The 57,671-nt window shown below is 39.2% G+C and carries 54 protein-coding genes, 2 tRNA genes and 1 rRNA gene (1 of these 57 running past the window's edge); 13 read left to right on the top strand and 44 right to left on the bottom strand.

Annotation, left to right across the window (positions count from 1 at the left end; genetic code table 11):
* The 3 genes from A8M50_RS02300 to A8M50_RS02310 form a co-directional block, all read right to left on the bottom strand.
* A 16S ribosomal RNA gene (locus A8M50_RS02300) occupies positions 1-489 on the bottom strand; the annotation flags it as partial.
* 365 nt (positions 490-854) lie between these two features.
* Complete coding sequence (locus A8M50_RS02305) at positions 855-2,318, bottom strand: TrkH family potassium uptake protein (RefSeq protein ID WP_005643930.1); 1,464 nt, start codon at positions 2,316-2,318, stop codon at positions 855-857.
* 2 nt (positions 2,319-2,320) lie between these two features.
* Positions 2,321-2,941, bottom strand: coding sequence for a YigZ family protein (locus A8M50_RS02310; RefSeq protein WP_005643953.1), 621 nt, complete (start codon positions 2,939-2,941; stop codon positions 2,321-2,323).
* A 115-nt stretch (positions 2,942-3,056) separates the two neighbouring features.
* Here A8M50_RS02310 and tusA point away from each other — a divergent pair, with 115 nt between their 5' ends.
* A complete protein-coding gene (tusA, locus tag A8M50_RS02315; protein WP_005643933.1) occupies positions 3,057-3,296 on the top strand; it encodes a sulfurtransferase TusA in 240 nt (79 codons plus the stop codon).
* 44 nt (positions 3,297-3,340) lie between these two features.
* Here tusA and htpX read toward each other — a convergent pair whose 3' ends face one another.
* The 9 genes from htpX to A8M50_RS02360 all read right to left on the bottom strand — a co-directional run bounded on the left by htpX (position 3,341) and on the right by A8M50_RS02360 (position 10,819).
* On the bottom strand, positions 3,341-4,195 hold the full coding sequence (htpX, locus tag A8M50_RS02320; protein ID WP_166666974.1) for a protease HtpX: 855 nt from the start codon (positions 4,193-4,195) through the stop codon (positions 3,341-3,343).
* Between the two features lie 164 nt (positions 4,196-4,359).
* Positions 4,360-4,749: a RidA family protein gene (locus tag A8M50_RS02325; protein ID WP_005644002.1), complete on the bottom strand. Its 390-nt coding sequence runs from the start codon at positions 4,747-4,749 to the stop codon at positions 4,360-4,362.
* A gap of 57 nt (positions 4,750-4,806) precedes the next feature.
* Positions 4,807-5,559 (bottom strand): MlaA family lipoprotein, encoded by a 753-nt coding sequence (locus tag A8M50_RS02330; protein ID WP_005643994.1) that lies wholly within the window; start codon positions 5,557-5,559, stop codon positions 4,807-4,809.
* A gap of 127 nt (positions 5,560-5,686) precedes the next feature.
* A complete protein-coding gene (locus A8M50_RS02335) occupies positions 5,687-6,439 on the bottom strand; it encodes a DeoR/GlpR family transcriptional regulator (protein WP_005643940.1) in 753 nt (250 codons plus the stop codon).
* 29 nt (positions 6,440-6,468) lie between these two features.
* A complete protein-coding gene (locus tag A8M50_RS02340) occupies positions 6,469-7,047 on the bottom strand; it encodes a rhomboid family intramembrane serine protease (RefSeq protein WP_005644012.1) in 579 nt (192 codons plus the stop codon).
* 26 nt (positions 7,048-7,073) lie between these two features.
* A complete protein-coding gene (rluA, locus tag A8M50_RS02345; RefSeq protein ID WP_005643973.1) occupies positions 7,074-7,733 on the bottom strand; it encodes a bifunctional tRNA pseudouridine(32) synthase/23S rRNA pseudouridine(746) synthase RluA in 660 nt (219 codons plus the stop codon).
* Positions 7,734-7,735: 2 nt separating this feature from the next.
* Positions 7,736-10,507, bottom strand: a complete 2,772-nt coding sequence (gene rapA, locus A8M50_RS02350; protein ID WP_005643937.1) for an RNA polymerase-associated protein RapA — start codon at positions 10,505-10,507, stop codon at positions 7,736-7,738.
* Between the two features lie 110 nt (positions 10,508-10,617).
* Positions 10,618-10,694, bottom strand: a tRNA-Arg gene (locus A8M50_RS02355).
* Positions 10,695-10,742: 48 nt separating this feature from the next.
* Positions 10,743-10,819: transfer RNA gene (locus A8M50_RS02360), tRNA-Pro, on the bottom strand.
* A gap of 178 nt (positions 10,820-10,997) precedes the next feature.
* On the opposite strand from A8M50_RS02360, the gene folD reads away from it, so the two are divergent.
* Positions 10,998-11,846, top strand: coding sequence for a bifunctional methylenetetrahydrofolate dehydrogenase/methenyltetrahydrofolate cyclohydrolase FolD (gene folD / locus A8M50_RS02365; protein WP_005643942.1), 849 nt, complete (start codon positions 10,998-11,000; stop codon positions 11,844-11,846).
* 105 nt (positions 11,847-11,951) lie between these two features.
* Here folD and A8M50_RS02370 read toward each other — a convergent pair whose 3' ends face one another.
* The 3 genes from A8M50_RS02370 to menA form a co-directional block, all read right to left on the bottom strand.
* Positions 11,952-13,337, bottom strand: a complete 1,386-nt coding sequence (locus A8M50_RS02370) for a DASS family sodium-coupled anion symporter (RefSeq protein ID WP_005643970.1) — start codon at positions 13,335-13,337, stop codon at positions 11,952-11,954.
* Positions 13,338-13,491: 154 nt separating this feature from the next.
* Positions 13,492-13,989 carry a ribonuclease E activity regulator RraA gene (gene rraA, locus A8M50_RS02375; protein ID WP_005643947.1) on the bottom strand — a complete coding sequence of 166 codons (498 nt, stop codon included), beginning with the start codon at positions 13,987-13,989 and terminating at the stop codon, positions 13,492-13,494.
* A gap of 51 nt (positions 13,990-14,040) precedes the next feature.
* A complete protein-coding gene (gene menA, locus A8M50_RS02380) occupies positions 14,041-14,952 on the bottom strand; it encodes a 1,4-dihydroxy-2-naphthoate octaprenyltransferase (protein WP_005643968.1) in 912 nt (303 codons plus the stop codon).
* A gap of 61 nt (positions 14,953-15,013) precedes the next feature.
* On the opposite strand from menA, the gene tsaA reads away from it, so the two are divergent.
* Complete coding sequence (tsaA, locus tag A8M50_RS02385; RefSeq protein WP_005643958.1) at positions 15,014-15,733, top strand: tRNA (N6-threonylcarbamoyladenosine(37)-N6)-methyltransferase TrmO; 720 nt, start codon at positions 15,014-15,016, stop codon at positions 15,731-15,733.
* 52 nt (positions 15,734-15,785) lie between these two features.
* On the opposite strand, the gene tehA is transcribed toward tsaA, so the two are convergent.
* From tehA to A8M50_RS02455, 13 genes are all read right to left on the bottom strand, one after another.
* Entirely contained in the window at positions 15,786-16,730 is a 945-nt protein-coding gene (tehA, locus tag A8M50_RS02390) for a dicarboxylate transporter/tellurite-resistance protein TehA (RefSeq protein ID WP_005643983.1), read from the bottom strand.
* Between the two features lie 194 nt (positions 16,731-16,924).
* The gene (gene rpoC, locus A8M50_RS02395; RefSeq protein WP_005643972.1) at positions 16,925-21,175 is read right to left on the bottom strand and encodes a DNA-directed RNA polymerase subunit beta'; all 4,251 of its coding nucleotides are present in this window, start codon (positions 21,173-21,175) and stop codon (positions 16,925-16,927) included.
* 125 nt (positions 21,176-21,300) lie between these two features.
* Positions 21,301-25,329: a DNA-directed RNA polymerase subunit beta gene (gene rpoB, locus A8M50_RS02400; RefSeq protein WP_005643951.1), complete on the bottom strand. Its 4,029-nt coding sequence runs from the start codon at positions 25,327-25,329 to the stop codon at positions 21,301-21,303.
* Between the two features lie 382 nt (positions 25,330-25,711).
* The gene (rplA, locus tag A8M50_RS02410) at positions 25,712-26,401 is read right to left on the bottom strand and encodes a 50S ribosomal protein L1 (RefSeq protein ID WP_005643964.1); all 690 of its coding nucleotides are present in this window, start codon (positions 26,399-26,401) and stop codon (positions 25,712-25,714) included.
* Positions 26,402-26,405: 4 nt separating this feature from the next.
* Positions 26,406-26,834, bottom strand: a complete 429-nt coding sequence (gene rplK, locus A8M50_RS02415) for a 50S ribosomal protein L11 (protein WP_005633053.1) — start codon at positions 26,832-26,834, stop codon at positions 26,406-26,408.
* A gap of 172 nt (positions 26,835-27,006) precedes the next feature.
* Positions 27,007-27,723, bottom strand: a complete 717-nt coding sequence (gene deoD / locus A8M50_RS02420; protein WP_005643966.1) for a purine-nucleoside phosphorylase — start codon at positions 27,721-27,723, stop codon at positions 27,007-27,009.
* A 69-nt stretch (positions 27,724-27,792) separates the two neighbouring features.
* Complete coding sequence (locus A8M50_RS02425; protein ID WP_005633049.1) at positions 27,793-29,046, bottom strand: NupC/NupG family nucleoside CNT transporter; 1,254 nt, start codon at positions 29,044-29,046, stop codon at positions 27,793-27,795.
* 101 nt (positions 29,047-29,147) lie between these two features.
* A complete protein-coding gene (locus tag A8M50_RS02430; protein ID WP_005644004.1) occupies positions 29,148-29,936 on the bottom strand; it encodes a 4Fe-4S cluster-binding domain-containing protein in 789 nt (262 codons plus the stop codon).
* Positions 29,937-29,944: 8 nt separating this feature from the next.
* Entirely contained in the window at positions 29,945-31,489 is a 1,545-nt protein-coding gene (locus A8M50_RS02435; protein ID WP_005643931.1) for a YjjI family glycine radical enzyme, read from the bottom strand.
* A 211-nt stretch (positions 31,490-31,700) separates the two neighbouring features.
* Entirely contained in the window at positions 31,701-32,741 is a 1,041-nt protein-coding gene (locus tag A8M50_RS02440; protein WP_005643949.1) for a glycosyltransferase family 9 protein, read from the bottom strand.
* A gap of 67 nt (positions 32,742-32,808) precedes the next feature.
* Positions 32,809-33,888, bottom strand: a complete 1,080-nt coding sequence (gene fbaA, locus A8M50_RS02445) for a class II fructose-bisphosphate aldolase (RefSeq protein ID WP_005639380.1) — start codon at positions 33,886-33,888, stop codon at positions 32,809-32,811.
* Positions 33,889-34,008: 120 nt separating this feature from the next.
* On the bottom strand, positions 34,009-35,169 hold the full coding sequence (pgk, locus tag A8M50_RS02450) for a phosphoglycerate kinase (protein WP_005636648.1): 1,161 nt from the start codon (positions 35,167-35,169) through the stop codon (positions 34,009-34,011).
* A 95-nt stretch (positions 35,170-35,264) separates the two neighbouring features.
* On the bottom strand, positions 35,265-36,035 hold the full coding sequence (locus A8M50_RS02455) for a ribonuclease T2 family protein (RefSeq protein WP_005636652.1): 771 nt from the start codon (positions 36,033-36,035) through the stop codon (positions 35,265-35,267).
* A gap of 77 nt (positions 36,036-36,112) precedes the next feature.
* Here A8M50_RS02455 and A8M50_RS02460 point away from each other — a divergent pair, with 77 nt between their 5' ends.
* Entirely contained in the window at positions 36,113-36,373 is a 261-nt protein-coding gene (locus A8M50_RS02460; protein WP_005627640.1) for a YfhL family 4Fe-4S dicluster ferredoxin, read from the top strand.
* Between the two features lie 142 nt (positions 36,374-36,515).
* Here A8M50_RS02460 and A8M50_RS02465 read toward each other — a convergent pair whose 3' ends face one another.
* The 3 genes from A8M50_RS02465 to tsaD are packed head-to-tail and all read right to left on the bottom strand — an operon-like array spanning position 36,516 to position 39,391.
* Positions 36,516-37,736, bottom strand: coding sequence for an aromatic amino acid transport family protein (locus A8M50_RS02465; RefSeq protein WP_005643979.1), 1,221 nt, complete (start codon positions 37,734-37,736; stop codon positions 36,516-36,518).
* Between the two features lie 36 nt (positions 37,737-37,772).
* Positions 37,773-38,354, bottom strand: a complete 582-nt coding sequence (locus A8M50_RS02470) for a thymidine kinase (protein WP_005643955.1) — start codon at positions 38,352-38,354, stop codon at positions 37,773-37,775.
* Positions 38,355-38,362: 8 nt separating this feature from the next.
* Entirely contained in the window at positions 38,363-39,391 is a 1,029-nt protein-coding gene (tsaD, locus tag A8M50_RS02475; protein ID WP_005643998.1) for a tRNA (adenosine(37)-N6)-threonylcarbamoyltransferase complex transferase subunit TsaD, read from the bottom strand.
* Positions 39,392-39,622: 231 nt separating this feature from the next.
* On the opposite strand from tsaD, the gene rpsU reads away from it, so the two are divergent.
* From rpsU to rpoD, 3 genes are all read left to right on the top strand, one after another.
* Positions 39,623-39,838, top strand: a complete 216-nt coding sequence (gene rpsU, locus A8M50_RS02480) for a 30S ribosomal protein S21 (RefSeq protein ID WP_005627632.1) — start codon at positions 39,623-39,625, stop codon at positions 39,836-39,838.
* Between the two features lie 133 nt (positions 39,839-39,971).
* Positions 39,972-41,753: a DNA primase gene (gene dnaG / locus A8M50_RS02485; protein ID WP_005643943.1), complete on the top strand. Its 1,782-nt coding sequence runs from the start codon at positions 39,972-39,974 to the stop codon at positions 41,751-41,753.
* Positions 41,754-41,824: 71 nt separating this feature from the next.
* Entirely contained in the window at positions 41,825-43,708 is a 1,884-nt protein-coding gene (gene rpoD, locus A8M50_RS02490) for an RNA polymerase sigma factor RpoD (protein WP_005643928.1), read from the top strand.
* A 101-nt stretch (positions 43,709-43,809) separates the two neighbouring features.
* Here the strand turns inward: rpoD and rplI are convergent, their stop codons facing one another.
* The 5 genes from rplI to infA form a co-directional block, all read right to left on the bottom strand.
* Positions 43,810-44,259, bottom strand: coding sequence for a 50S ribosomal protein L9 (gene rplI / locus A8M50_RS02495; protein ID WP_005627626.1), 450 nt, complete (start codon positions 44,257-44,259; stop codon positions 43,810-43,812).
* Between the two features lie 16 nt (positions 44,260-44,275).
* The gene (gene rpsR / locus A8M50_RS02500; protein ID WP_005598105.1) at positions 44,276-44,503 is read right to left on the bottom strand and encodes a 30S ribosomal protein S18; all 228 of its coding nucleotides are present in this window, start codon (positions 44,501-44,503) and stop codon (positions 44,276-44,278) included.
* Between the two features lie 12 nt (positions 44,504-44,515).
* Positions 44,516-44,842 carry a primosomal replication protein N gene (priB, locus tag A8M50_RS02505; RefSeq protein ID WP_005639404.1) on the bottom strand — a complete coding sequence of 109 codons (327 nt, stop codon included), beginning with the start codon at positions 44,840-44,842 and terminating at the stop codon, positions 44,516-44,518.
* Positions 44,829-45,206, bottom strand: a complete 378-nt coding sequence (gene rpsF, locus A8M50_RS02510) for a 30S ribosomal protein S6 (RefSeq protein WP_005627620.1) — start codon at positions 45,204-45,206, stop codon at positions 44,829-44,831. The genes priB and rpsF overlap by 14 nt, the downstream gene beginning before the upstream one ends.
* 199 nt (positions 45,207-45,405) lie before the next feature.
* Positions 45,406-45,624: a translation initiation factor IF-1 gene (gene infA / locus A8M50_RS02515; protein ID WP_005627617.1), complete on the bottom strand. Its 219-nt coding sequence runs from the start codon at positions 45,622-45,624 to the stop codon at positions 45,406-45,408.
* Between the two features lie 135 nt (positions 45,625-45,759).
* On the opposite strand from infA, the gene A8M50_RS02520 reads away from it, so the two are divergent.
* From A8M50_RS02520 to A8M50_RS02545, 6 genes are all read left to right on the top strand, one after another.
* Positions 45,760-46,596 (top strand): glycosyltransferase family 25 protein, encoded by an 837-nt coding sequence (locus A8M50_RS02520; protein WP_032826452.1) that lies wholly within the window; start codon positions 45,760-45,762, stop codon positions 46,594-46,596.
* A 30-nt stretch (positions 46,597-46,626) separates the two neighbouring features.
* Positions 46,627-47,679 (top strand): glycosyltransferase family 4 protein, encoded by a 1,053-nt coding sequence (locus A8M50_RS02525; protein ID WP_005643939.1) that lies wholly within the window; start codon positions 46,627-46,629, stop codon positions 47,677-47,679.
* Positions 47,680-47,762: 83 nt separating this feature from the next.
* Positions 47,763-48,626, top strand: coding sequence for a 16S rRNA (adenine(1518)-N(6)/adenine(1519)-N(6))-dimethyltransferase RsmA (rsmA, locus tag A8M50_RS02530; protein WP_005644006.1), 864 nt, complete (start codon positions 47,763-47,765; stop codon positions 48,624-48,626).
* A 14-nt stretch (positions 48,627-48,640) separates the two neighbouring features.
* On the top strand, positions 48,641-49,468 hold the full coding sequence (gene apaH / locus A8M50_RS02535) for a bis(5'-nucleosyl)-tetraphosphatase (symmetrical) ApaH (protein ID WP_005643989.1): 828 nt from the start codon (positions 48,641-48,643) through the stop codon (positions 49,466-49,468).
* A gap of 9 nt (positions 49,469-49,477) precedes the next feature.
* Positions 49,478-50,101: a glucose-6-phosphate 1-dehydrogenase family protein gene (locus A8M50_RS02540; RefSeq protein ID WP_005643987.1), complete on the top strand. Its 624-nt coding sequence runs from the start codon at positions 49,478-49,480 to the stop codon at positions 50,099-50,101.
* 102 nt (positions 50,102-50,203) lie between these two features.
* Positions 50,204-51,538: an NAD(P)/FAD-dependent oxidoreductase gene (locus tag A8M50_RS02545; RefSeq protein ID WP_005644010.1), complete on the top strand. Its 1,335-nt coding sequence runs from the start codon at positions 50,204-50,206 to the stop codon at positions 51,536-51,538.
* A gap of 40 nt (positions 51,539-51,578) precedes the next feature.
* Here A8M50_RS02545 and rseB read toward each other — a convergent pair whose 3' ends face one another.
* From rseB to rsmB, 8 genes are all read right to left on the bottom strand, one after another.
* The gene (rseB, locus tag A8M50_RS02550; RefSeq protein WP_005643975.1) at positions 51,579-52,526 is read right to left on the bottom strand and encodes a sigma-E factor regulatory protein RseB; all 948 of its coding nucleotides are present in this window, start codon (positions 52,524-52,526) and stop codon (positions 51,579-51,581) included.
* 85 nt (positions 52,527-52,611) lie between these two features.
* Positions 52,612-53,199, bottom strand: coding sequence for a sigma-E factor negative regulatory protein (locus tag A8M50_RS02555; RefSeq protein WP_005643960.1), 588 nt, complete (start codon positions 53,197-53,199; stop codon positions 52,612-52,614).
* Positions 53,200-53,216: 17 nt separating this feature from the next.
* On the bottom strand, positions 53,217-53,795 hold the full coding sequence (gene rpoE, locus A8M50_RS02560; protein WP_005627595.1) for an RNA polymerase sigma factor RpoE: 579 nt from the start codon (positions 53,793-53,795) through the stop codon (positions 53,217-53,219).
* A gap of 108 nt (positions 53,796-53,903) precedes the next feature.
* Positions 53,904-54,161, bottom strand: coding sequence for an FAD assembly factor SdhE (locus A8M50_RS02565; RefSeq protein ID WP_005643996.1), 258 nt, complete (start codon positions 54,159-54,161; stop codon positions 53,904-53,906).
* 94 nt (positions 54,162-54,255) lie between these two features.
* Positions 54,256-54,642, bottom strand: coding sequence for a large-conductance mechanosensitive channel protein MscL (mscL, locus tag A8M50_RS02570; protein ID WP_005627591.1), 387 nt, complete (start codon positions 54,640-54,642; stop codon positions 54,256-54,258).
* Positions 54,643-54,715: 73 nt separating this feature from the next.
* Positions 54,716-56,092 (bottom strand): Trk system potassium transporter TrkA, encoded by a 1,377-nt coding sequence (trkA, locus tag A8M50_RS02575; protein ID WP_005643981.1) that lies wholly within the window; start codon positions 56,090-56,092, stop codon positions 54,716-54,718.
* Between the two features lie 3 nt (positions 56,093-56,095).
* Complete coding sequence (locus tag A8M50_RS02580) at positions 56,096-56,899, bottom strand: glycosyltransferase family 2 protein (protein ID WP_005643962.1); 804 nt, start codon at positions 56,897-56,899, stop codon at positions 56,096-56,098.
* A gap of 8 nt (positions 56,900-56,907) precedes the next feature.
* Positions 56,908-57,671, bottom strand: the 3' portion of a protein-coding gene (gene rsmB, locus A8M50_RS02585) for a 16S rRNA (cytosine(967)-C(5))-methyltransferase RsmB (RefSeq protein ID WP_005643945.1). The gene runs 589 nt beyond the window's last position; the window shows 764 of its 1,353 coding nt (coding positions 590-1,353); its start codon lies off the right edge, out of view — the gene reads right to left on this strand; it ends in the stop codon at positions 56,908-56,910.

The raw sequence follows: 57,671 nt of genomic DNA on the forward strand, positions 1-57,671 counted from the left end.
TTTAACGTCAATAATGTATGTTATTAACACACATCCCTTCCTCAATACCGAAAGAACTTTACAACCCGAAGGCCTTCTTCATTCACGCGGCATGGCTGCGTCAGGGTTCCCCCCATTGCGCAATATTCCCCACTGCTGCCTCCCGTAGGAGTCTGGACCGTGTCTCAGTTCCAGTGTGGCTGGCCATCCTCTCAGACCAGCTAGAGATCGCAGGCTTGGTAGGCCTTTACCCCACCAACTACCTAATCCCACTTGGGCTCATCTCATGGCATGCGGCCTTGCGGTCCCGCACTTTCATCTTCCGATTCTACGCGGTATTAGCTACAGTTTCCCGTAGTTATCCCCCTCCATAAGCCAGATTCCCAAGCATTACTCACCCGTCCGCCACTCGTCAGCAAGAAAGCAAGCTTTCTCCTGCTACCGTTCGACTTGCATGTGTTAAGCCTGCCGCCAGCGTTCAATCTGAGCCATGATCAAACTCTTCAATTCAAGTTCAATCGCTCAATATACTGCTTAGCTATAAATAAAACACTACTTAAAAAGTAATTATGAATTTTCAGTTAAGCACCTATTAAGACTTCAAAATTAAAAATATTTTTAAAACAAGTCAATCAACAAGTGCCCACACAGATTGTCTGATACATTGTTAAAGAGCAAAAAACAACGACGCACGTGGAAACTTAAATACTTCACAACAGTGCGTCGTTGTGTGCGGTGCATTATAGGGATTTTCAAAACCCTTGCAAGTACTTTTTGTAAAAATATTTAAAAAAATGATCTTTTGATGGAAATATAAACGGATCCATCAAAAGTGCGGCCAAAATTCGAAATATTTATTAAAAATTAACCCTCAGTTAAGATCTCCAGAATGCAGGCGTAAATAATGCTAAAAGCGTGAAAATTTCTAAGCGACCGCATACCATTGCGATAGTTAAAATCCATTTGGCACTATCTGGAATGGCGATCATATTACTACTAACAGCACCTAATCCTGGCCCTAAATTATTTATGCTCGCTAACACTGCATTAAAGGCATTGAAAGGTTCAACGCCACAAGCAATGACGCCAAGTAAACAAATTAAAAATACTAAAATATAAGCCGAAAAGAATGCCCAAATACTACCAATCACTCTTTCATCTAATACATTTTTTCCCCATTTAATGGGATAAACCAAATTAGGATGAACCACACGTTTGAGTTCTCGTTTTCCTTGTAAGTAAAGCACTAATACACGCGCAACTCTTAAACCACCACCAACAGATCCAGCACAACCGCCCATAAAAGATGCAGAGATTAACAATACGGGCACAAATGATGGCCAAGCAGCAAAATCAGACGTAGTGTAACCAGTTGTGGTAGAAATAGAGACTGCCTGAAACAATACCTGCTCAAAATCTTGCCATGAAGTCTTAAAGTAACTGTGTCCCCACATTACTGAAGTACAAACCACAACTAAAATAACTTGAATACTGATAAAAAAACGAAATTCAGGATCACGTAAATAAATTTTGAAGAAATTTTCACGTCCAATCGTTGAAAAAGCACGGAAATGTAAACCAAAGTTACAAGCAGAAACTAACAAAAATAAAACCGTAATTCCGTTAATTAATGGACTATTGAAATAACCGATACTTGCATCATGCGTTGAAAAACCGCCAATGGAAACAGTAGAGAAACTGTGGGTAATCGCATCAAAAACACTCATTCCCGCTAACCAATAAGCTAAAGCGCATGATAAGGTTAAAGAAAGGTAAATCATCCACAAAACTTTTGCGGTTTCTGTAATCCGTGGGCGAATTTTTTGCTCCTTCATTGGACCAGACATTTCTGCACGGTAAAGTTGCATTCCGCCAATGCCTAAAAGGGGAATGATCGCAATCGCTAACACAATGATCCCCATTCCACCAAGCCATTGCAAAAACTGTCGGTAGAACAAAATTGCTTTTGGTAAATTATCCAATCCAGTCATCACGGTGGCACCTGTCGTTGTTAGGCCCGAAAAGGCCTCAAATACAGCAGATGCCACCGTTAAGTGTGGCGCATCAAACAACAGAAGCGGCAAAGTAGCCAAACCTCCAAGTACAAACCAAAAAGCTACAACGATCAAAAAACCATCACGGGATCGTAATTCTTGTTTATGGTGATGGCATGGCCACCAAAGCAATGTGCCCGCTGTCAAGCTCAACATAAAAGCCTGCATAAATGCCTTGCCGCCACCATCGCCATAAATTAGAGCGACAAATGCTGGAATCAGCATTGTGCCCGAAAAACACATCACAAGAATACCAATAATTCGGATAATGGATAAAATATGCACTATTATTCGCCTGTCTCTAAAAGTTGGATGACTAATCTGCCCGCAGACTTTTCCGTTAATTCTGAAGAAAAAACATCGACTGTTTTTTCACTAATACCTAAAATCAAATGAATATTTACCTGAAAATCTTGAGATAAAATCTCAACCTGATATTTTTCACAAAGTTGTAGCACCAAACTTAGCTGACCATAGTCACAATCTAATTTGAAAGGGATTCGTTCAACTTTAACTTCGCTTTCAATCAGCTTTAACGCTTGTTGAACGCCATTACCGTAAGCACGAACTAATCCACCCGTTCCAAGCAAAATACCACCATAATAGCGAACTACCACCGCACTGATTTCACCTAATTGGCTACCTTGCAATGCACTCAACATTGGCTTTCCTGCCGTTCCAGCAGGTTCGCCATCATCAGAAAAACCAAGTTGTAGAGAATCTGTTGGCTTGCCTGCTACAGCAGCCCAACAATGATGCCGAGCATTTGGATGTTCTTGTTTAATCTTTGCCCAAAAAGCTCTTGCGTCTTCTAAACCTTCGGTGTGCTGTAAATAAGTAATAAAACGGCTTTTCTTAATTTCTTCTTCAAAAATAACCGCACTTTTAGGAACGAGGTATTCCGCCATTTATTTTTTCAAGGTAATTTCAGTAGCACTAGTCTATCACTGATAACTGGGATTTGTCGAAATTTTGCCGTAAGTGCGGTATGATAGGGCTCTATTTTTCAAAAGAAAAAAGAATATGTCTGAAATTTCCATCACACAAACCTTAGATACTTTAGGATTACGTTGCCCAGAACCGGTGATGCTTGTTCGTAAAAATATTCGTCATCTTAACGATGGAGAAATACTTTTGATTATTGCTGACGATCCTGCAACAACAAGAGATATTCCAAGTTTCTGTCAATTTATGGATCACACTTTACTGCAAAGTGAAGTGGAAAAACCACCATTCAAATATTGGGTGAAAAAAGGAAGATAAAAAAATCGGCCGTGATTAAAGTGCGGCCGATTTTTTTGTAATTATTAAAGATTGCGTAAGGCTTCAATACGCTTTTCGAGTGGTGGATGACTCATAAATAGTTCACTGCGTTTACCATTAATCATAAAGGCATTTAAAGAACCTTCGAGATTTTGGGGTTCGTGAAGTTGTTGCAAACGTTGCAATGCCATGATCATTTTTTCTTTGCCTACTAAACTTGCGGAACCAGCATCTGCACGGAATTCGCGGTAACGTGAGAACCACATTGCGATAATACTCGCAAGCACACCAAAGAGCATTTCCAATACCATCGAAACCAAGAAATAAATACCTGAACTGCGCGTTTCTTCCCCATTATTGTTACGAGAACTTGCCACCGCTGTTGCAATAACGCGCGATAAGAAAATCACGAAAGTATTCAATACGCCTTGCAATAACGCCATCGTTACCATATCGCCATTGGAAATATGCGAAATTTCGTGCGCTAAAACAGCTTCAGCTTCAGCCTCCGTCATGTTGTTTAATAATCCAGTGCTCACTGCCACCAAAGAATTGCTTTTCGTCGCGCCTGTAGCAAAAGCATTCACATCGGGCGAATGATAAATCGCCACGTCTGGCATGGGAATACCTGCTTTCTGTGCTTGGCGACTAACGGTATCAATTAACCAACGTTCAGTTTGATTACGAGGTTGAGTAATGACCTCTCCATCTACAGAACGTAATGCCATCGTTTTAGACAGGAATAATGAAATTAATGAGCCAGCAAAACCAAATAACAACGCCATAATTAAAATGCCGCTGGTGCTATTTCCTGCAATACCAGTCACACTTAAAATAATACCTAATACCAGCATTACAGCCATATTGGTTGCCAAGAAAAGAAGAATACGCATCATAATGTGTTCTCTCAAAGTTAGGGTTAAGTATTTCCTTAGTGGGGAAAATTCACAAAAAATTCAAGGTGTAATGTAAAATTTTTGTTATCAGCATACAAACAAAAAGCGCGGTCAAAAACATGCGAGTTTATGACCGCACTTTTAAGCAGAAATTACCAAACAGAAAATTATTTTCTTACAGCAATCGCTTCAATTTCTAATCCCACATCTTTTGGTAAACGCGCTACTTCTACGCAAGAACGAGCAGGGAAATTAGGATGATTATTTTCTTTAAAGAAACGTTCATATTCTGCATTTACTGCTGCAAAATCATTAAGATCTTTCACAAAAACCGTCGTTTTTACAATATCTGCGGCAGTTAAACCCGCTTTCTCGATAATCGCTTTCACGTTTTCTAAAGATTGGCGCGCTTGCGCAACGATGTCAGCTGGCACGTCGCCTGTTGCAGGATTCACGGGAATTTGCCCTGAGGTTAAAACTAAATTGCCAAGATCAACCGCTTGAACATAAGGGCCAATAGCTGCCGGTGCTTTTTCAGTATGAATAATTTGAGTCATCATTTTCTCCTTGGTTGATAAAAAGTGCGGTTATTTTTCACCGCACTTTTTTGTTTATTAATCAATTTCTTTTAGCACGTCATCAGAAAGCGATTCTTTATTTTCTGTTGATTTGCCATCACTCACTTTAAATTGTAAATTTTGGTAATACGCTTCTCTAAAAGTTACATATGGATCTTGAGCTTGGCGTAACAACTCCGCGTTATCGATATTTTTCGCACGAGTATCCACCGCTTGCACACCATATTTCACTAACGACCACGGACCGCCCACCCATTCCCAGAATGGATACATATAAGCCGCATCAACCACCGCACCGGTTAATTGACGTGGCGTTGTTGCATTATAAATCGGTAGCACAATATAAGTGCCAGCATCTACGCCGTAGCGACCTAAAGTTTCCCCAAATCCACGCTGATTATCTACGCGTAACTCTTTGCTTGCGCTCGCAAAATCAATGAAGCCACCTAGACCAAATACAGTGTTAATCCAAAAGCGATTAAAGTGAACAAATGCTTTTTTCGGTTCACCTTCAATTAAGCGGTTTACAAAACTTACTGGCTCATCAAGATTATTGGCTATGCCAGCAAGACCAGAGGAAATCGGCTTAGGCACATAGTTATTCCAACCTTTTGCCGCGGGTTCTAACACATAGCGATCCATAACGTTATAGTTAAATTTCCACATGGTTCGATTGAACCCTTCAAGGGTATCATTACGCTCACTCGCTTGTTTTGTGTCGTTCTTATTTGCACAACCTGTCAGCACAATTACGCCGAAAAGTGCGGTCAAAATCGTCTTTATTTTCATTTTGAATCCTTATATAAATGTGGACTTATTCTACCTAATTTGCCAAGTAACAACAAAATAAATCTTGCCCATAAAACATATAAAAAGTGCGGTAAAAACACATTATTTTTACCGCACTTTATCATTCCTAACATAAAACTAGTTTCGTTTTCTGACCTTTAAGATAATTGACAATTCCTTCGGGAACATCATCCGTAAACAAATATTCCACATCACTTAATTCGCCCAATCGAACAATCGCTTGGCGCGTAAATTTAGAGTGATCGGTCACTAATAACGTCTGACGTGAACTTTCAATAATCGCTCGTTTTACTTGTACTTCGTGGTAATCATAATCCAATAATGAACCATCAGCATCGATCGCGCTAATCCCTAAAATCCCGAAATCTAGGCGAAATTGAGAAATAAAATTCACCGTAGCTTCACCAATAATTCCACCATCCATTCGCAATGATCCGCCCGCCATGACAATATCAAAACTTTCATTTTGGCGTAAAAGATGAGCAGCATTCAGATTGTTCGTCACAATTCGAAGTTTTTCGTGGCCAAGCAATGCATTGGCGACAGCCTCAGGCGTCGTACCAATATCAATAAACAACGATGCACCGTTAGGAATCAACTTCGCAACTTCCTGTGCAATATTATTTTTTTGTAATGAAAAGAATTGTTTACGATCCACGTAATCAGAATTTTCTGCAGAAGATGGCGATGCCGCACCACCGTGATGGCGACGAATTAAATCTAATTCCGCCAAAATATTCAAATCACGGCGAATCGTTTGAGGGCTAACATCTAAGGCAGCAACCAATTCTTCCGTGCTTAAATAGCCGGATTGTTCCACCAATTTAATAATTTGTTGATGCCGTAACGACTGCTTCATAGAGAATCCTTTATCCAAATTGAACACACCTACTGTAGCGAATTTTTACGTAATTGGCTATCAATAAATCCCCAAATCAAGCCGACAATCAAGCCTGAAATATGCGCTGCATTTCCCATTTCAACACCAAATAAGGGGCTAATAAAACCTAATGCGATCCCCACCAATAACATGGTGAAAAAACCTTCTGGCAGATCAAATAAATGATGATTAAATTTATCGCATATAAATACATACCCCAACACAGCATATACAACACCAGAAAGCCCAAAGAAAGCAGGGCCAGATACATAATTTTGCACATAGCCTGTTATGGCCGAAGCTACAACGTACAACATCAATAATTTGACCGAACCAAAAGTGCGCTCAATCATTCCGCCAAAAATAAAAAACCAAGACAGATTAAACAAAATATGCAAATTAGATAAATGTACCAATGTATGTGAGATATAGCGCCACGCTTCGCTATCTTGCTCTTCGTAAGCGGGGTAATGCATCAAATACATAATATCGTCTTCAAAACCTAGCTGTTGAGCAATATAAATAAGCGCGCAAAGTGCGGTGAGAATTAGCGTGATTTTTCCCTGTTGAGCTAAAAAGTTTTTCATTCGTGATCTCATACTTCTGCGCAAATTTAAAAATCGGACTTCGCATTAAAGGTCATTGTTTCCCCTGTAATGGGGTGTGTAATCGTCAATCCTTCTGCGTGCAAGCATAATCTTGGCGACATAGCTTTAGCCTGAGGATGAGAGTAAAATTTATCGCCTAAAATTGGATGCCCCAATGCTAACATGTGCAAGCGTAATTGATGAGATCTGCCTGTCACGGGTGTCAGTTTCACGCGAGTACTGTTATTGGGCAAACGTGCTAAAACTTCGAATTTTGTGACCGCTCTTTTTCCTAAAACGAAATCCAAACGTTGGCGCGGTCGATTTTCCCAATCACAAATCATCGGCAAATTTACCTCGCCATAATTTTTCTCTAGATGCCCCCAAACGATCGCTTGATAATGTTTTTTCGGTTCACGTTCGCGAAATTGACGTTTTAATTCACGATCCGCCGCCTTACTTAAAGCAAACACAATAATTCCGCTGGTGGCCATATCCAAACGATGGGCAGGCTCACAAAAGCCGAATTTTTCTTTTACTCGACTCATTGCGCTATCGTAATATTGTGGTTGATTGCCTGGTACAGAAAGCAAACCGCTAGGTTTGTTCACCACGCACAAATGATTATCTTGATAAATAATATCTAAATAAGGTTCAAGAGGCGGATTGTATTCAATCAATGCCATTTTTATTCCTTGTTCGTCACAATGACACGCAAGCAATCCAAACGCCAATTTGCTTTAGAAAGCTCGTCAAGTGATTGTATTCGTTGTTGTTCCAAAATATCAATTTCGCTCTGGCGAATATTTTTATTCACTGCTTGCAAAGCCTGTAAACGGTTAATTTCTGCGCTTAATTGTTGATCTGCTTGATTTTTAGCTTCGGCAATAATCGGTTCAGCTAAAGATTTTACGAGCTGATCGCCTAGCATGATCAAGGATTCAATATTGCTCCGTGCCATTTTCACCATTTGATTAGCAATATTTTTACCAAGTGGTTTCAATTTGCTATGCAATGTTTCAAAGGCAACCTGCTCACCAATGTTATTTCCTTTGTTATCAAGCAGCAGACGAATAGGCGTTGGTGGCAAGAAACGATTGAGCTGTAATCCTTTTGGCGATTGGCTTTCTACCACGTAAATCAATTCAATTAGTAAGGTTCCAGCTGGGAGTTGTTTATTCACAAGCAATGCCATTGCGGCTTTGCCAATATCACCAGAAGCAACAAGATCAATACCCTGGCGAATCATAGGATGATCCCAAGTCAGAAACTCCATTTCTTCGCGAGCAAGGGCAAGTTCACGATCAAAGGTAACCGTCACACCTTCTTCTTTTAAACCTGGAAAATCGGGCACAAGCATTGTCCCAGTTGGGCTAATCACAATACTATTTGCGCCAAGATCTTCTTGCTCTACGCCAATAATATCAAATAATTTTAAAGCAAAATTCACAAGCTCAGGCGAATTATCTTCATCAGCAATTTGGTCCGCTAACGCTTGTGCTTGCTCACCGCCATGAGAATTTAGCTCTAATAAACGATCGCGACCTTTTTCTAACTCAATCTTGAGTTTTTCCCGAGCGGTTTTAGTTTGTTTTAATAATTCAGAAAATTCATTCTCTGAAAGTGCGGTAGAATTTGACCGCACTTTTTCAAACTCATCGGAAAACTGCGAAAATAATGCCATTCCCATTGGACAGGTTTGTTCAAAAGCATTGAGTCCCTCATTGTACCAACGCGCTAAACGGCTTTGAGGCGAATCTTTCGCACAAGGCACATAAATTTGCACATCACGTTTTTGTCCAATACGATCTAATCGGCCAATACATTGTTCCAATAAATCAGGATTTGTCGGTAAATCAAGTAACACTAAATTTGCCGCAAATTGGAAATTACGCCCTTCCGAGCCAATACTCGAACTCAGTAAAACCTGCGCGCCGTTTTCTAAATCAGCAAAATAAGCCGCGGATCTATCCCGTTCAATAATCGACATTTTTTCGTGGAATACTGCGGCGCGAATCGCCTCACGTTCACGTAAAATTTGTTCTAACTGAATCGTCGTGGCCGCTGTCTGACAAATCACAAAAATTTTTTCATCGCGATGTAGTTTGAGGAAATCAATCAGCCAATCAATTTTATTATTCTCTTCCGAGAGTGTAATTTGATGGTAAACACGGTGCGGAAAACCTTTCACGCCTTGGTGTGTATTGCGGAATAACATTCGCCCCGTGCCATGACGATCAATTAAGGCTTGAATTAGTTCCTGACGGGCACGATGCTGTTCCTCATCATTATTTGATGCAATCGCTTTAAAAAGTGGCTCGACATCTTGTTCAAGCAACAAATCAGAAATATGATTTTTTTCTACCGCACTTAATGCCTTATTTGCCACCAAAGATTCAACAGCATTAACCACAGGTTGGTAGCGTTCCTGTTCTTTCACAAAGGTTTGATAATCAAAGAAACGTTCTGGATCCAGTAAGCGCAAACGAGCAAAATGACTTTCTTGCCCAAGTTGTTCTGGGGTTGCCGTGAGTAACAAGACGGATGGAATGATGCAAGCAAGCTGTTCAACTAATAAATAAGCCGCACTTGGTGAAGATTCAGACCACACGAGGTGATGTGCCTCATCCACAATTAAACAGTCAAATTGAGCATCAAGCGCCTGCTCTACTCGATTAGGATGCGTTTCTAACCAATTCAGCGAACAAATAATTAAGCTTTCCGTTGTAAATGGATTAACGGCATCAAGATCAAAATCGTTGCAACGTTCTTCATCAAAAAGTGAAAAATGCAAATTAAAACGACGAAGCATTTCCACCATCCATTGATGTTGCAACGTTTCTGGCACGATAATAAGAACACGTTGCACTTTCTCAGCAAAAAGTTGATTCTGCAAAATCATTCCTGCTTCAATGGTTTTCCCTAAACCAACCTCATCCGCCAATAACACTCGAGGATTAACTCGATTACCGACTTCAGATGCAATATGAATCTGATGAGGAATTAAACCCGCACGCGTTCCGCGTAAACCACGCAATGGCGATTTAAATTGTGCTTGCTGATGACAAAGCGTGCGATAACGCAATGCAAAATGACTGCTGCGATCAATTTGCGCTGAAAAGAGGCGATCTTTTGCTTGGCTAAAAGAAATAATCGGTGAAATATCACGTTCTTGCACAATGACATCTTCACCTTGTGGATTTTTAACTAAATAAAATAGCAAACCGTTCATATTTTGAACGTCTAAAATCTCACCTTGCCAGCCAGCTTGATGGGATAATGTTTCATCTTTACTAAATACAATTCGGCTTAAAGGCGCTTGTGCAGCAGCATATATACGCGTTTCATCTGCAGCTGGGAAATAAATCGTGACAGTTCTTTGATCTAATGCGGTAATGATACCTAATCCTAAAGCGTTTTCACTTTCACTCAACCAGCGCTGACCAATAGCAAAGGGCATAATAATTCTCTTTCTGATTTGTATTGATAAAATTTGGGGGCTTATTGTAGCTTGCTTAAATAGCAAAAGAAATTAATAAAAGAGAATAAAAAATGGATTAAAGAAATAAATGGCACGCCCTAAAGGATTCGAACCTTTGACCCACGCCTTAGAAGGGCGTTGCTCTATCCAGCTGAGCTAAGGGCGCATTCAAAGGATTTCTTTTGTACGGAATTTCAAGACAATATAAAAGAAGTGGTCGGCGAGATAGGATTTGAACCTACGACCCACTGGTCCCAAACCAGTTGCGCTACCAAGCTGCGCTACTCGCCGACGAGTGCGGTCAATTATAGGTTTGTTTTTATCTCAGTCAATTAATTTTTTGATTTTTTAATTTAATTGTTCAAAATTATTCCACTTTAGGAAAAACGCCACCTTTTTCGTTGTAAAAAAACCATTGTCCGCTAAAATAGCAAACGCTTTCTTTCCCATCATTCAAAAGGACAGCCAAATGACCGCACAAATCATCTCTGGTACCGCACTTTCAAAAAAAATTAAAGCCGATGTGGCAGATAAAATCACCCATTACGTTAAGCAAGGAAAACGCGCACCTGGGCTTGCAGTCATTCTCGTGGGTGCAGATCCTGCTTCGCAAATCTACGTCGGTAATAAACGTAAAAGCTGTGAAGAAATTGGCATTCTCTCTAAATCTTATGATCTGCCAGATACCACCACTCAAGAGGAATTGTTAGCGGTTATTGACCAGCTTAATGCAGATGAAGGTATTGACGGTATTTTGGTGCAGCTACCGTTACCCAAACAAATTAATACCGAAGCAATAATTGAAAGAATCGACCCTAAAAAAGATGTGGATGGTTTCCATCCTTACAATGTTGGGCTTTTATGTCAACGTATTCCAACTTTACGTGCGTGCACCCCTTATGGCGTAATGAAACTATTAGAAACAACGGGTATTGACCTACATGGCAAACACGCGGTAATTGTAGGCGCATCCAATATTGTCGGTCGTCCAATGTCTTTAGAATTATTATTAGCAGGCGCAACCGTCACAGTAACTCATCGATTCACCAAAGATTTAGAAAACCATGTTCGCCAAGCAGATATACTTGTCGTCGCGGTAGGTAAGCCGAATTTGATCCCAGGAGATTGGATCAAAGAAAGTGCGGTAGTAATTGATGTCGGAATTAACCGTGTAGATGGAAAATTAGTAGGCGATGTGGAGTTTGACAAAGCAGCCGAAAAAGCGGCTTATATTACCCCCGTTCCTGGCGGTGTTGGACCGATGACCGTTGCAATGTTAATGAGCAATACGCTTTACGCTTATGAACACAACAAATAGCTCTGTATAAAAAAATCCTATAACAAGAAAAATGGGTTAAAGCCTTATTCGCTTTAACCCATTTATTTTAATCACTAAAAAATTCAGTAAATAATCAAATCTAAATTAGTTCAACCAGAACATATAACCGACAGTCGCAATCACAACGATACACACTAAATTCAATACGAAACCAGCTTTTACCATTTCACTTTGTTTCACTTGACCAGAACCGAATACAATAGCATTTGGTGGCGTTGCAACTGGTAGCATGAAGGCACAAGATGCACCAAGACCAATAATTAATGCTAAACCAATTTCTGGCATACCCAAGGATTGGGCGATAGAAATAAAGATCGGGACGAGTAGTGCCGCACTTGCTGTGTTAGAGGTAAATTCAGTTAAGAAAATAATGAATGCTGCCACTAACAAGCCAATAAGATAGAAATGTTGTCCTTCAATCATAAAGACAATGCTATCTGCTAAAATCTTGCTTGCTCCAGAATCCTTCAATACCGCACTTAGCGTCAATCCACCACCGAAAAGCATTAATACGCCCCAATCGGTACTTTCTTGAATTTGTTTCCAGCTTGCAATGCCCGTAGAACAAATCACAATAGCAGCTAATAAAGCGACGACACTATCAAAGCTCGCAATATTTTTCTGCAAACCAAGTAAGCCTGAAATTAGAGGATTAATTTGCCCACTAAATACCCAAGTTAAAGCAATCACAACAAAAATAACAAGTGTTAATACACGCACTGAATTCATTTCAATGCTTTCAAAAGATTGCTCAAAATTAATATGAAGTTTTGGCTTAAAAATAATGTAAAGCGTACCAATCATCAGTGGTAGCAAAATGATCATTATTGGTAAACCGTACCATAACCAATCTGCAAAAGTTAAATGCAGGTTACTTGCTACAATCGCATTCGGTGGACTACCCACAAGGGTTCCCATACCACCAATTGATGCACTATAAGCAATCCCTAACAACACAAACACATAAGTATTATGTTCTTTTTCACGATCAAGTTGGCTTAAAATTCCCATTGCAAGGGGTAACATCATGGCTGCAGTTGCCGTGTTACTCATCCACATAGAAAGGAAGGCTGTAATCAAAAAGAGATAAATAATGGCAATAAATAGATTACCGCGCGCTAACGCCATAATCTTATTAGCAATCATTTTATCAAGTTTTTGAATATGTAAGGCTGTAGCCAAAGAAAAGCCACCAAAGAATAAAAAGATTGTAGGATCAGCAAAAGCCACTAAAGCTTGCTTAGTACTCACTAAATCTAGCGCAATCGCCAATAATGGCACCAATAATGCGGTAACCGTAACATGCAATGCCTCGGTTAACCAAAGCACTGCGACAAAAGCCAATAAAGCTAAACCAGCACTGGCCTTTGGCTCATAAGGTAGCACTTTTAATAACACAAAAAACAGCACTATATCTAAAATAAAAATAATGCCATTTTTGTGATTTTTGAAAGATTTCATCTCAGTCATAAAGCTCCTCCGTTAGTGTTCTAACTCGAACGGACTACAATGTTAAATGAATGTTAATAAGTTGCAATGCTCAATTTTCAGAAATGTGATCTAGTGCAATAAATTTCGATAAAAAAAGTGCGGTTATTTTTCACCGCACTTTTGCTCTTTTGTATTATTCGTCCGAATCATCTAAATCTAAGGGCTCTTGCGAGAGTATAATTCCTGTCAGATCTGCGTAGATATAATCTTCCGGGAAAAAGGTTACGCCACCAAAGTTTACCGGAACATCACTCTCCCCAGCTGTGCTTTCATCTGCACTGACAGGAATTGGCGCAAGGGCATGAATACCAATATCGAGGTTTTCTAATTGCTGAATTTGGCGTACTGCACCATATACAATAATACCTTCCCAACCATTATCAACAGCGAGTTGAGCCAATTCCGCATCAATCAAACCACGGCGTACCGCACCACCGCCATCAATGACAAGCACTCGACCTTCGCCATTTTCTTCTAATACTTCAGCAATTAATCCATTACTTTCAAAGCATTTTACCGTAGTGACTTTACCGTAAAAATTACTTACGCCACCAAAGCTTGAAAAAATTGGCTCCACTACATCCACTTGTTCTGCATAAAGATCGCAAAGTTCTGAAGTATCAATAAACATAACTTTCCCCTATCGATTGTTGAAATTTTGTTTGCTTTAGTATATGCCGATTTAGCCGATAAGCAAGCCTAAACTAAACAAGATATTGATTAATAACGAAATCATAGACATTTGAGCCAACATTGGACGCAATTCACTTGGCTGCTGACTGCGATAAACAAAGATCGCATGTTTAGCTAACAACGGCATTGCCAATACAAATAAATAATTTGTCCAAGAAATGGACGTTGCCACCACAAATGCTAAATAACATAAGGCCGCCACACTTAATAAAATACAGTGGTAAACTCTCCCCTTATATGCACCTAAACGAACAGCTAAGGTATTTTTGCCAGCTTTCGCATCCTGTTCAATATCGCGTAAATTATTGATATTTAATACCGCACTTGCCAATAAGCCAGAACCAATAGCTGGCAAAATAATGTGGCTATCAATACTGTGAGTTTGCAAATAATAAGTGCCGCCAACGCCAAGCAAACCAAAAAAGACTAATACAGAAATATCGCCCAATCCCATATAGCCATAAGGTTTTGCCCCAACCGTGTAAGTAATGGCAGCAACAATAGCTAAAATGCCAAGCCCAGAGAAAGCTAATAAATCCGAGAGGTTTTCATAAGCGATACCAATCAAGAAACTTCCTGAAAGAAAACTGGCCACCACCATTAGAATTAATCCCCATTTCAGTTCTTTTGCTGAAATGGCGCCTTTTTGAATGCCACGTAATGGCCCAATACGTTCTTCAGTATCTGAACCTTTTTGATGATCCCCATAATCATTGGCAAAATTAGAAAGCACCTGCAATAAAATTGTCGTGAGTAAACAAAGCGCCATTACAAGCCCATTAAAACCTTGTGGATTCGCCCAATAACCTAATGCCGAACCTGTAAAAATCGATGCCAACGCTAAGGGCAAAGTTTTCGGTCGAGCCGTTTCCCACCATATTTTCAATTTTTCATTTGTCATTTTTTTTGACCGCACTTTTGATTACAATAGGCCGCGTATTCTACACTAAGACACCCAATTTATGAATGATTTAACCTTATCGCCTATCGCCATTATCCACACGCCTTATAAAGAAAAATTCTCCGTACCACGCCAACCTAATTTAGTTGAAGATGGTGTAGGCATTGTAGAACTCTTACCGCCGTATAATTCACCTGAAGCCGTGAGAGGATTGGAACAATTCAGTCACCTTTGGTTAATTTTTCAGTTCGACCAAATCCAACAAGGAAAATGGCAACCCACCGTACGCCCTCCGCGCTTAGGCGGTAATCAACGAGTTGGCGTGTTTGCTTCACGCGCAACGCACCGTCCGAATCCTCTTGGTTTATCCAAAGTCGAATTACGTCAAGTAGAATGTATCAACGGTAACGTTTTTCTCCATTTAGGTGCAGTGGATTTAGTGGATGGCACGCCCATTTTCGATATCAAACCCTATATTGTCTATGCGGATAGTGAGCCAAATGCGCAATCGAGCTTTGCCCAAGAAAAACCTCCAGTAAAACTGACTGTTGAATTTACCGAGCAAGCCAAAAGTGCGGTAAAAAAACGAGAAGAAAAACGACCGCACTTAAGTCGTTTCATTCGCCAAGTGCTAGAGCAAGATCCTCGTCCAGCCTATCAACAAGGTAAACCAAGTGATCGTATTTATGGAATGAGTTTGTACGAATTTAATGTGAAATGGCGAATTAAAGCGGGCACGGTGAATTGTGTAGAAGTGATTGAAATAGAAAAAGACAAATAGATAGAATATGTAAATAAGGCAGGGAATCCCTGCCTTAGTCGATTTAAATGCCTTATTTTAAGAAAAACTGCCCTTTAGCTAATTTAATAATTGTCATTAGAACTAATAAGCCAATCATTAAATTCGAGAAAACAAAGGCAAAAATAGACACGCCTTGTAAAACATTGCCATGATAGAAAGCGATAGCACTGTTTGCCATAGACGCTAATCCGAATGAGAATCCCCATAAGCCAATGTTAAGTCCTTTTTCCACAATCCAAGGGAATAATCGCAATAAGAAAAATAATTGCAAGAATCCATATCCCCAAAGGATTTTAACTAAAGTATCCACTTCGCCATGATTGAGTGATAAATAAGCGGATGCGCCCACAAATGCAGGCGCCAGAATAATGCCCATTGTGGCTCTAAATGGCGGCTCAAGAGATGAAATTCGCAAATGTTGTAATAATACAGGCTCGAAAATAATCCATGCAACCATTCCTGCGCCGAAGAACAAATAACCTAAATCATGGTAACCGAGTAATGCCAATGAACTTGCACTTGTGAAATTTGCCGCTACTGCAGGCAAATAAAACGGAGGACGAGTAGATTTTTGTTCAAATACACCACCTTGCCATAATTCACTGATACGCAATGATGAGAAAAGTAACTGTCCTACAGTACCAACCCAAATCATCACTTCAGCTATTAAAGGATTCCAACGATAAATAATATCGCCCACTAACATGGTTGTAATAGGAATCAACGCAATAAAGGAAAAACGAACTGGGCAATGATACTCTGCACGAACTTCCTCAAAGTAATAACGAAGTTTATACGCATACATTAAAATAAATAAAATCCAGACCGCACTTGCTACGATGCCAAGAACATCACTTACCATTCGCGTAGCAGGAAATAAATTTTCTAGATGAAACCAAGCCAAAGATAAGGCCGCCAAACCAAGAGGAATACCGAAATATCCTGTTGGAAGAGGAAAAGGTTTTGTTGTACTCATAATATTATCCTTATTTTGAAAAATTTGAGCGAAGTGTAGCACAGCCATCAACAACAGACTTTTCTAAAAATCTCAAATTTTTGTGAAATTTCTATAAAGAAACAAACTTATTGTTCTGGAATAAAACGTCTAGTAATTTTCATTCAAATAAAAAACCCGAACTTTCATTCGGGTTTTCTTATGTAGGGAATTAATTATTCCGCATCATCTGCCATATTAAGCATTTCAGCTAAGTTTGCACTTGCATCGTCTGCAGTCATGACAAATTCATCGGCGATAGCAGCTTCATCTTCTTCAGATAATTTCGCTACGACATCATCAACTAAACGATGTTTGTGACGATTTTGATGATACGCAAAACCTGTACCCGCAGGGATTAATCGGCCCACGATTACGTTCTCTTTCAAGCCACGTAATTCATCACGTTTACCTGCTACTGCTGCTTCGGTAAGAACACGAGTAGTTTCTTGGAACGATGCGGCAGAGATGAAGGATTCAGTCGCAAGAGACGCTTTGGTGATACCCAATAATTCGCGTTCAAACTCAACTGGTGGTTTGCCTTCTGCTTCACGTTGACGGTTAACGATTTTCACGCGAGCAACTTCGACTTGCTCCCCTTCAAGGAATTCTGAGTCGTAAGCTTTAGTAATTACCGCTTTACGTAACATTTGACGAACGATAACTTCAATATGTTTATCGTTGATTTTTACCCCTTGTAAGCGGTAAACATCTTGTACTTCGTTCACGATGTATTCAGTTACTGCACGCACGCCACGTAAACGTAAAATATCATGTGGTGTTTCAGCACCGTCAGAAATTACGTCACCACGTTGTACCATTTCACCTTCAAATACGTTGAGCTGACGCCATTTTGGAATCATTTCTTCGTAAGTTTCGCCTTCCGCAGGAGTAATTAATAAACGGCGTTTACCTTTAGTTTCTTTACCGAAAGACACGATACCAGAAATTTCAGCCAAAATAGCTGGTTCTTTTGGTTTGCGTGCTTCAAATAAATCCGCAACGCGTGGTAGACCACCGGTAATATCTTTAGTACCCACAGATTCTTGCGGAATACGTGCTAATGGTTCACCCACTTTTACTGCTGCGCCATCGTCTAAACTTACGATTGCTTTACCAGGTAAGAAGTACTGTGCAAGAACATCAGTTTCAGGTAAGAAAATATCGTTACCATTTGCATCAACTAATTTAATGGTTGGACGTAAATCTTTACCAGCAGTAGCACGTTCACCCACATCTTGAACCACGATTGATGATAAACCTGTTAATTCATCAGTTTGACGCGTTACAGTTAAGCCATCAATAATATCAACGAATTTCACAAAACCAGATACTTCAGAGACAACTGGCATTGTATGTGGATCCCAATTTGCGATAGTTTCACCTGCTGTTACATCTTGGCCGTCACCTTTGCTTAACACCGCACCGTAAGGCACTTTATAGTGTTCTTTAGTACGACCAAATGCATCGGTAATAGTTAATTCAGTATTACGAGATGTTAATACTAATTTACCCTCATCATTAGTAACGAATTTCGCATTCATTAAATGTAATGTACCAGTGTTTTTAACTTGTACACTCGATTCTTTTGCTGCCGCAGATGCCGCACCACCGATATGGAACGTACGCATGGTTAACTGTGTACCCGGCTCACCGATAGATTGAGCAGCGATAACACCTACTGCTTCACCTTGGTTGATGAGGTGACCACGAGCTAAGTCACGACCATAACATTTCGCACATACACCAAAATCAGTATCACAAGTTACAACAGAACGTACTTTTACGCTGTCTACAGAGTTTGCATCCAACACATCACATAGTTTTTCATCTAATAACGTGTTACGAGGGATTAATACTTCTTCTGTACCTGGTTTTAAAATATCTTCTGCAGCTACACGACCTAACACTAATTCACGAAGTGGAACTTTTTCATCACCACCTTCGATTAATGGGGTCATAACTAAGCCTTCGTGCGTACCACAGTCATCTTCTACGATCACTAAGTCTTGTGCTACATCAACTAAACGACGAGTTAAGTAACCTGAGTTCGCTGTTTTTAATGCGGTATCCGCCAAACCTTTACGCGCACCGTGGGTTGAAATAAAGTACTGTAATACGTTCAAACCTTCACGGAAGTTTGCTGTAATTGGAGTTTCAATGATCGAACCATCTGGACGCGCCATCAAACCACGCATACCAGCTAACTGACGAATCTGTGCTGCAGAACCACGAGCACCAGAATCAGCCATCATAAAGATACTGTTAAAGGATGCTTGTTTTTCAGGATTACCTTCGCGGTTGATGACTTCTTCTTGAGATAAGTTTTCCATCATCGCTTTCGCTACGCGTTCATTCGCTGCGGCCCAAATATCGATTACTTTATTATAGCGTTCGCCTGCAGTCACAAGACCTGATTGGAATTGTTCTTGGATCTCTGCCACTTCTTCTTCCGCTGCAGAAATAATTTCGTATTTCTTCGTTGGAATTTCCATATCATCAATACCAACTGATGAACCAGAACGTGCCGCATAAGCAAAACCGGTATACATAATCTGGTCAGCAAACATTACCGCTTCTTTTAAACCTAAACGACGATAAGCTTCGTTAATCAGTTTAGAAATTGCTTTTTTACCTAATGTTTGATTGAACAATGAATAAGGCATACCTTTCGGTGCAATCATCCACAAAATTGCACGACCGATAGTAGTATCGGTAAGCGTGGTTTTCGCATCAAATTCGCCCGCTTCATTTTTCACATATTCAGTAATACGCACTTTCACGCGAGAATGTAATTCTGCTTGACCTGTACGATATGCTTTTTCAGCTTCGCGAGGATCTTGCAATAACATACCTTCGCCTTTACCGTTCACTTTTTCGCGGGTCATATAGTAAAGACCTAATACCACGTCTTGTGATGGAACGATAATCGGATCACCGTTTGCTGGTGAAAGCACGTTGTTGGTTGACATCATCAACGCACGAGCTTCTAATTGAGCTTCAAGCGTTAATGGAACGTGTACCGCCATTTGGTCACCATCGAAGTCCGCGTTGAACGCCGCACAAACGAGTGGGTGTAATTGAATCGCTTTACCTTCGATTAAGATCGGTTCAAATGCTTGGATACCCAAACGGTGAAGTGTTGGCGCACGGTTCAATAGAATTGGGTGTTCACGAATAACTTCTGCAAGAATATCCCAAACGATCGCATCTTCACGCTCAACCATTTTCTTAGCCGCTTTGATTGTCGTTGCATAACCACGGCTTTCTAATTTAGCGTAGATAAACGGACGGAATAATTCCAATGCCATTTTCTTAGGTAAACCACATTGGTGTAAGTGCAAGTATGGACCTACAGTGATTACAGAACGACCCGAATAGTCAACACGTTTACCTAATAAGTTTTGACGGAAACGACCTTGTTTACCTTTGATCATATCCGCTAATGATTTTAATGGACGACGGTTAGAACCCGTAATAGCACGACCACGACGACCATTATCTAATAACGCATCAACAGATTCTTGTAACATACGTTTTTCGTTGCGCACAATAATATCTGGTGCAATTAAATCTAATAAACGTTTTAAACGGTTGTTACGGTTGATCACGCGACGATATAAATCGTTCAAATCTGAAGTCGCAAAACGACCACCATCAAGCGGTACTAATGGACGTAAATCTGGTGGAAGCACTGGTAATACAGTCATCACCATCCATTCTGGTTTATTACCAGATTGAACAAATGCTTCTAATAATTTTAAGCGTTTAGTGATTTTTTTACGTTTAGTTTCAGAGTTAGTTTCTTGTAATTCTTCACGTAATTTTTCACATTCAACTTCAAGATCCATACCTTTTAAAAGATCTTGAATTGCTTCAGCACCCATTTTCGCTTCGAATTCATCTTGCCAACGATCTTCAGCATCAAGGTATTGTTCTTCAGTTAATAATTGACCGCGCTCTAAGTCCGTCATACCTGGCTCGGTCACGATGTACATTTCAAAGTAAAGTACACGTTCAATATCGCGCAATGGCATATCTAAAAGTAAACCGATACGAGATGGTAACGATTTTAAGAACCAAATATGTGCAACTGGCGATGCAAGTTCAATGTGACCCATACGTTCACGACGAACTTTAGTTTGAGTAACTTCAACACCACATTTTTCACAAATCACACCACGGTGTTTTAAACGTTTATATTTACCACATAAACATTCGTAATCTTTTACAGGCCCGAAGATACGCGCACAGAAAAGACCATCACGTTCAGGTTTGAACGTACGGTAGTTAATGGTTTCAGGTTTCTTCACTTCACCAAATGACCAAGAACGGATCATATCTGGGGAAGCTAACCCAATTTTAATCACATCAAAATCTTCACTGGTTTTTGATTGTGCTTTTAAAAACTTAACTAAGTCTTTCACAAATGTTCTCCTGTCGGAGTTAAAGGTTTAAAGTGCGGTTGAAAATTTCGATGTTTTTCCACCGCACTTCGGCGATTTTTATTTCGTAAGGTGAGTGAATCATAAATTCTTCACTCCCCTACTGATTACTCTTCGTCTAACTCGATATTTAAACCAAGTGAGCGGATTTCTTTCATAATTACATTGAAAGATTCCGGTGTGCCTGGGTCCATGTGTTGGTTACCACTTACGATGTTTTTATACATCTTCGTACGACCATTCACATCATCAGATTTCACCGTCAACATTTCTTGTAAGGTGTAAGCTGCACCGTATGCTTCAAGTGCCCATACCTCCATCTCACCGAAACGTTGGCCACCGAATTGAGCTTTACCACCCAATGGTTGTTGTGTAACAAGGCTATAAGAACCAGTTGAACGAGCATGCATTTTGTCATCAACTAAGTGGTTCAATTTGAGCATGTACATATAACCTACTGTTACTGGACGCTCGAATTTCTCACCTGTACGGCCATCATATAAAGTGATTTGACCTGAAGTTGGTAATCCACCAAGTTTTAATAGCTCTTTGATTTCAGCTTCTGCTGCACCATCAAATACTGGTGTTGCAACAGGTAAACCTTTACGTAGATTTTCAGCTAAACGCAATACTTCTTCATCTGTGAAGGTACTTAAATCCACTTTTTGTGAGCCATTACCTAAGTCATACGCTTTTTGGATATAACCACGTAATTTTTCCACTTCTTGTTTTTGTTTAAGCATTGCATTGATTTGATCACCAATACCTTTCGCTGCTAAACCTAAGTGAGTTTCAAGGATCTGACCAATGTTCATACGAGATGGTACGCCTAGTGGGTTTAATACGATCTCAACCGGTTGACCATTCTCATCGTATGGCATATCTTCAACTGGGTTAATTTTCGAGATAACACCTTTGTTACCGTGACGACCCGCCATTTTATCACCTGGTTGGATTTGACGCTTCACCGCTAGGTAAACTTTAACCACTTTTAACACGCCCGGTGCAAGATCATCACCTTTGATGATTTTCTTACGTTTCACTTCAAGTTTATGTTCAAACTCTTTACGAAGTTCTTCGTATTGCTCTGCAAGCTGTTCTAATTGATTTTGTTTTTCTTCATCTGCAATGGTTTGTTCTAACCATTTAGTGCGATCTAATTTATCTAATTGCGCTGCATCAGCACCACTAGAAATAAGAAGATTACGAACACGAGCAAATAAGCCAGCTTCTAAAATCTCTAACTCTTCAGTTAAATCTTTTTTCGCTTCACGAAGTTGCATTTCTTCGATTTCTAATGCACGTTTATCTTTTTCTACGCCATCACGAGTGAAGACTTGAACATCAATAACTGTACCTGATGTACCGTTTGGCACACGTAATGAAGAATCTTTAACATCAGAAGCTTTCTCACCAAAGATTGCACGTAAAAGTTTTTCTTCTGGGGTTAATTGAGTTTCACCTTTAGGCGTTACTTTACCTACTAAGATGTCACCACCTTTAACCTCTGCACCAACATAAACAATACCAGATTCATCAAGTTTGCTTAACGCTGACTCACCTACGTTTGGAATATCTGCAGTAATTTCTTCTGCACCTAACTTGGTATCACGCGCAACACAAGATAATTCTTGAATATGGATGGTCGTGAAACGGTCTTGTTGAACAACACGTTCAGAAACTAACATTGAGTCTTCGAAGTTATAGCCGTTCCAAGGCATGAACGCCACTCGAATATTTTGACCTAACGCAAGCTCACCTAAATCAGTAGAAGGACCATCTGCTAATACTTCACCACGATTGATCGGATCGCCTAAATTCACACAAGGAATTTGGTTAATACAAGTATTTTGGTTAGAACGGGTATATTTGATTAAGTTATAAATATCGATACCTGCTTCACCTGCAATGGTTTCATCTTCATTTACTTTAATAACAATACGAGAAGCATCGACGTACTGAACTGTACCACCACGTTTTGCAACAACCGCAACACCTGAGTCAAGTGCGATTGGTTTTTCCATACCTGTACCAACTAATGGTTTGTCAGCACGTAATGTTGGAACTGCTTGACGTTGCATGTTCGCACCCATCAACGCACGGTTCGCATCGTCATGCTCAAGGAATGGAATTAATGCAGCCGCGACAGATACTACTTGTTGTGTCGAAACGTCCATATAATGAATATCTTCAGGTTTATATAAACCTGATTCACCACGCTCACCACGTGCAGTAACAAAGGCATCAGTAAAACGGTTATTTTCGTCTAAATTTGAGTTTGCCTGTGCAATGATATAGTTTGCTTCATCAATTGCAGATAAGTATTCAATTTCTTCAGTAACTTGACCATCAACTACTTTACGATATGGTGTTTCTAAGAAACCATAATCATTAGTACGTGCAAAAGCAGAAAGTGAGTTGATCAAACCGATGTTTGGACCTTCAGGGGTTTCAATCGGACATAAACGACCATAGTGAGTATTATGTACGTCACGCACTTCAAAGCCTGCGCGCTCACGCGTTAAACCGCCTGGACCTAATGCAGAAATACGACGTTTGTGCGTGACTTCTGATAATGGGTTGTTTTGGTCCATAAATTGCGAAAGTTGTGAAGAACCAAAGAATTCTTTCACCGCTGCAGAAATTGGTTTTGGGTTAATTAAGTCTTGCGGTGTGATTGCATCTAAATCACCTAAAGATAAGCGTTCTTTCACCGCTCTTTCTACACGCACTAAACCAATACGGAATTGGTTCTCCGCCATCTCACCTACGCTACGGATACGACGATTACCTAAGTGGTCAATATCATCAACTTCGCCGCGACCATTACGGATGTCGATCAATTTACGCATTACCGCAATAATATCTTCATTACTTAAAGTGCCAGCGCCTTCACCTTCTGCGATCGCTAAAGAACGATTAAATTTCATACGACCGACAGCAGATAAATCATAACGCTCTGCAGAGAAGAATAAATTATTGAATAACGCTTCTGAAGATTCTGGTGTTGGTGGTTCACCTGGACGCATCATACGATAAATCTCGTAAAGCGCACTGGTTTTGTCATAAGTTGGGTCTACACGTAGCGTTTCAGAAATATATGGACCGTAATCTAAATCATTAGTAAATAAAGTTTCGATCGTGGTGTAACCTGCTTGTGCTAATTTTGCAAGAGTCTCTAAAGAAATCTCGCCATTTGCAGGACAAATAATTTCGCCAGACTCTAAATCAACATAATCTTTCGATGCAACTTTACCTAAAATATATTCAGAAGGTACAACGACTTGTGAAATTTTATCTTTTTCTAATGCCTTGATATGGCGTGCGGTAATACGACGACCACGTTCAACATAAACTTTGCCATTTGCTTCAATATCAAAAGAAGCTGTTTCACCACGTAAACGTTCTGGCACTAAAGTCATTAACAATTTATCGCCAGCGATTTCAAAGGTAATTTTATCAAAGAATAAGTTTAAGATTTCTTCAGTGGTGTAGCCTAATGCACGAAGAATAATTGTTGCCGGTAATTTACGACGACGGTCAATACGTGCAAATAAGTTATCTTTTGGATCGAATTCAAAATCTAACCAAGAACCACGGTAAGGAATAATACGTGCGTTATAAAGCACTTTACCTGAAGAATGGGTTTTACCTTTGTCAGAATCGAAGAATACGCCTGGACTACGGTGTAACTGTGAAACGATAACACGCTCGGTACCATTGATTACGAAAGTACCGTTATCAGTCATTAATGGGATTTCACCCATATAAACTTCATTTTCTTTAATATCTTTGACTGCGCGTGAAGAAGATTCTTTATCGTAGCTCACTAAACGTAATTTTACACGTAAGCCTGCTGCATAAGTTGATCCACGAATTTGGCACTCACGTACATCAAATTCAGGTTCTTCTAAACGATAATCTACATATTGTAATTCTGTATAGCCATTATTGCTTACAATAGGGAATACAGAACGGAATGCCGCTTCTAAACCTTGCTGACCTTCAGGATCTTTTTGAATAAATTTATCAAAAGAATCCAACTGAATGGTTAATAAATAAGGAACATTTAAAACTTGCGGACGTTTACCGAAATCTTTACGAATTCGTTTTTTTTCAGAATAGGAGTAACCCATTGGTTTTCCTCTGCTAACTGTTCAGTGACCTAGCCACAAACTAACTGTGACGTGAATGACCGTTAAAATGACCGCACTCTGAACCTTACTTCTGTAGTGGGGTGACAACTCAAATTACATAGGACGACAACTTGAGCAAAACAACGACAAATAACGGTGAATCTGCCATTGCATGGATGTGCTTTCTATCAAAAACACGGTTAAATTAAACAATAAAAGGTCAAAATTGATTAAAAATCAATCTAAATCTTTGCTAATTTTAAGGCGGTAGATTTTAAATGAATGCAGCTTTCTCGTCAAGTTTAAAACTTATGGAGAAATTTTATGAAATAAAAAACCGCACTTTCAAAAAGTGCGGTTTAAAATCTATCAATTCTTTAAATTATAAAGAAGCTTGATCAACAGTAACACCTGCACCCATAGTGGTAGAGATGCTTACTTTCTTGATAAAGATACCTTTAGCAGTAGTTGGTTTTGCTTTGTTTAAAGCAGCCAATAATGCTTGAAGGTTTTCTTTTAATTGAACTTCAGAGAAGTTTGCTTTACCGATAGTGGTGTGGATGATACCGTTTTTATCATTACGATAACGGATCTGACCAGATTTAGCATTTTTAACTGCTTCAGCAACGTTTGGTGTTACAGTACCAACTTTAGGGTTTGGCATTAAACCACGTGGGCCTAATACTTGACCTAATTGACCAACAACACGCATTGCATCAGGAGAAGCGATAACAACATCAAAGTTCATTTCGCCTTTTTTGATTTGCTCTGCTAAATCTTCCATACCAACTAAATCAGCACCTGCTTCTTTAGCTGCATCTGCGTTAGCACCTTGAGTAAACACAGCTACGCGTACTTCACGACCAGTACCGTGTGGTAATACAGTTGCACCACGAACGTTTTGGTCAGATTTACGAGGATCGATACCTAAGTTTACTGCAATGTCAACACTTTCAACGAATTTAGCTGTTGCGAATTGTTTTAATACCGCGATAGCTTCGTTGATTTCGTATGCTTTAGTAGAATCTACGCCAGCTTTGATTGCTTTCATTTTTTTAGTCAATTTAGCCATCGTATTATTCCTCCACCACTAAGCCCATAGAGCGAGCAGTACCAGCAATTGATTTCATTTTGGTTTCGATAGATGCACCAGTCATATCTGCTGCTTTAGTTTCAGCGATTTGACGAACTTGATCTAAAGTTACTTTACCCACTTTCTCTTTGTTCGGTTTACCAGAACCAGATTTGATACCTGCAGCTTTTTTCAATAATACTGCTGCTGGTGGAGTTTTAGTTACGAAAGTAAATGAACGGTCTGCATATACAGTGATAACAACCGGAATTGGTAAACCTTTTTCTAAACTCTCAGTACGAGCGTTGAATGCTTTACAGAATTCCATGATGTTCACACCTTGTTGACCTAATGCAGGACCAACTGGTGGTGATGGGTTTGCCATACCAGCTGCAACTTGCAACTTAACATAGGCTTGGACTTTTTTTGCCATTTTAGTTTTCCTCTAATTGGGTAATAACGCTATTAAATAGCTCCCCGATAATTTTCAGTGCAACATTCATTGCACCACACAAAAATATGAGCCGCGAACGGCTCATAATGGGCGCGGATTATATTAAAAGTGCGGTTGTTTTTCAAGCACTTCTTAAATCCACTATAAGAAATTATTGTGCATCACCAATTAACACTGAATCCAATGCAATTTCAATCATATCATTGAATGTTAATTGACGTTCTTCTGCTGTGGTTTGTTCGTGAGTACGGATATGGTCAGACACGGTACAAATCGTTAATGCTTTCGCACCATATTCTGCAGCCACCCCATAAATACCAGCAGCTTCCATTTCCACGCCTAAAATGCCGTATTTTTCCATCACGTCAAACATTTCTACATCAGGTGTATAGAATAAATCCGCCGAGAATAAATTACCTACACGAACGGCTTTGCCTTTTGCTTTTGCAGCTTGAACAGCGGCTTGTGCCATATCGAAATCAGCAATAGCTGCAAAGTCGTTATCTTTGAAACGAATACGGTTTACTTTTGAATCAGTACATGCGCCTAAACCGATAATTACATCGCGCACTTTTACATCCATACGAACAGCGCCACAAGATCCTACACGGATAATTTTTTTCACGCCGTATTCAGTGATTAATTCTTTCGCGTAAATAGAGCAAGATGGAATCCCCATACCGTGGCCCATAATAGAAATCTTACGACCTTTGTAAGTACCGGTATAACCAAGCATATTACGAACATTTGTTACTTCTACTGCATCTTGCAAAAATGTTTCTGCAATGTATTTTGCACGAAGTGGATCGCCTGGCATTAAAACAACATCAGCAAATGCACCTTCAGGCGCGTTAATATGTGGAGTCATAATTTTCCTTCCTTTTTTCAAATGTAAAAATAAAAAGTGCGGTCATTTTTCACCGCACTTATCCGAGAATTAAAGCGCTGCAGCACCAAGTCCGATGAACAAGCCAGCAATCGTTGCACTCATTAAGTTTGCTAAAGTACCTGCGATTACCGCTTTCAAGCCTAAACGTGCCACATCACTACGACGGTTTGGCGCCATTCCACCTAAACCACCGATTAAGATTGCAATTGAGCTGAAGTTAGCAAAACCACAAAGTGCGAAAGTAATAATTGCTTTAGTTTTTTCAGTTAATACAATCGCAGAATCTGGTTGTAAGTATTTTGCAAATTCAAGATAACCTACGAATTCGTTAACGGCTAATTTCATCCCGATCATTTGTCCTGCGATACCGGCCTCAGTGCCGTCAGTTACACCGATTAAATATGCTAATGGTTTGAAAACTAAACCAAAGATAGATTGTAAAGTTACGTCGCCATAGCCAAACCAGCCACCAACGCCACTTAAAATACCGTTAATTAATGCAATTAAACCAACGAATGCGATTAACATTGCACCTACGTTTAACGCAAGTTGCATACCTGCACTCGCACCGCCCGCCATTGCTTCAAGTACGTTAGTTGGTTTTTCTGAATCATTGTCTTCTGGTTGTTTATCAGAGAATTGTTCTGTTTGTGGGAACATTAATTTCGCAAATAACAAACCTGCTGGAGCCGCCATAAATGACGCAGCGATTAAGTATGTCAATGGCACGCCCATTCCAGCATACCCCGCCATTACTGAACCCGCGATAGACGCCGTACCACCCACCATGATGGCAAATAATTCAGATTGGGTCATATTTTTAATGTAAGGGCGAACCACCAATGGTGCTTCAGTTTGACCTACGAAGATGTTCGCAGCAGCTGACATGGATTCTGCTTTTGACGTACCCAATGCTTTTTGTAATGCACCGCCTAATACTTTAATTACCACTTGCATAATGCCAAGATAATAAAGCACTGAGATTAAGCCAGAGAAGAACACAATAATTGGTAATACTTTCACTGCAAAAATGAAACCTGAAGGTTTGCTTGGATCAGCTAAACCACCAAATACAAAGTTAATACCTTCGTTACCGTAAGCAATAACATTTGATACGGCATCAGCAGTTGCACCAAGTGCTTGTTTACCTGCTGGCACATATAAAATAAGGGCGGCAAATCCAACTTGGATTGCTAACGCCCCGAGCACGGTTCTGATACTAATCGCTTTACGATTATTGGAAAGTAACACGGCAATAGCGATTAATACGACCATTCCCAAAATGCTGCTTAACACACTCATTTGATTCCCCTAGATTGGTTAAGTTAATAAAAAAATCGGCTTATTCTACTTGTTTTCTCACAAAAAGTCGGCGAATTTTCACCGCACTTTCTTGTAAGCGACTACAAAATAGTCAAAACCTTGTTAATTCCACATTGACGCGCATAAGCAGCCAATGCATTAGTTTCTTCCGCACTTGGAATGTGCGTTGATAACCCAGTTTCATCGCGCGCACCTTTACTATGCACACGGATAATTTTTAATGCCACATCAGGATAATTTCGTAAAAGTAGCACAACTTTTCCCACTAAATGTTCAGCATCAAAAAAATGCTTTAAAAAAACTAACCGCACTTCTTCCACTTTATTTAACGGTAACAAGGCAGCCAAATTTTGTAAATTTCGCTCCAGTTTATCGTTTTTTATGTGTAAACGTTGTGGTATCACTTGCTGTGGCACAATTCCTGTTTGATTTTGTCGGTCAAAACAAAGCGTTTGTAAACCAGCGCCCTCTCCTTTCAGATCAAATAAAAATTTATCAGTGACATCAATTAACGAACGAATACGATCAAACTCAAAAAAGCCACTACTATCCAAATAACAGGTTAATCCTTGCGAACGTAAAGCCTCAAATAGTGGCACCAGTTTTTTATGATGGATAGTCGGTTCACCACCTGAAATTGTGATACCTCGAATAAATGGAACCGCCTCCATAACCTGTTCATACAAATACTGCAAACTAACCAATTTCGCATTTTCCGTATAACGAGGAATAGTTTCCGGATTATGGCAATACAAGCAATTTAACTTGCAACCTTGCAGAAAAATACTCGAACGATTGCCTTGACCCTCTACATTTGAAAAAGGAATAATCCGATGCAACGGCACAAAAATCTCAGAAAGTGCGGTCATTTTTCCAATTATTTTTCAGCAGTGACATCTTTTTCATCGCGTAATTGGCGATCAAACACATTCGCACATTCATCCGTACCCGAGCCATACCAGGTTGTATCGCGTAATGCAACTTCGCCTTTACGGTATTTTTCAACTTCGCTTTTCTTCACCAAATAACCCGTAACGCGAATTAAATCCGTGTTTTTCAAATAGGTAGTAATGTAGCGATAGCCCAAAGAGAATGCACCATCAATAATATCCACCACCGCATCGCAGTGATCCACATAGGTTTGATCAAAGGCGAATAAATCCCCTGTACCTGATGGGAAATATTTATGGAACGGTGCAGACTGTTTCAAATGTGCAAGTAACGTTGGTTCTTCGCCTACACGAATACGGTGAGCCGGCGCATTACGTTTGTCTTCTTCGTGGTTACTTGCGCCGACTTGCGCATGTAATAAATAACGATTGCCCGTGCGTTCTGCATAAACCCCTTCATGTGCATCGGTGATTTCTTTAAGTTTATCCATAATTGCTGTCGCAATTTCATCACCGCGAGCACTCTTACCAAAGGTTTCATTTAAGCCTTCACATTGCAATAAGTGGTTTGCTGCATCTGCCAAGCCCACAATTGCGAACATCCCCGTAAAATTAGTGCGTTTGATAAAGCCTTCTTTTTCGAGGAATGAACTGTTAAAGAAATTACTTTCTTCCACTACAAACTTATGGCGTTTATCCATGGTTGAAAGAGCACATTTCGCCACACGTGGTAATAATTCGTTTACCATTTCATCCGCACTTTTACACGCGCGGGCAATCGTCCCTAGACGTAAACGTGTTAATGTGTAAGCACCGCCACATTCAGGCAGTGCGTTATAGCAACTTGCTACTCCATATTCTTCACCTAGATCAGAAATATAGTAAGCATCGTTCGCAAAAGATGGTTTAGAAACTAATAAACAGGCTTTTGCTGCAAGTTCAGCAAATTCACGGCTCGTTTTGGATTTATCATAACGAATGGTCATATTCGGTGTTGGCGCTTCAAGCTCAATCACTGCACGCAAAATCAAGCGACCCGCTTTCGTATCATAAGGCCCAATATTGGCATGACAGAATGAATCAGGCACAGTTTTGTCGATATGATTTAAGAAACGTTTAATTTTTATGTAATCTTTTTCTTCATCTGTAATGAAAGGTTCGAGTAATACATCAAGACGACCAACATAAACAGGATAAGTTGTAATGGATGGCACGTGGGAGTAAAGAATCAATAATCCATCAAGTGCCTCATCAAGATCTTTTGGTGGCGGCAGCTCTAAAAATTCGCAGCCTTTTTTAATATACACATTGTAATCAGGCAGGATATAACGAGGACGATAAATTGCGTAACCTTCACATAAATCACAAATCATCTGATTCTGTAAAAAGCCCCATTCTTCATCGGTATAGCCAAGCAAATCGCGAGGATCAAATAAACGCTCAGCAATATTGCCTAATGTCATTAATTTTTGATGATAAGTCAGATTATTGGCTTTAACCGTATCGAGAATATCTTGAAGTGTTGCTAACATAATGCCCCCTTTAGAAATGGTTTTGTATTGTACGCAATGGTAACAAAATAGACAATTTTGAAAATGTGAGCGAGATCACATTTTCAGAAATAAAAACCGAAGCAAACGGTTAACTAGTAAAATAAGAAAGATCTAAATTTAGATAAGTGAAAAAAGGACTTTGACTGGCAGAGTAATGAAGATCCGCCAGTTTTAATTTAATTGATGAGTTTTAAATGTTATGGCTTGAATAACACATTTTCTTAACAAAAGGGATTATCTCTTGTAATGCTTGTTGAATAGAAATTAGCCCTAGATTCATTTGAGTCTCTTTTCCCGCGGGTGGACAAAAGGCAAGATGCTTATCGACATCATTAATTGGTTTCCAGCGTCTCGGCTGAGAAGAACGACTATTTGGATAAAACCCGATAGTCGGAATATTAAACGCACTGCTCAAATGCAATGGCCCAGTAGATCCCGCAATAAATAAATCCGCACAAGCCAAAGAATGCGCAAAATCCACTAAACCTTTATTCTTATCGTAAACAACTATACGTAAATTATTCACCATATTTGCCAATTCATGAGCTTTTTTACTTTCTCCAGGCCCTGCTGTCAGCACAATATTGCAATCAAACTGAGCCAATAAGCCTTTAATTAAATCTGCATATTGCGCTAAAGAAAGATTCGTAGCTGAACCACCAGAACCGCTATGCACAAAGATCCATTTTTTATTTTCGGAAAGTCCTAAACTCTCTTGTAAGAAAATTCGTTGATTTTCCACCGCACTTTTCTCAAAGGTTAAATAAGGCGGTTTAGGTTCAACAACTGGCATATTATGCTTATGCAAAAAAGCACGGACTAAATCTTGATTGTATTCAGATTCCGATTTTTCAGAACGAGAACGGCGTTGTGTTAGACGGTGATTATAGAGAATTTGAACCCATTTAGTCGCAGGTGCAAGGCGATATTTAATCCCACTTTTCCAAGCGAGTTTTCCATTATGAGTATTGGAAAAGAAACTAATCATTCCATCAAACTGCTGCGCTTTGATTTCCTGCACAAGACGTTTGAAATCCGTTTTATCATTTTTTTTGCTATCAATAATAACATGATCTATAAACGGACAAACTTCCGCTAGAGGCGCAGTGTAACTCGGAACAAGAGCGGTTAATTTTAAAGAAGGATTCGATAACTTCAGCATAGCAAAAGCGGGCCATGCTTGCATAAAATCGCCTAATTTATCGTTACGAATAACTAAGATCTTTTCCATAATTTCTCCGCTAGAATAAAAAAACCGCACTTGAAAGTGCGGTCGTATTTTATGTTATTTTTGTGGATTATAAAACATCAACACAATTTAAGTCTTCGAAAGATTGCTCTAAACGTTTAGACATAGATTCTTCCATTTTACGTAACCAAACACGTGGGTCGTAGTATTTTTTGTTCGGTGCATCTGGACCTTCAGGGTTACCTAATTGACCTTGAAGATAAGCTTCATTTGCTTTATAGAAGTTTAAAATACCATTCCAAGATGCCCATTGAGTATCGGTATCAATGTTCATTTTGATTGCACCGTAGCTAATTGCTTCGCGGATTTCTTCGCGGCTAGAACCAGAACCACCGTGGAAAACGAAGTTAATTGGTTTAGCAGGAAGATTACGTTCTTTGGCAACGAACTCTTGTGATGCACCTAAAATAGATGGTTTTAATTTTACGTTACCTGGTTTGTAAACACCATGTACGTTACCGAATGCCGCTGCAACGGTAAAGTTAGGGCTTACTGGATTTAATTGGTCGTAAACATAAAGCACATCAGATGGTTGAGTGTATAAACGAGACTCATCAACACCAGAATTATCTACGCCATCTTCTTCACCACCGGTAATACCGATTTCGATTTCAAGGGTCATCCCCATTTTATCCATACGAGCAAGGTATTCACGGCAGATTGCCATATTTTCTTCCATTGGCTCTTCAGAAAGGTCAAGCATGTGAGAAGAGAATAATGGACGGCCAGTTTCTGCGAAGTGTTTTTCACCTGCGTCAAGTAAACCATCAATCCATGGAAGTAATTTTTTCGCTGCGTGGTCAGTGTGAAGAATAACAGGAACACCGTATTCTTTAGCTAAAGTATGAACGTGTTTCGCTCCAGCAATCGCACCAAGTACATCAGGACGAGCACCGCTTGCAGGTTTAATACCTTTACCCGCATAAAACGCCGCACCACCGTTAGAAAATTGAATAATCACTGGCGCTTTTACGCGTGCAGCAGTTTCTAACACAGCATTAACTGAGTCAGAACCTACGCAGTTTACTGCTGGGATAGCAAAGTTATGCTCTTTTGCATAAGCAAAGATTTTTTGCACATCTTCACCTGTTACGACACCAGGTTTCACGATATCTAATAATTTAGCCATACTTGTGTTTCCTTTTTATGTTTAGCGGGACAAACCCACAATTGGAGAATTTTTTTGACTTTTTATTGATGGCGACATTTTTAATGATCGCCATCGATATGTCACATAGGAAAAGTGCGGTTAGTTTTTCGCACGTTTTTCAAGAATTTCTACTGCTGGTAATACTTTGCCTTCTACGAATTCTAAGAACGCACCGCCACCCGTTGAAATGTAAGAGATCTTGTCTGCAATACCGAATAAATCGATAGCCGCTAAAGTATCACCGCCACCCGCGATAGAGAATGCATCGCTATTTGCAATTGCGTGAGAAATGATTTCAGTCCCTTTACGGAAGTTAGGGAACTCAAACACGCCAACTGGGCCATTCCATAAAACGGTTTTTGCATTTTTGATGATTTCAGCTAATTGTTCTGCAGATTTATCACCAATATCAAAGATAGATTCCTCATCTTTCACTTCAGTCACTGATTTTTCTGTTGCTACTGCAGTCTCAGTGAACTCCAAACCAACACGTACATCAACCGGCACAGGAATATCTGTATTTGCGGCCAATTCTTTCGCAACTGGAATTAAATCAGCTTCATGTAAAGACTTACCTACATTGTGGCCAGCTGCCGCAATGAAAGTATTTGCAATACCACCGCCCACAATAATTTGGTCAGCGATTTTTGAAAGAGAATTTAATACTTCTAATTTAGTGGAAACTTTAGAACCACCAACAATAGCCACCATTGGACGAGCAGGTTCTTTTAATGCTTTACCTAATGCATCTAACTCAGCGGCTAATAATGGACCTGCACAAGCGATTGGTGCAAATTCTGCAACACCGTAAGTTGATGCTTGCGCACGGTGAGCGGTACCAAACGCATCCATTACAAATACATCGCAAAGTGCAGCATATTTTTTACCTAATTCTGGATCGTTTTTCTTTTCACCTTTGTTCACGCGTACGTTTTCTAAAACAACAATTTCGCCTTCTTTAACATCTACGCCGTTTAAATAGTCTTGTTCTAAACGAACATTAAAGCCTGCGTCTTTTAAGTAATCAACAACTGGTTGTAAAGAATCTTCTGGTTTGAATTCACCTTCAGTTGGACGACCTAAGTGAGAAGTTACCATCACTTTTGCGCCTTTTTCTAAGGCTAATTTTAAAGTAGGAATGGTCGCACGAATACGCGCATCTGAGGTCACTTTGCCATCTTTTACTGGCACATTAAGATCCGCACGGATAAATACACGTTTACCGGCTAAATCTAAATCGGTCATTTTGATTACTGACATAATCTATCCTCTTGTTAAGTTAAAATTAAAATTGAAAACTTTTCGTATTATACCTACTTCGCGCTAGGTTGTAACGATTTAGATCAAAGAAATTCTTATTTACTTTGGCAATTAATTACCTGCCATTTTTTATCATAACAAATGAATAATTCGTTTCGGCTTGCACCTAAATAAGCATTTTTTAATTGTGGATTATGTTGTTTCATCCAACGAAAAAGTTCATTACGGCTTAAATTTTGATTCGGTAATTTTAATGAGCTAAATAATTCCTGCTCCTTAGCAAAATATTGCTGGGCAGAATCAAATGCACAGCTACCGTGTTTTTCCCATTCACCTTGCAATAATTGTTCACCTGGTGAAATAACCAAATATTGTGCTAATAAATCTTTTGGCAAGGCTGGTAAATCGCCCTTGCAAAAACGTGGATGATCCGTCACTGAAAGTGCATTTGCATTTTGAGGCCATAGCCCATGAACGACCCAACCTAAAGTGCGGTTATTTCCACATTGATATTGAGAGGAGGAAGGCAACTGATTACCATATTTTTCACGCTGAATATCACAAAATCCAGGCGACCAAGATAATGCCAACATATAATAATCGACAGGCGCCTTTGCATTTTGCCCAATAGGATCATCACGCATAATCACATCATAATTGGTAAAAACATTCGGACTTTTCACCGTACTTTTTTCAATATCCGTCCGCTTTGTCTCAAATTTAGGCTCGGATGCTTTTGTTTGCTTAGACTGTTCGATTACGGGAGAAGATGATTGATTTTTAGTTTTGGTTGAATCGGTAAAATATTGCCAAATTGCTAATACAACGAGGACAATAAGAGAAAGGGAAGAAGTGAGTTTTTTCATAAATTTTGTTTAGTTTTTGTCAATCAAGTTTTTGTCAGCTATAATTCGCCGCTTTCAACTTTCTATTAAGGATCACAATGGCATTACTCATCACTAGCAAATGTACCAACTGCGATATGTGCTTACCAGAATGCCCGAACGAAGCCATTTCCATTGGCGATGAGATTTATGTGATCGATCCTGTACTTTGCACGGAATGTGTCGGCCATTACGACACGCCAACCTGCCAAAAAGTTTGCCCAATCACTAACTGCATTAAGCCCGATCCTGAGCATCAAGAAACCGAAGAACAGCTTTGGGAACGCTTTGTGATGATTCATCATTCGGATAAATTGTAATTTTTAAAGCAACTGAAATATGACTTATTATCTTCTAAAAGAGTGCGGTTAATTTTGAGCTTATTTTTATTATCATAAAACTGAAATTTTTCACCGCACTTTTATCTATAAAAAGAACTAGATTGAGTTACTTTTCTTCACATTATCCTGCTACGGCCGGTAAATATCCCCATTGAATTAAAAATGGAATGACCATAATCACCACGCCAATCAATAACGCAAATATCAAAGCAAAATTACCGCCAGCAACACGATATGGCAATGTTGGATTTTCAATACGTGTACGCCATGCCAAGCCAATTGGTAAAATTAAGCAATAGAACGCACACAACAAACCTGCGTAACTTAATGCAGTAATAAATCCTTCAGGATAAAACAATGCAAATACAAGTGGTGGTAAAAATGCGGCAATAGTTAATACAACGCGATTATTTGGTAAATGATAGCGTTTGAATAAATCACCTAAGCCTTCAAACACACCAAGCATTACGCCTAAGAATGAAGTAATTAAAGCGAGTGATGAGAACACGCGAACCACTTCCCCCATAAAATGAGAACCTGTAATTTCACGTGTTGCATTCACTAATCCATTTAGCGTTGGATCAGCTTGTAAAATACGCACAAATTCACTTTGACTTAATACACCATGAGTTGCTAACTGCCATACAAGGTAAGCGGCTAATGGAATCGCAGTACCAATCAAAATAGCACGACGGAATTTTTCTACACTTCCACCTAAGTAGCTATTTACACTCGCCATAATGACGTGGAAACCAAAAGAGGTGAAAAATATCGGCGCAGCAGAAACCACAAAAGCATAATCCAAAGGCAATGCCATTAAATTATCTGTTGCCACTTTTGGAAGCATCATAAACAGTACAAAAGCAAAGGCGACTAACTTACCAATAAATAACACGCGAGTTAAACCATCCACGCCTTTCGTTCCTATAACGACAAAAGAACCTAATACGACAGTGAAGATAACAATCGCCGTTTTAAGCGACATCGCTTCCATTCCAAAAGCAGTTGGCAAACCTGAAAGTAAAGATCCACCACCCGTAATATAAGCGGCTGAAAGCGCATAAAGTAAAATTAACAAACTCAACGTTGCTAAAATACGTCCCGGAACGCCAAAATATTTTTCAGCGAGCGTGGCCACACCGTCATCCAACTGATCCGCTGTTTGATACACTTCTACAAACAACAATCCACTGTAAACCAACAAAGCCCACAAGCCAACGAGCAATAACACGGTATAACCAAAGCCCATGCCCGCTGATGTAAGCGGCATAGCAAGCATACCTGCTCCAATGGTTGTGCCTGCAATAATCAGCGCACTCCCAAATGTTTTATTCTGTAACATAAAATTATCCTTATAGTGTTGTGTTTGAAAACTAATTTAAAGTTGACCGCACTTTTCTTTATAGTGTAAACGGCAAACCGAAAGGTAAGAGTCATTGCCGCCAATTTGAATTTGCGCGCCTTCTTTAATAACCTCGCCTTGATCATTTAAGCGCAAAACAAAATTAGCCTTACGGCCACAATAACAAATTGTTTTTAATTCTTCGAGTTGATCCGCCCAAGCCAGTAAATATTTACTTCCTTCAAAAAGTTCCGCTTGAAAATCTGTACGCAAGCCATAACAAAGCACGGGAATATTGAGTTTATCAACAACATCACTCAACTGGTAAACTTGTTGTTTGCTAAGAAATTGAGCTTCATCCACCAACACGCAATGCACTTTTTCTTTTTTTAAGTACTCATTGATTTCATCAAACAAATTGGTTTCCGAGCGAAATAAAAAGGCGTCTTGCGAAATACCAATACGCGATGTGACTTTCCCCACGCCAAAACGATCATCAATCGCAGCCGTGTAAACTAATGTGTTCATATCACGCTCACGATAGTTATAGGAAGATTGTAGCAACGTCGTTGATTTTCCAGCGTTCATTGTGGAGTAATAGAAGTAGAGTTTTGCCATTTTTTCTCCTAAATTGCCGGTAATTCCGTCATTGCCCAACGAGGCTTAACATCAATAGCCAAATCGCTATGCTGACCTTGTTTTAAACGTAAAAAACCTGTGTAAGCAATCATGGCGCCATTATCTGTACAAAATTGGGGTTGAGGATAAAACACTTCGCCACCTAAATTTTGCATTAAGTGCGCAAGCGTTTCTCGGAGTTTTTTATTTGCACTCACTCCTCCCGCAATCACTAAACGTTTATAGCCAGTTTCTTTTAATGCACGCTTACATTTAAGCGCAAGAGTATCCACCACTGCATCTTGGAAAGCATAAGCAATATCCGATTTAGTTTGTTCTGTTAGTTCACCCTCGTTTTTAATTGCTTTATTAATCGTATTCGCAGCAAATGTTTTTAAACCTGAAAAGCTAAAATCAAGGCCTGCACGATCTGTCATTGGGCGTGGAAATGTGAAACGATTTGGAGTGCCTTTTTCTGCTAAACGAGAAAGTGCCGCACCACCTGGATAATCTAGTCCAAGTAATTTTGCTGTTTTATCAAAGGCTTCACCTGCAGCATCATCAATGGATTCGCCAATCACTTCATATTTTCCTACACCATCTACACGCACTAATTGAGTATGGCCACCCGATACCAACAAAGCAACAAAAGGAAAGTGCGGTGAGTTTTCATCAAGCATTGGCGCAAGTAAATGCCCTTCCATATGATGAATACCAATCGCAGGAACATTCCACGCATAAGCTAAAGAACGCGCAATCGTAGCGCCGACGAGCAATGCGCCGACAAGCCCTGGTCCACTCGTATAAGCAATACCATCAATATCGCTCGCCGTTAACTTAGCTTCTTCTAACGCAGCTTTAATGAGAGGAGCTGTTTTCCGAATATGATCGCGTGATGCTAATTCAGGAACCACACCACCATAATCTGCATGCAGGGCAATTTGAGTATAAAGTTGATTAGCAATTAACCCTTTTTCTTCATCATAAATCGCCACGCCCGTTTCATCACAGGAGGTTTCAATGCCTAAGATTTTCATTGATTTTCTTAATTTATTACCTAAAATGTTGTGCGATTTTACCCTGTTTAAGCGGTTTTAACCAGTTGAAACCACAAATATTAAGGTGAATTGGCATTCTTTCCTTTACTTTTTCCCTAAAAGTAGATTAGAATTGCGTCCTTTATTAAATTTACCATTTGCACAGTGATGCTTTGGTGAAAATAAAATTTTAAATTGCAATTAAATTAAACTCATTGAGGTGATTGGCTTATGCCTGTAATTAAAGTACGTGAAAACGAATCATTTGACGTAGCTTTACGTCGTTTCAAACGCTCTTGCGAAAAAGCGGGAATCTTAGCTGAAGTACGCGCTCGCGAATTTTACGAAAAACCAACTACAATTCGTAAACGTGAAAATGCAACACTTGCAAAACGTCATGCAAAACGCAACGCTCGCGAAAACGCGCGCAATACCCGTTTATACTAATTTATAGTATTTTCTGACTCGAGTTAAGACAAACCGTGAATCCTTTGGGCTCACGGTTTTGTTACTTTAAGCACAACAAAAATCTACGCCAAAAACGACCGCACTTTCACACCACGATCACGGAGGCTCGACAATGAAAGGTTCTATTCCACGCCCCTTTATTGATGATTTGCTGACAAAGTCCGATATTGTCGATGTGATTAACACGCGCGTAAAACTAAAAAAAGCTGGCCGCGATTATCAAGCCTGTTGCCCTTTCCATCACGAAAAAACACCATCCTTCACAGTTAGCCAAAAGAAACAGTTTTATCATTGCTTTGGTTGTGGCGCACATGGTAATGCGATTTCCTTTTTAATGGATTATGACAAGCTTGAATTTGTAGAGGCTATTGAAGAACTTGCAGCAATGGCAGGGCTTGAAGTACCTTACGAAAAACGCGCTAATAACAGCGGGAAACCTCAAGCTAATTATCAAACCAAACGAAATCTCTATGAATTAATGCTAGAGATTGCCAAGTTCTATCAAAGCCAATTACCATTAAATGCGCAGGCGCAAGGATATTTACAACAACGCGGGCTTTCACCTGAAATTATTGAGCGTTTTCAAATTGGGTTTGTACCGAATGCGATGGATACGGTACTGCGTAAATTTGGTGTTAATCGTGAAGAACAACAAAAACTCATTGAGTTAGGCATGCTTTCTCGAAATGATCGTGGCAATATTTACGATAAATTCCGAAATCGCATCATGTTTCCAATTCGCGATAAACGTGGTCGTACCGTCGCTTTCGGTGGGCGGGTATTAACGGATGAAAAACCGAAATATCTGAATTCACCAGAAACCATTACTTATCATAAAGGTAACGAACTTTATGGTTTGTACGAGGCCTTACAAGCCAACGATGAACCAAAACAATTACTTGTTGTTGAAGGTTATATGGATGTGGTCGCATTAGCACAATTTGGCGTCGATTATGCGGTGGCTTCTTTAGGTACGTCCACGACATCAGAACAAATTCAACTTATTTTTCGTTCGACCGAGCAAGTTGTTTGTTGTTACGATGGTGACCGTGCAGGGCGTGATGCAGCGTGGCGAGCATTAGAAAATGCCCTGCCTTATTTAGAAGATGGCAGACAACTCAAATTTATTTTCTTGCCAGAGGGAGAAGATCCCGATACTTACATTCGCCAATATGGCAAAGAAAAATTTGAAGAATATATCGAAAGTGCGCAATCTTTAAGCGAGTTTATGTTTGCTCACTTAAGCCCACAAGTTGATTTTTCTAGCAAAGAAGGGAGCGGAAAATTAGTTGCTCTGGCTGCGCCGTTAATTCGCCAAATTCCAGGAGAAATGCTTCGCTTATCGCTGCGCAATATGTTGGCTCAAAAGCTAGGAATTTTTGATCAAACTCAGCTGGAAAATCTTATTCCAAAACAATTAGAACACGCCAATACACAACAAAAAGTTGCTAATAATAAGCTCAAGAAGACGCCAATGCGAATGGTCATTTCCTTGCTTCTGCAAAATCCTGAATTAGTAAAACGCATGTCTGAAAGCGGTGTGCAAGCATTACGTGCGGAAGCTGGTTTTGAAATTCTGGAAAAATTGACCGCACTTTGTCGCCAACGAGAAGGTATTACGACAGGGCAGATTTTAGAGCACTTCCGCGATACGCCTTACAGCAATCCCCTTGAAATACTGGCAACTTGGGATCATTTATTAGACGAAGCAGAAATGATCAATGCATTTTCACAAAACTATCGTCGCTTAAATATTCAAGCCATTGAGCGGGACATTGAAATGCTTATTGCTAAAGAACGAGCAGAAGGGCTTACTGACGAGGAAAAAACAGTGCTCGTTCACCTTTTAGCTGGTAAAGAACAGCAGAAAAAACAGTTAGTTAATCCTCAATAACAATGGTAAAATTCTAAGTTCGTAACAAGAATTATATTGCTACTATCACATCAAGCAAAACGGATATAAAAATGGAAAAAAATCAACAATCTACGGCTGAACAATATTCAGAACAAATTGAACAACTGATGGAATTAGGTCGCACCCAAGGTTATTTAACCTATGCAGAAATTAATGATTTATTACCAGAAGATGTCATCGACCCTGAATATTACGATAAGTTGCTACAAACGCTGCAAAATGATGCAGGGATTCCTGTCTTGGACGAAGCCCCAGAAAGCGATGAGATGATGTTGAATGACACTATTCCGGATGAAGATGCGGTGGAAGAGGCAACCCAAATTCTTTCAAATGTAGAATCTGAAATCGGTCGAACAACCGATCCTGTCCGTATGTATATGCGTGAAATGGGAACAGTCGATCTTCTTACTCGTGAAGATGAAATCAGCATTGCAAAACGTATTGAAGAAGGAATTGATGAAGTTCAAACATCCATTGCAGCCTATCCTGAAGCTTTAAATGGATTGCTAAAAAATTATGATGATGTGGAAAAAGGAAACTTCCGTTTAGCTGACTTAATTACAGGTTTTGTCGATCCAAATGCCGAAATAGAAGAACATAATGTCATTGATGAAAACTTTTCTGAAGACGGAGAAGAATCAGAAAGTGCGGATGTTGAAGACAATGAAGATGAAGACGAAAGCGAATCAGAATCTACATCAGATTCAAGCGAATCTGATAATAGCATCGATCCAGAGGTCGCGCGAGAAAAATTCCAACAGTTAAAAGACCAGCATACCAAAACGCTTGCTGTTATTGAAAAACATGGCCGCTCAGGAAAACGTGCCCAGGATCAAATTGCACTGCTTGGTGAAATTTTTAAACAATTCCGCTTAGTACCAAAACAATTCGATTTACTCGTTTTATCAATGAAAGAAATGATGAAACGTGTGCGCTATGAAGAACGCCAATTACAAAAAATATTAGTTGATATTTCAGGAATGCCAAAAGATGATTTTGAAAAACTCATTACGACTAATGGCAGCAATACTGAATGGGTACAAAAAGCCTTAAAATCAAGCAAACCATGGGCAAAACGCTTACCAAAATATGAAGAACGTATTCTTGAGGCATTAAACAACTTAGCTAACATTGAAGAAAATACGAAACTTACCATTACTCAAATGCGTGATATTTGTGATGCGGTCGCTCGAGGTGAACAAAAAGCTCGTCGTGCCAAAAAAGAAATGGTAGAAGCTAACTTGCGTTTAGTAATTTCCATCGCAAAAAAATACACGAATCGCGGTTTACAATTCCTAGACTTAATTCAAGAAGGGAATATTGGTTTAATGAAAGCGGTAGATAAATTTGAATATCGCCGTGGTTATAAATTCTCTACATATGCGACCTGGTGGATTCGCCAAGCCATTACACGCTCTATTGCGGATCAAGCGCGAACAATCCGTATTCCGGTACATATGATTGAAACGATCAATAAACTTAACCGCATTTCTCGCCAGTTATTACAAGAAATGGGACGTGAAGCAACGCCGGAAGAATTAGCTGAACGCATGGGTATGCCGGAAGATAAAATCCGTAAAGTATTGAAAATTGCAAAAGAGCCAATTTCTATGGAAACGCCTATCGGTGATGACGATGACTCACATTTAGGTGATTTTATTGAAGATTCAACCTTAGAACTTCCTTTAGATTCTGCAACAGCACAAAGCTTAAGAGTTGCGACTCACGAAGTTCTTGAAGGCCTAACACCACGAGAAGCAAAAGTATTACGTATGCGTTTTGGTATCGATATGAATACCGACCATACGCTTGAGGAAGTGGGTAAACAATTCGATGTTACACGCGAACGTATTCGTCAAATTGAAGCAAAAGCTTTACGTAAATTACGTCATCCTAGCCGCTCAGAAACATTAAGAAGTTTCCTTGACGACTAAAAGTTACAAATAAAAAGGAGCTATCGCTCCTTTTTTATTACGTTAAACTAATAATAAAAAACCCGATCTAAGACCGGGTTTTATTTTGCCTATCTGACAAATTATTCTGCAACAACGATTACATCTAATGTTGCAAATACTTCACCGTGAAGTTGGAAACGAACATCGTGGTCACCAAGAGTACGGATTGGACCGTTTGGTAAACGAACTTCACTTTTCGCAATTTTAACGCCTGCTGCAGTTACTGCTTCCGCCACATCACGAGTAGTGATTGCGCCGAATAAACGACCTTCATCACCTGCTTTAGATGCGATAGTCACAGAACCTAATGCAGTAACTTCTGCTGCACGAGCTTGAGCTGCTGCAAGATTTGCTGCCGCTGCGGCTTCTAATTCTGCACGACGTGCTTCAAAGTGTTCAATGTTAGCTTTAGTTGCCATAACTGCTTTACCTTGTGGGATTAAGAAGTTACGTGCGAAACCTGATTTAACATTTACTTGATCGCCCACTTGACCTAAGTGAACAATTTTATCTAAAAGAATTACTTGCATTACCGTATCTCCTTAATTACTGATGATTGTCAGTGTATGGAAGTAACGCTAAATAGCGAGCGCGTTTGATTGCACGAGCTAATTGACGTTGGTACTTCGCACGAGTACCGGTAATACGGCTAGGTACAATTTTGCCGCTTTCTGAAATATAGTTCTTTAATGTAGCGATATCTTTGTAATCGATTTCAACAACATTTTCCGCTGTGAAACGGCAGAACTTACGACGACGGAAATAACGTGCCATTTGGCTAGTCTCCTAATCTATAAATTCGATTTGCTCGGCATGTAAAACTAATTGGCATAACCCACTTTGGGTTTTATGTGATGTAATAAACCCCACCACCAAAATTTTACTACCGACCGTAATGCTTTGAGTTTTTTCTATCAATTGATTACCACTAATTTGAACTGGCATCTTTAACCAAGCTTGACGTGTGAAACCACTTTCAATCTGATCAGAACGATGTTCTAACAAAAACTTGCAATGCTCAATTCCACTAGGGCTCTTTAATCGCTTTGGTAACTGAGAAACGACTCCCATAACCGAAAAACGATTATCAATTTTCAAATTACTCTTCAGCATCCTCAAAATCGTTGTTTTCAACTTCAGCTAAAGGTTTACGTTCTTCTTTAGCCGCTTTCATTGGGGACGCTTCTGTTACGGCGTGCTTAGTATGGATAACAAGACTGCGTAATACAGCATCGTTATAACGGAAAGTCGTTTCTAGCTCGTCGATGACTTGTTGAGGCGCTTCTACATTCATAAGCACATAGTGTGCTTTGTGTAATTTATTAATTGGGTACGCTAATTGGCGACGACCCCAATCTTCTAGGCGATGAACTTGACCACCAGCTTCTTTTACAGAACCGGTGTAACGTTCGATCATACCTGGTACTTGCTCGCTTTGGTCCGGATGAACCATAAACACGATTTCGTAGTGACGCATTACTGCTCCTTACGGGTTAATCAGCCTTTGACGTAGATCAGCCACCAATCTGCAAAGGCAAGGAACGAAAAATTCAATGTGGCTAAGGGTTGCGGATTATACCGATTTTTTTACGTTCCGCAACCAGTTTGAATTCTTTTTGAACAAAAAAAGAAGGTCGATATTGTAACAATATCGACCTATCTCAAATCTTCTGTAATTAACGACTGCGGAAAATAATACGACCTTTACTTAAATCATAAGGGGTCATTTCTACAGTCACTTTATCCCCAGTCAAAATACGGATATAGTTTTTACGCATTTTTCCAGAAATATGCGCAGTAACCACGTGACCGTTTTCCAACTCCACGCGGAACATAGTATTCGGTAAAGTCTCTAAAATTGTGCCTTGCATCTCAATGCAATCTTCTTTCGCCATTGTATCCTCTAAAAATAATCGATTTTTTATCCGCACTTTAGGCGGAAAAGTTAAGAAAAACGGGCGGATTATAGCCGTTTTTAATGTTAGACGAAAGATTAAAATAAAATTGAACAGAAAAAAATAACCTCTATAATGCAAAAGCCTTTTCTCAATAAGTATGATCCTCAAATGCATATAAATTACGTTATTAGTCTCACTTCAGCATATCAACGACGAGAGCATATTCAAAAAGAATTCTCTCAACAAAACATTCCCTTTGAATTTTTTGATGCTTTAAAACCTTCAAAAGAATTAACCTCGTTAATAGAGAAATTTATCCCTAATCTACTCCATGCAAAGTTAACTGAGGGAGAAAAAGCATGTTTTATGAGCCATTACATGCTATGGCAAAAATGCTTATCCGAAGATCTACCCTATATTTACATTTTTGAAGATGATGTATTATTAGGTGAGAATGCAGACAAATTTTTAGCTGAAGATGAATGGTTAGAAGAACGTTTTAAACAAACTGATAAATTTATTTTAAGATTTGAAACATTTCTAAACTTTTCTAAATGTAAAGATAAAAAAATTAAACCTTATTCAGGTAGAAAAATATTAAAACTAGTATCAGAAAATTGTGGTGCCGCAGGGTATGTTATATCTAGAGAAGCAGTTAAACAACTAAATGCTCATATCTGTTCGCTTACATCCAACCATCTACTCGCGATAGATTTGTTAATGTTTAATATATTTAACCAATCTACATACCAGGTATCACCAGGTGTATGTGTTCAAGAAGGACAGCTATATCCAAAGGATATAAAATTACATAGTCAGTTAGAAACGGGAAGACAAAAATATCTTAGTGTAAAGAAAAAAAGAACACTAAAAACAGTATTAATATCTTTAGCAGGAAAACCTAAAAAAATATTGAGAAAAATATACAGAAAGCTATTTATTTCTAAATACATAGTACCATTTAGATAATCCAACATTATACTTTGATAAGGTAAAAATATGACTAAATTAATAACAATTTCATTAACTTGCCAAAAATTTCAATATGGCGGAGGAATGGAAAGATATCTTCTTGATATTGTTAATGGATTATCTAAGACAAATATTACACCTAAAATTTACTCTGCCAAGTTTGATACCGCATTACCTGAATATAATTTAATTAATCCAATTAAGATTAATCTTTCTTTTGTTCCTAAAAAATGGAGAACCTCGTTTCTTTCCTATTTTTCAAATAAATATAAAGAAAAATCAGAAGTCTCACTTACCACCTCTTATACCCTATCTGATGTGGTTATTTGTGGTGGAAATCATAAAGGATATCTACAAGCATCAAAGAAAAAACCAAGCATATCAGATCGATTTAAAATCATGGGTGAACAAAAATCCTTAAATCAATCCAAATATGTCATCGCTCATTCTGCATTGATGAAAAAAGAACTCGTTGAGTTATATCATATCCCAGAAAACAAAATTGATGTGATTTATCCCCCTATTAATACTGATAAATTCACACAAATCAATGAAGAAGAAAGAGTGAAGCTCAGAGAAAAGTTAGGTTTTAAAAAAGATGAAGTCATTTACCTATTCCCTTCTACTGGGCATACGCGAAAAGGTTTCGATATTTTGAAAAAATATTTTGAAAAAACTCAGTTACCTATTCGCTTAGTGGTAGCAGGAACGCCTGTAGAAGAAAATCCTAAAATCTCTTCGCTTGGTTTTTGCAAAAATATGCCTGAATTATATCAAGCTGCAGATTTCACCATTATGGCATCTCAATATGAGCCATTTGGGCTGGTTGGTCTAGAATCTATATTATCTGGTACGCCAGTTATTTTTTCTGAAAACATGGGATGCCTAGAAGTATTACAAAACGAATTTGGCTATACATTTTCTAGAGAAAACATGAATACATTGGATGATGCAATTCAAAAATCAGTAAAACAAGCATCTGAACATCAACATCGTATTCTCAATCCAATAGACTGTATTCGTTATAATCCAAGTTTGAGTCATCATATTAAAGCAATACTGGAACTCATCGCTAAATGATATTACCCATGACAGTTACACTAAAATTTACAAAAGAAATACAGGCTCTATAATAACCGCACTTTTCTTATTAAATAGTACTTATGAATTCAAAAAAACACTTAGGCCATACCGCACGTAAACGTTTTGGCCAAAACTTTTTGCATGACACCTCTGTGATTCAAGGTATCGTAGCGGCAATTTACCCACAACCCAACCAATTCTTAGTGGAAATTGGTCCGGGGCTTGGCGCATTAACAGAGCCAGTTGGTGAACTTGTCGATCATCTGACTGTAGTGGAGCTTGACCGAGACTTAGCAGAACGTTTACGTCATCATCCATTTTTACATCAAAAGCTAACCGTTATTGAAACGGATGCGATGCAATTTAATTTTGGTGAGCTTTATGCAAAAGAAAATTTGGTAGAAAAAGGTCAGAAATTACGTGTATTTGGTAACTTGCCTTACAACATTTCTACCCCATTGATGTTCCACTTATTTAAGTATCATGATGTGATTCAAGACATGCACTTCATGCTGCAAAAAGAAGTGGTTAAACGCTTATGCGCAGGACCAAATAGCAAAGCTTATGGCCGATTAACCATTATGGCGCAATATTTCTGCCAAGTGATGCCTGTGCTTGAAGTGCCACCTTCCGCATTCAAACCTGCACCGAAAGTGGATTCAGCGGTTGTGCGTTTAATTCCACATAAAGAATTGCCGCACCCTGTAAAAGATTTATATTGGCTGAACCGTGTTTGCTCCCAAGCGTTTAATCAACGTCGTAAAACATTGCGTAATGCTCTCTCAACACTATTTTCACCTGAAAATCTGACCGCACTTGGTATTGATTTAAATGCACGAGCAGAAAATTTAGCTATCGCAGATTATGCACGCCTAGCGAACTGGTTGGCGGATAATCCACCAGCTGATATCAATAAAGATGAAATCTTAGATTCAGAAGAGTAAAAAGAGCGGTTAAAATGGCAACCTATTTCGTCGGTGATTTACAAGGCTGTTATGATGAATTACAGCTTTTATTAGAACGAGTAAACTTCAATCCTGTGCAAGATAAACTTTATCTTGTGGGGGATCTTGTGGCACGTGGAGATAAATCACTTGAATGTCTTCGTTTTGTAAAATCACTTAGAAGTGCGGCGCAGACTGTCCTTGGTAATCACGATCTGCATCTAATTGCAACTGCACTGGGTATTAAAAAAGTAAAACCGCGTGATCGCGTTGATGCCATTTTTAATGCGCCCGATTTTGATGAGCTGATTCATTGGTTACGCCATCAGCCCTTACTTGTGCATAATGAAGAATTAAACTTCCTGATGGCGCATGCAGGCATTTCGCCTGATTGGGATTTGGAAACTGCGAAATCTTGTGCGGCTGAAGTGGAACAGATTTTACAGCACGGCGATTTTCATTATCTCATTGAAAATATGTATTCTGAACAGCCTGATCGCTGGTCGCCTGATTTACAGGGCTTAGCGCGTCATCGTTACATTATTAATGCTTTCACTCGAATGCGTTTTTGCTATTTAGATCATCGTTTTGATTTTGCCTGTAAATCCCCTTTAAAAGATGCACCAGCTGAACTCACGCCTTGGTTTAATTTAGATAATCCTCTTTATAAACAAATTCCCATTGTATTTGGACATTGGGCAAGTTTAGTGGATGAGCCTACTCCACCAGGTATTTATGCCTTGGATACAGGATGTGTGTGGAATAATCGAATGACCCTGTTGCGTTGGGAAGACAAACAGCTCTTCACGCAAAGTGCGGTCAAAAATTACAGTGATTTTTAAGGAAACGCTATGCTCTCGCTCACTGCTGAATCTTGCGAACTGTTCAATATTCCTTTCTATCAATTCGCCCAAATGAAAAAATTCTGTCCGGAAGATATTCCGGCAATTAAAGCTGATTACAAATTACATTGGGATAACTGGAAAGCGATTATCCAAGAAGTCGCAAAGCAGCTTGGCACACCTTTTGCGAAACCACATATTGAAAGTTGGACCAATGGTTGGCAAGTGCGCGCACATTTCTTCGCTTATTTTAAATACGAGTTTAACCAAAATTCTGCAGCAATCTTTTCTGTACTATTAAATCGTCGTAGATTAAGAGTGTGCTTAGATTGGCATTGCTATCGTGCTGATCGCTCGCAAATTAATGTTCAGCAATACAATCAATGGCTTGATCAATTTGACTTCAAACAATTTGCTGATTTTGATATTTGGCGAGAGGGTGAAAGTGAATATGATGATTTTCGCCAAGTAAAACAAATGACTAAAAACGATCTCATTTTACGCTCAGAAGAAGATTTTTGGTGCATAGGCAAAAGCATTGAAAAATCGGAGCTCTGTCAAATAAATCCCGTATATTTTATCACTCAAACTATTCAAGCATTACAACCAATCTACGAATATTGCCATCAATAAAAGTGCGGTTATTTTCATGAAAGTTTTTCGCCCTGTTTAGTTGTTATGTTATCATTACATTAATTTAACATTTTTAACAATTTAAACTTTTAGGAGAGCTTTATGAAAAACGTCGTGATCGTTGGCGGGGGCGCTGGCGGCATTGAATTAGCGACATTCTTAGGTGATAAATTAGGTCGAAAAAAACAAGCTAAAGTGACACTAGTGGATCGCAATGCCACGCATCTATGGAAACCCTTATTACATGAAATTGCAACGGGCGTAATGGATGATGGCGTAGATTCTCTTAGCTATCGCGCACATGGTAAAAATCACCATTTCAGTTTTGAACAGGGTTCAATCACTCGTATTAATCGTGAACAAAAATATGTTGAACTTGCTCCTGTTTATGGGCAAGAAGGCGATATGCTCGTCGTTGCTCGCCGAATTCCTTACGATTATTTAGTGATTGCAATTGGTAGCAAATCAAATGATTTCAACACAAAAGGTGTAGCTGATAACTGTATTTTCTTAGACAGCTCAGATCAAGCGCTTCGCTTTCAGCAAAAAATGTTGGAATTATTCCTTAAATTCTCTGAAAACCGTGCTTTAGATGATATTGGTGAAGAAGAATTTAAACAAAAATTAGTGAATGAAAGCAAAGTCAATATTGCGATTGTTGGCGGTGGCGCAACCGGCGTGGAATTAACAGCTGAGCTTTATCATGCTACGGAAGATTTATCTTCTTACGGCTATGGCAAAATTGATAACTCATGTTTACAAGTCACACTCGTTGAAGCGGGACCACGCTTACTGCCAGCATTACCCGAAGATTTATCAGCTGCGGTATTAGATGAGTTGCAAGAAATGGGCACGAACGTGAAATTAAATACAATGATCACCGAAGCTCAACCCAATACCCTTATCACCAAAGATGGAGAAGAAATTAAAGCAGATCTTATTGTTTGGGCAGCAGGCGTTCGCACTTCAACAGTGACACAACAATTTGATGGATTAGAACTCAATCGAATCAATCAATTAGTGGTAAAAGACACGCTTCAAACAACCGTTGATGACAGTATTTTTGCCATTGGCGACTGTGCAGCATTAACTCAGCCAAACGGTAAATTAGTGCCACCAAGAGCTCAAGCTGCACATCAAATGGCAAAAGCTTGTGCAAAAAATATCTTTGCACTTTTTGAGCAAAAACCATTAAAAGCATTTAAATATAATGATAAAGGCACCTTGGTTTCTCTTTCGAGCTTCACTGCATTAGGCAGTATTTCGAATAAATTTGGAAAAAATCCACTTACCGTTCAAGGTAAATTTGCACAATTTGCCTATGTATCCTTATATAGAATGCATCAACATGCTTTACATGGTTGCATTAAAATTGGATTGATTATTCTGGTTGATAAACTTAATCGTTATTTAAAACCAAGATTAAAATTACACTAATCGTTAAAGACAAAAGTGCGGTGAAAAATCACCGCACTTCTTATCGAAATTTAATTTCTTGTACAATTCGCTTAGCTGCAGCTATGGGCAATTGCCCGATAAACGTAATTTCTTTTCCGCCATTCACTTCACTATAAATCGTGTATGCCCCTTGCTTCCAAGCATTTTCTGGCAAAACATTAGAGCCTGCGTTAGAAACAAATAGTGTAAAAGTAAACAAACCATCGCTATATAGCGCACTATCTATCACTTCATTTTCTAATGTTTCTTGAGTATATCGAATTAAAGAAAAACCTTGTGGCAACCAACCTGCAGACCAAGTTATATCTGAGCTTTGTTCATTTTTACTTTCTTTCAACAAAGGGGGCATCGAGACTTTGTTAATATACTCCGTCAACCCTCTTAGTCTATCATCGATATAAAGCGTTACAACTCTAAACTGATCAAGTAATTTACCTTCGCTATCAAGCATATCGCCGCGTAACAATAAACCATTTTCTTCATCGACAAACACTAAATACTGATATCGAAAATCATCTTTAGGGACTATACGGATCGTGTCAGCAAAACGCCCAGCCACTCGATCTTTGCCTATTTTTATAAAATCATAAACTGAAGAAAGTTTATCAAAATCAGCGCGAACAACAGCCGGCATTGCATCGACTATATTGCCACTATTAAGCGTAAATGCTTGAGTATTTGGCTGAAAATAACTGACTAAATTATCACGTTGAATAATTTCTTGTTGACGACCATCAAGCGTCACTAATTGCGCATAAGTTTTATTATCTTTCTTAATATGACGATAGCGAAAGGAATCCATATTTGATGGCGTTGTTTGAACAAAGGCAATTTCATAATTGAGATTATCCAATGCTTGTGTCATTTTATCTAAAGACTGCTTCGCAGAAAGCTCTTCAGCAGAAGCAATGCTACTTAATAGTAAAGAAAGAGAAAGTGCGGTGAATTTTAACGCGATTCTTTTCATAAAAATAAATTTAAAGGATAAAAATTCACCACGCTAAATAACATATTAGGTGGTGAATTAACATAAACTAACTGAACTAATCGTATTATTTCTGACTATTACTACTTACATTTAATGCATCGGCATGCATACGACGTTGTAATTCATAGTTCTGTAACATCGCACCAATACGGCGACTTTTTTGTTCAAGCTGCTCTGATGTCAATGTATCTTTACTCGGCGCATTGTAGCTCACCTCTTGAACCGCATTATTAAATGGCAAGGTTTGCAATACTGGAGTCTCAGGTAAATTAGACGCTTCGTTTTTATTATTGAAAGATTGAACACCAAGTACCGCCACTAAACATACACCAGCAGCAACAGCAACTTGTGTCATTGGCGCAAAGAACGCTTTTAACTTTTGCATAAATACAGAATTATGCGCATCTTCTGGTTCAGGTTGAGACACGGCAATGACATCGACTTTCTTCACGTCTTCAGATTCAATTAAAGCTGCCATTTTAGCGGTAAAATCAGCCCCTAGAAACAAAGCACTTTCTTTACGCATCACTGCACGTACAGCATGGAATGCCTGCCAAGATTCTTGTAATTCTTCGTCTTTCAATAAAGCATCTGTCAAGCCAGCCTCGACTTGTTCGCCATCCATATAGGCTGAAAGTTGCTCTTTTTGCATAGTAAACTCCGACTTTTTTATTCGCGTTGCATCAGTGGCTGAATTTTATTCTCAATAATTTCCCTTGCGCGGAAAATACGGGAACGAACAGTACCAACAGGGCAATCCATAATTTCTGCAATCTCTTCATAGCTTAAGCCTTCTAGCTCTCGCAAGGTGATTGCTGTTTTTAAATCTTCTGGCAAACTGTGAATCGTACTAAACACGATTCGTTCAAGTTCACTAGATAACATTTCATTTTCGGGTGTATCTACATCCCGCAAGTGCGTACCCACATCATAATTTTCAGCATCCTCAGCTAAAATATCTTCATTAGGTGGACGACGCCCTTGAGCCGTTAAATAATTTTTTGCCGTATTGACGGCAATTCGATAAAGCCATGTATAGAAAGCACTTTCGCCACGAAAAGATTCAATTGAGCGATAAGCCTTTATAAAGGATTCTTGCACCACATCAGGAATATCGTTACGTGATACATAGCGAGTCAAAAGCCCCGCCACTTTATTCTGATAACGAGAAACCAACAAATTGAAGGCTTTCTTATCCCCTTGCTGCACTCTTTCTACCAAAGCCTGATCTGTTAGCTGTTCAGCCATATTTCTCCTATGCCAATATCTAACACGCCTTAATATTCAAGACAGCAAGCTCTTGTTGCAATCTCAGACACAAGTGTGTGAAAAAAGTTCATACGTATCTTAATAATTTTAATTAGTTGTGATTTTTTGTACGTTTTGGATATATTCCACCATAGATTGAATTTCTGAATCTGATGATTGACCACGATTAAAAAACCAAGAAAACAGCTGCAGATCTGTACTTGCTAATAAGCGAATAAATATATCTTTTTTGTCATCTGTTAATTCATCAAAATGCTTCAAATAAAAAGGCATAATGATTTTATCCAACTCCAACATTCCTCGGCGGCAATCCCATTCAATACGGAGTTTATTATATTTTTCCATTTTTAATTCCTTAAATTTTAGGGAGCGATTATAGCCTAAAAAATGACAATAAAAAAAGGTTGGCATATTTACCAACCTTTATTTTTCAATTTCATTATTTATTCTTTAATAAATCACGAATTTCTGTGAGCAAATCTTCCGATGTAGGACCTGATTTTTTCTCTTCTGGTTTTCTCACTTTATTAAGTGCCTTAATCATCATAAAGATTGCAAAAGCAATAATAATGAAATCAATCACATTCTGAATAAACACACCGTAGTTTAAAGTAACAGCTGGAACATCGCCTTGTGCTTGAGCTAATACAAATTTCATATCTTTGAAATCAATGCCACCCGTTAAAATACCAAGAACAGGCATAAAAATATCACTAACAAGTGAACTTACGATCTTACCAAACGCACCACCGATAATCACACCGACAGCCATATCTACAACATTACCGCGCATTGCAAATTCGCGAAATTCTTTAATAAAACTCATAATAATTTTTCCTTTAGAGATTGAATAAAAGAGCGCCTATTATAATGAGTCGCTCTTAAAAGTAAATAAATCGTTAAATAAAGAATGCACTTGGCTGGAACAATTTTTCAATTTCAGGCACATTCTTCTTATCACTCAAATAAATCACCACATGATCGCCTTCTTCAATCACAACTTGGCGTCGTGCAACAATTACATCATTTCCACGCAATAAAGCACCAATAATGGTTCCCATAGGCAAACGCAACTCACCTATTTTGCGCCCGACCACATCGGATGTGCTTTCATCACCATGCGCGACAATTTCAATAGCCTCAGCAATACCATGTCGTAATGTAGCCACATTTTTCACATCCCCTTTACGAACATGCCCAAGCAAAGCAGAAATTGTCGCTTGCTGTGGTGAAACAACAATATCAATACTTCCACCTTGAATCAGGTTTATATAAGCTATTCGTTGAATCAGCACCATTGCCTTCTTGGCACCCAAACGTTTTGCCAATAAAGCGGACATAATATTCGCTTCATCATCACTACTCAATGAAAGGAACACATCGACATTTTCAATATGCTCTTCAAACAATAAATTTTGATCAGACGCATCTCCATAAAAAACCAAGGTTTTTGAAAGTTTTTCAGCTAACAAATTAGCCCTTTCTTCATCACGCTCAATTAATTTTACGGTACAAATATTTTCCAAACATTTCGCTACGCCAGCGGCAACATTTCCGCCCCCAACAATCATTACACGTTTATAAGGTTTTTCTAAGCGTTGGAGTTCACTCATTACCGCTTTTATGTGCTCAGTTGCACAAATGAAAGTAATTTCATCACCGGCTTCAACAATAGTAGAACCCTGTGGGCGAATCGGTTTGCCGTTACGCAAAATAGACATAATACGACAATCAATATGTGGCATATGTTCACGAAATGCGGAAAGCGCATATCCAACCAAAGGACCACCATAATAAGCTCTTACCACAACCATGCTAATACGATTATTCGCAAAATGGGCAACTTGTAATGCCCCTGGATAAGCAATTAAGCGTGTAATTTCATCTGTCACAAGATTTTCAGGCGAAATCAAATGATCAATAGGTACATTCTCATCATTGAATAACTTATCTTTTTCACGTAAATATTCTGAATTACGAATACGGGCAATACGCGTTGGTGTATTAAATAATGTATAGCCCATTTGGCAGGCTACCATATTGATTTCATCAGAAGCTGTTACGGCAACCATTAAATCTGCATCGGCAGCACCTGCATCACGAAGCACTTTGGGTGATGATGGCGAGCCTTGCACCACACGCAAATCATGCTTTTCTTGTAAGGCTTGTAACTGTGGGGACTCGTTATCAACGAGTGTGATATCATTATCTTCACTAACCAAATTTTCGGCAAGCGTTGTTCCTACCTGACCTGCGCCCAAAATAATAATTTTCATCGCTTACTCCGTTCGTTCTAATACAAGAGGACGAATGCCTATTTCTGATGAATTTAGACCGCACTTTAATGCGTTAATTTGGCGACAAATTTCATCTGTCACGCCATTAGCCTGAGCCATTTGTTCTTCAGTAATCTCCTGTGGCGCTTTTTGGAATAAAATCGCATCTAATAGCCGTTCTGCATGCATTCCATCTCTGCAGTAATGAAGTACGCCAACATCATTAAATAGCGTTGCAACTTTAGCTATCTTAGTTGTCGCAATACCAAGTGCACCATCTTCACCGCCTAATTGACGAAATAATTCATCTTGTGGAAAACCGCCACATGCCAAGAAAAAAGCTCGACGAAAAACCACGCTCCCACCACAGGTCATTCGCATGTGTTGCCATGCAAACTCAAAATTAGGATGCTCAGCGTAACGCGCAGGCAAATCAATCGGTTTTAATGCTAAACGTACCACTGAGGTATCTGGTTGAAAATGAAAAGTCGCCGCTGCAACTTCTAATGCGCCCTGCTCATAAGCATCATCAGCATCTAAAAAAGCAATAAATTCATTACTTGATTGCAACGCTCCCCAATTGCGCGCTTTAGCCACGCCAATATTTTTCGGCATAGACTCAACAACTATCTTTTCTGGATACTGCGTAGCCCATTCTTTCGCCAAAGCTAACGTGCTATCTTTAGAGCCATCATCAATCAACCAAATTTTCCCCAAATAAGTTTGAGGCAATACGGATTGCAATGCTCGTGATAGCGTTTGTTCTGCATTATAGCAAGGAATAATGACATCAATATTGGCAAACATTTTAGTCTCTAAGCACATTTACGTAACTTCGCATAATAGAACCCATCGCCACCATTTGGTTGCGGAATGAATTGAAAACCCACCGCACTTTTATCATCACTAAAGGGTAATAGCAATAACTCAGCATCCGCGTGAGCATTTAAAAATGCTTGGATTTGTTCGCAATTTTCTTCTGGCAATACAGAACAAGTCGCATAAAGCAAAACACCGTTTGGCTTCAGTTTTTCCCAAAGCGCACTCAAAATTTTCTTCTGTAGTTCAACAAGCTGAGCGATATCGGTTTCTTTGCGTAACCATTTTATATCGGGGTGGCGTCGAATCACCCCTGTTGCAGAACAAGGGGCATCGAGTAAAATTCGGTCAAATTTCACCGCACTTTTACCGATCTCAGCTAACCATTCGTCAGGTTGACTCGCATCACCACACACCACTATCGCTTGCTGATTTAAACGTTCAAGATTTTCTTCTACTCGTTTTAAGCGATGAGATTCTACATCTAATGCAATCACATTAGCCTGAGGTGCCAGTTCCAAAATATGAGTTGTCTTACCGCCCGGTGCAGCGCAAGCATCAAGGATCCACTCTTCATTTTTTGGCTCAAGCAAAGTTGCCGCCCACTGTGCACTCAAATCTTGCACCGTAACCGCCCCTTCTTCAAAGTGCGGTAATTTTTGCACAGCAATGGGTATATCTAAACATAGCGCATTAGGATGATGGCTTGTTTTTGCAGAAACACCGTGTTCTTCAAGGAAAGTGCGGTAAGTTTCGAGGG

The organism is Haemophilus haemolyticus (genome assembly GCF_001679045.1).
GTDB lineage: Bacteria > Pseudomonadota > Gammaproteobacteria > Enterobacterales > Pasteurellaceae > Haemophilus > Haemophilus haemolyticus.

Bases quoted from the DNA above. Each gene is read 5' to 3' on its own strand.
- A8M50_RS02310 (WP_005643953.1), bottom strand. From the start codon at position 2,941: ATGGCGGAATACCTCGTTCCTAAAAGTGCGGTTATTTTTGAAGAAGAA.
- tusA (WP_005643933.1), top strand. From the start codon at position 3,057: ATGTCTGAAATTTCCATCACACAAACCTTAGATACTTTAGGATTACGT.
- A8M50_RS02325 (WP_005644002.1), bottom strand. From the start codon at position 4,749: ATGACTCAAATTATTCATACTGAAAAAGCACCGGCAGCTATTGGCCCT.
- A8M50_RS02330 (WP_005643994.1), bottom strand. From the start codon at position 5,559: ATGAAAATAAAGACGATTTTGACCGCACTTTTCGGCGTAATTGTGCTG.
- A8M50_RS02335 (WP_005643940.1), bottom strand. From the start codon at position 6,439: ATGAAGCAGTCGTTACGGCATCAACAAATTATTAAATTGGTGGAACAA.
- A8M50_RS02340 (WP_005644012.1), bottom strand. From the start codon at position 7,047: ATGAAAAACTTTTTAGCTCAACAGGGAAAAATCACGCTAATTCTCACC.
- rluA (WP_005643973.1), bottom strand. From the start codon at position 7,733: ATGGCATTGATTGAATACAATCCGCCTCTTGAACCTTATTTAGATATT.
- rapA (WP_005643937.1), bottom strand. From the start codon at position 10,507: ATGCCCTTTGCTATTGGTCAGCGCTGGTTGAGTGAAAGTGAAAACGCT.
- folD (WP_005643942.1), top strand. From the start codon at position 10,998: ATGACCGCACAAATCATCTCTGGTACCGCACTTTCAAAAAAAATTAAA.
- A8M50_RS02370 (WP_005643970.1), bottom strand. From the start codon at position 13,337: ATGACTGAGATGAAATCTTTCAAAAATCACAAAAATGGCATTATTTTT.
- rraA (WP_005643947.1), bottom strand. From the start codon at position 13,989: ATGTTTATTGATACTTCAGAACTTTGCGATCTTTATGCAGAACAAGTG.
- menA (WP_005643968.1), bottom strand. From the start codon at position 14,952: ATGACAAATGAAAAATTGAAAATATGGTGGGAAACGGCTCGACCGAAA.
- tsaA (WP_005643958.1), top strand. From the start codon at position 15,014: ATGAATGATTTAACCTTATCGCCTATCGCCATTATCCACACGCCTTAT.
- tehA (WP_005643983.1), bottom strand. From the start codon at position 16,730: ATGAGTACAACAAAACCTTTTCCTCTTCCAACAGGATATTTCGGTATT.
- rpoB (WP_005643951.1), bottom strand. From the start codon at position 25,329: ATGGGTTACTCCTATTCTGAAAAAAAACGAATTCGTAAAGATTTCGGT.
- rplA (WP_005643964.1), bottom strand. From the start codon at position 26,401: ATGGCTAAATTGACTAAAAAAATGAAAGCAATCAAAGCTGGCGTAGAT.
- rplK (WP_005633053.1), bottom strand. From the start codon at position 26,834: ATGGCAAAAAAAGTCCAAGCCTATGTTAAGTTGCAAGTTGCAGCTGGT.
- deoD (WP_005643966.1), bottom strand. From the start codon at position 27,723: ATGACTCCACATATTAACGCGCCTGAAGGTGCATTTGCTGATGTTGTT.
- A8M50_RS02425 (WP_005633049.1), bottom strand. From the start codon at position 29,046: ATGAGTGTGTTAAGCAGCATTTTGGGAATGGTCGTATTAATCGCTATT.
- A8M50_RS02430 (WP_005644004.1), bottom strand. From the start codon at position 29,936: ATGACCGCACTTTCTGAGATTTTTGTGCCGTTGCATCGGATTATTCCT.
- A8M50_RS02435 (WP_005643931.1), bottom strand. From the start codon at position 31,489: ATGTTAGCAACACTTCAAGATATTCTCGATACGGTTAAAGCCAATAAT.
- A8M50_RS02440 (WP_005643949.1), bottom strand. From the start codon at position 32,741: ATGGAAAAGATCTTAGTTATTCGTAACGATAAATTAGGCGATTTTATG.
- fbaA (WP_005639380.1), bottom strand. From the start codon at position 33,888: ATGGCTAAATTATTAGATATCGTGAAACCTGGTGTCGTAACAGGTGAA.
- pgk (WP_005636648.1), bottom strand. From the start codon at position 35,169: ATGTCAGTAATCAAAATGACCGATTTAGATTTAGCCGGTAAACGTGTA.
- A8M50_RS02455 (WP_005636652.1), bottom strand. From the start codon at position 36,035: ATGAAAAAACTCACTTCTTCCCTTTCTCTTATTGTCCTCGTTGTATTA.
- A8M50_RS02460 (WP_005627640.1), top strand. From the start codon at position 36,113: ATGGCATTACTCATCACTAGCAAATGTACCAACTGCGATATGTGCTTA.
- A8M50_RS02465 (WP_005643979.1), bottom strand. From the start codon at position 37,736: ATGTTACAGAATAAAACATTTGGGAGTGCGCTGATTATTGCAGGCACA.
- A8M50_RS02470 (WP_005643955.1), bottom strand. From the start codon at position 38,354: ATGGCAAAACTCTACTTCTATTACTCCACAATGAACGCTGGAAAATCA.
- tsaD (WP_005643998.1), bottom strand. From the start codon at position 39,391: ATGAAAATCTTAGGCATTGAAACCTCCTGTGATGAAACGGGCGTGGCG.
- rpsU (WP_005627632.1), top strand. From the start codon at position 39,623: ATGCCTGTAATTAAAGTACGTGAAAACGAATCATTTGACGTAGCTTTA.
- dnaG (WP_005643943.1), top strand. From the start codon at position 39,972: ATGAAAGGTTCTATTCCACGCCCCTTTATTGATGATTTGCTGACAAAG.
- rpoD (WP_005643928.1), top strand. From the start codon at position 41,825: ATGGAAAAAAATCAACAATCTACGGCTGAACAATATTCAGAACAAATT.
- rplI (WP_005627626.1), bottom strand. From the start codon at position 44,259: ATGCAAGTAATTCTTTTAGATAAAATTGTTCACTTAGGTCAAGTGGGC.
- rpsR (WP_005598105.1), bottom strand. From the start codon at position 44,503: ATGGCACGTTATTTCCGTCGTCGTAAGTTCTGCCGTTTCACAGCGGAA.
- priB (WP_005639404.1), bottom strand. From the start codon at position 44,842: ATGCTGAAGAGTAATTTGAAAATTGATAATCGTTTTTCGGTTATGGGA.
- rpsF (WP_005627620.1), bottom strand. From the start codon at position 45,206: ATGCGTCACTACGAAATCGTGTTTATGGTTCATCCGGACCAAAGCGAG.
- infA (WP_005627617.1), bottom strand. From the start codon at position 45,624: ATGGCGAAAGAAGATTGCATTGAGATGCAAGGCACAATTTTAGAGACT.
- A8M50_RS02520 (WP_032826452.1), top strand. From the start codon at position 45,760: ATGCAAAAGCCTTTTCTCAATAAGTATGATCCTCAAATGCATATAAAT.
- A8M50_RS02525 (WP_005643939.1), top strand. From the start codon at position 46,627: ATGACTAAATTAATAACAATTTCATTAACTTGCCAAAAATTTCAATAT.
- rsmA (WP_005644006.1), top strand. From the start codon at position 47,763: ATGAATTCAAAAAAACACTTAGGCCATACCGCACGTAAACGTTTTGGC.
- apaH (WP_005643989.1), top strand. From the start codon at position 48,641: ATGGCAACCTATTTCGTCGGTGATTTACAAGGCTGTTATGATGAATTA.
- A8M50_RS02540 (WP_005643987.1), top strand. From the start codon at position 49,478: ATGCTCTCGCTCACTGCTGAATCTTGCGAACTGTTCAATATTCCTTTC.
- A8M50_RS02545 (WP_005644010.1), top strand. From the start codon at position 50,204: ATGAAAAACGTCGTGATCGTTGGCGGGGGCGCTGGCGGCATTGAATTA.
- rseB (WP_005643975.1), bottom strand. From the start codon at position 52,526: ATGAAAAGAATCGCGTTAAAATTCACCGCACTTTCTCTTTCTTTACTA.
- A8M50_RS02555 (WP_005643960.1), bottom strand. From the start codon at position 53,199: ATGCAAAAAGAGCAACTTTCAGCCTATATGGATGGCGAACAAGTCGAG.
- rpoE (WP_005627595.1), bottom strand. From the start codon at position 53,795: ATGGCTGAACAGCTAACAGATCAGGCTTTGGTAGAAAGAGTGCAGCAA.
- A8M50_RS02565 (WP_005643996.1), bottom strand. From the start codon at position 54,161: ATGGAAAAATATAATAAACTCCGTATTGAATGGGATTGCCGCCGAGGA.
- mscL (WP_005627591.1), bottom strand. From the start codon at position 54,642: ATGAGTTTTATTAAAGAATTTCGCGAATTTGCAATGCGCGGTAATGTT.
- trkA (WP_005643981.1), bottom strand. From the start codon at position 56,092: ATGAAAATTATTATTTTGGGCGCAGGTCAGGTAGGAACAACGCTTGCC.
- A8M50_RS02580 (WP_005643962.1), bottom strand. From the start codon at position 56,899: ATGTTTGCCAATATTGATGTCATTATTCCTTGCTATAATGCAGAACAA.